Source organism: Luteibacter sp. dw_328 (assembly GCF_018449605.1).
Classification (GTDB): domain Bacteria; phylum Pseudomonadota; class Gammaproteobacteria; order Xanthomonadales; family Rhodanobacteraceae; genus Luteibacter.
This window is the reverse complement of the sequence record NZ_JAAVUW010000011.1, coordinates 1-57222: the sequence shown is the minus strand read 5'-3', so window position 1 is coordinate 57222 and position 57222 is coordinate 1. Positions and strand designations below refer to the sequence as shown.

Genomic DNA, 57222 nt, shown 5'->3' with positions numbered 1-57222 from the left:
TCTCCCGACGGATCTCCATCGAGAAGACCACGTGGCGGCCGTCGTCGAAGCCGAAGGACAGCATGGCGTGCGCGATCGCCTCGCTCGACCAGTAAGAGAGAATCGCGTCGGCCGACACCAGGTGGTCGAGATCGTAGTCACGCGTTTCCCAGCGCGCGTCGTAATCGTCGTCGGTGCGCCAGTCGAAGTCGCGTACGTTGTGCAGGGTGACGTGGGATCCATGGACCTCCCCTGAAAGAAGCCGAGCCACATCGTCCGACCAGACGCGGTCGTTGCGGGGCTGGATGGTGATCCACCAGCCGATGAGCAACGCCAGGGCCACCCCCAGGGCGATCGGCGCCCACCACACCCGCCAGCCGAACAGGGCGAGCAGCAGGCCGACGTATAGCACGCTCCAGAGCACGGCACCCGTCGCGCGGGCCGGGACCGGACCGGGCAGCTGGTAGAACAAGGCGATAGCCCCCCAGGCGCCGGAGAGGAACAGCAGCACGCCCGCCAGGGCTCCCGCGACGGTTCGGGCGAGCATCCTGCGTTTTCTCATGGGCAAATGGGTTCCGAATGGCTCATCGGACAAGCGTCGCCGCTGCCGCCGGGGAACGCAAACGTTTCCACTGCCGAAATGACCTATTCGGACTATGGCGCACTGCCACAAAGCGGGTTATTTTCGGGATGAAGCCGGCCATACGAGCGCGGCAATGCTGTTTTGAAAGGGGGCTGGCATGGTCCGTTTTCCGGCGACACCGCAGGCGATCGTCTTCGACCTCGACGGCGTGCTCTTCGATACCGAAGCGCTGTACCGCGATGCCCTGCTTGCCGCGGCCTCGGACGTCGGCATCCACATCCCCCTGTCGCTGTGCCAGCGGATGGTCGGCCTTCACGGTCATGCGGCGCGCATGCTGCTTCGCGAATACGTGGGCGACGAGGTTGACCTCGACGCCGTATGGACAGGCGCTTCCGAGCGTTACCACGCCATGTTCGACACCGACCTCCGGCTGAAACCCGGCGTGACCGCCCTGCTGGACACCCTGGATGAGTTCGGCCTGCCCCGCGCCATCGCCACCTCCTCGTCCCATGGCACGGCTATCCATCATCTCGAGAAGTTTGGCCTGCGTGACCGTTTCGACGCCCTCGTGGCGGCGGGAGACTGCGAGCGCTGCAAGCCCTACCCCGATCCCTACCTGCGCGCGGCGCGCATCCTCAACAAGCCGACCAACTGCTGCCTTGCCCTCGAGGATTCCCAGGCCGGCGTGCGCTCGGCCGTGGCTGCCGGACTGCCGACGATCATGGTGCCCGACCTGCAGCAGCCGTCGGCCGAACTGCGCCGCCTTTGCGCAGGCATCGTGACCGACCTGGACGTCGTGAACGACTGGCTTCGCCAAGCCTGCGGCGCCGCCAGCCGCGACGCCCCGGCGCACTGATCAGCCCGATGTGACCTCGCCGATCGCGTCGTGTACCAGCACGGAGGCGACCTGGTCTCCCTCGTGGTCGACCACGGGATAGGCCGAGCCCTGCATCGTCTGCCGCGAGCCATCCGGCCGGCGAACCACCCAGCGGGCGTGCTTGCTGGTCTCGCCTTTACGAACGGCGCGGGCCAGCGGGAGATCTTCGGAGGGGTATGGCCGACCTTCTTCGGTGAAGATGCTGTACATCCGGCTGTAGTCTTCCGGCCCCACGGCCAGTCGAACCCACCCATGCAACTCCGCCGCACGTTCATTGACGTGGACGATGTCGCCCTGGGCATCCGCGACGATCACGCCGAACGACGTGTCCTTGAGACTACGCCATGGATGACCCCCGAAGGTCCACGGCTCATCGAAACTGATACGCGACATCTCACCCCCGTAACGATGTCTGGCGGATCGCCGGTTTCCGACGATGTGCGGGCCATAGTGGAGAAAACCGCCGGTAGCCACAAGGGAACTACGTCGCGTCCACGCGCCCTGCATGGATAAAAGCGAAGACTGACCACTCTCACCGTGCCGGAGTCCCACCATGGGTCGCTTTGATGAACGTAACGTGCCGGGCGACGAGTTCGGTAGCATGTATGCCAACCGGGGTCGTTTCCCCGACCAGCGTGACTTCGGGGCGAGTCCCTATGAAGCGGGTCATGAGGCCAGCGCCGGGCGACACCCAGGCCACCGCGACTTTGGCGGGAACCATGCTTACGAAGGACGCCATCCTGGGCATCGCAATTTCGGCCGCGATGAGAGCGATTCCGAGCGCGGCGGCGAAGGACGCCGCTGGACGGCGTCGGGTTATCCCGGCGGATACCGGGGTGTCGGTCCCCGAGGCTACGCGCGCGCCGACGAACGCATCAGCGAGGACGTATGCGAAAGACTGACGCTGCACGACGCGATCGACGCATCGAACATCCAGGTGGGCGTGTCGGAGGGCGTGGTCACGTTGAGCGGGGACGTGCCCGAGCGTTACATGAAACACCTTGCCGAGGACGCGGTGGTGGATACCGTGGGGGTAAAGGAGGTCGAGAACACGCTGCGCGTAAGGGCGGGCACCCGGAACGAGGCTTGATTCAGCCGCGGCCAGCTGCCGACAAGGGGACGCTGGCCGCTGTCGCGTGCACCGCGACGCGTCCGCACGCCTCGCGGATGGCGTGTTCCAGTTGCTGCGCGCTATAGGGCTTGCACACGAGAGGAGCGAGGTATCGAACCGGGATGTCGAGTGGCATCGCGCCGGTCGCGAGCACGAAGGGAATGCCTCGACGGATCAGTTCGTCCAGCGCGGGATAAGCCATGATGCCTTGCAGGTCCAGATCCACGACGGCAACGTCGCAGCGCTCGACGTGAGCCACGCGAATGGCATCTTCGATACACCCGGCGCACGCCACCACCTCATAGCCCAGCCGACCGACGAGTAAGTCTGTGAGCGCTGAGGCCAACCCGGAATGGTCTTCGAAAATGATCGCGCGTGGCGCCGCCTGCTCAGTAATCATGAAAGCCTCGATATCGGCTTTGGGGAACCTGTGGATGAAACTACTACCGATTTTGCACGTTGAATATAGACCACTAGGCAGATTTTTCACGGTGGCCGAATAGACCTTTCACGAACGTATGGCCAGGCGACGCATTAGCTCGATTGAATCGCAATTCCGTCATATCCAGCCCCGGATATCATCGGATTCGACGATAAAAGGCTGCGCTCCCCTTCCGATCAGCGAGCGAGCCACTGCGCGGCGAGCGCCAGGGCGGCGGGCAAGGCCTGCACGACCAGGATGCGACGGCTCGCGGTGAACGCGCCCCACAGGCCGGCGATCACCACGCACCCCAGGCCGTAGAACACGAAGGCGGTGGCAAACGGTTCGCGCAGCGCCAGACCAAGCACCAGGGCCACCACCAGGAAGGCGTTGTACAGCCCCTGATTCGACGCCAGGGCGGCGCTGTCACGCGCAAATTCCTGCGTGATGCCGAACACCTTGGGCCCACGCGTGCGCCAGAGCAGCATTTCCAGCAGCACGATATACACGTGGATAAGGATCACCAGCACGGTGAGTACGGTAGCGACGACGGCCATGACGATCCTTGCTTGGGAGTGACCGCGATTCTACTTAGGCCGGATGGTGGATTGCAGGGGTCCGGCGCTGACGCTCTCATTAGCGGATGCATAACCTCATCGCGGCACAGGAGATCTCGCTGGAGGCCCTCGGGCTCCTCCAGGCCCTGCTGCACCACGACTACTTCGAAGCACAGTTCCGCGCCAACCATGTCGCCCGGCACGCCCTGGAGCATGAACACCTGCCCGTGGCCGACGCCGCGGAACGGATCGAAGGGCTACTCGAGAAGGGTTGCCCGAACAGCGTGGAATTACGTATCGCCCTGCGCTTCCTCGCCGCCTCGGTCGACAGCATGCAGTTGATCGAACTCAACCGGGCCGGACACATTCTCTGATCGGGTAGGATCGGGGCATCCCCTCAGGAGGTGCCCATGAACAGCGAAAACGACGGTATCGACCTGGCCGCCGAACCCAGCGGCAACGGCTGCGTGGAGTGCCTGGCCGCCGGCACCTGGTGGTTCCATCTGCGCCGCTGCGCCCAGTGCGGCCATATCGGCTGCTGCGACGATTCGTTGCACAAGCACGCCAGCAAGCATGCGCATGCCACCGGCCATCCCGTCATCCAGAGCTTCGAGCCCGGTGAAGACTGGTTCTACGATTACCGCACCGACGACATGTTCGACGGGCCGCCACTCAAGCCACCGCACAGCCATCCGCGCGACCAACCGACGCCGGGCCCCGAAGGCCTCGTGCCGCGCCGCTGGCAGGCCGTACTCGCGCGCGGCGAGGAAAACCCGTGAAGGCCATCGTCTTCGACGAGTTTGGTGCGGCCGATGTCCTTCAGCTCCGGGACGTCGCCGAGCCCGAGCTTCGGGACAGCGACCTTCTCGTCCGTAATCATGCCGCCGGCGTCAACCGCGCCGACATCATCCAGCGCACGGGTGGCTACGGGAAGGACAGCTTCGGCGACTCCGCCATCATGGGCCTGGAACTTGCCGGCGAAGTGATCGCGGTGGGCAAGGGCGTACAAGGTTTCGCCGTCGGCGACCGCGTGATGGGTATTGTCGGTGGCGGTGGCTACGCCGAACAGGCCCGCATCGACTACCGCATGGCTATGCCGATTCCCGAAGGCGTCGACTATGTGCGGGCTGCCGGTATTCCCGAGGCGTTCGTCACCGCCCACGAAGCCGCCTTCCACCTCGGCCGGCTCGACGCCGGCGAGAGCATCCTCATTCACGCGGCGGCCAGCGGCGTCGGTTCTGCCGCCGTGCAGCTCGCGCATGCGGCGGGTGCACGGGTTTTTGCCACGGCAAGCGCCACCAAGCTCGGCCGCGTGCGCGAGCTCGGGGCGGATATCGCCATCGACTACAACACCGACGACTTCGCGAAAGTGATCGGGAGCGAGACCGGCGGCAAGGGTGTCGACGTGATCGTGGATTTCATCGGTGCGCCCTACTTCGAACGCAACCTGGCTTCACTCGACTTCGGCGGACGGCTCATCGAAGTCGGCCTCCTCGGCGGGGCGAAGGGTGCCTCCCTGCCCCTGGACCGCCTGCTGTATCGCCACCTGCAGATCATCGGCACGGTAATGAAGTCGCGCCCGCAGAGCGTCAAGCAGGCCATGACGAGACGCTTCCGTGATCGCTGGCTGGAGGCTTTCGACGACGGCACGCTCGTGCCGGTCATCGACAGCACGTTCCCCCTCGCCGAGGCCGCGGCGGCGCATAAGCGCATGGAGTCCTCGTCCAGTGTCGGTAAGATCATCCTCACCATGTAGCAGCAAAGACGAGCTTGACGATGAGTGACACGATTACCTGGGACGATTTCGAGAAGGTGATGCTGGTGGCAGGCACCGTGGTCCGCGCCGAGATCTTTCCCGAAGCGAAGCGCCCTGCGTATCTGATCTGGGTGGACTTCGGACCTCACGGCGAGCGCAAGACCAGCGCGCAGGTCACGGGTGTATACCAACCCGACGACCTCGTCGGGCGGCAGATCGTCGGCGTCATCAACTTTCCCGAGAAGCAGATCGGGCCCGTGCGTTCGCAGTTCCTGCTGACAGGGTTTCATACGGACGACGGCGTCGTGATCACGACCGTCGAGCGGCCCGTGCCCAACGGCACGCGCATGGCCTGACGCGACTCCTGCTCCCTTGGGTTATCCTCGTCCGAGGGAGCAAGGGGGAACTCGGATGCTGGGCTATTACGCCGCGCTGGCGCTGCGGAGCTTTCGCGGTGGCAAGGCGCTGACGCTTTTGATCGTGACACTCATGGGGCTGGGCGTAGCTACCTGCATGGTGGCGTACGCTGTCTTCCGCGTCAGCGCGGGGGACCCTCTTCCGGGTCGTTCGGGAAGCCTTTTCGTTCCGCAGATCGACAACTTCGGTCCGACGCGGACTGTCGGCGGCGAGCCTCCCACCCAGCTGAGCTACACGGATGCCATGGCGCTATGGCGCGCACGCGACGGGCGCCGGCTCTCCCTCGTGTATCCGCTGACGATGGTGAACGAACCCGCCGACGGTGTGTCGCTACCCGCTTCACTCGAAGGAGACGCGGTCACCCGCGACTTCTTCGCCATGTTCGATGCGCCCTTTCGCTACGGCCATGCCTGGAGCGAGTCGGATGATGTCGGCCGGGCCAGCGCCGTGGTCATCGGCGACCGGCTCAATCGCCGCCTCTTCGGAGGCAAGGACAGCACGGGCCAAACGCTTCAACTCGACGGACACGTATTTCGCATCGTCGGCGTCATCGCCGACTGGAATCCACGTCCCCGTTTCTACGACGTCGCCACGATCGGTCAGCCGTTCGTCCGGCGCGGAGACATCTTCGTGCCATTCAGCCGTGCGGTGGACCTGGCCAAGCGCTCGCCCTATGGCTATTGCTCGTCCACAACGGCCGACACGCGCGTTCCCGACTTCAATGCGTGGTTGCACAGTGAATGCGACTGGATCGGCGCGTGGGTCGAATTGCGAGGCGCGACCGACATCGAACGGTATCGCCAGTACCTCACCGCGTATTCCGCCACGCAGCAACAGGTGGGGCGCTTTGGCTGGCCGCCGAACGTGCGGCTTTCCTCGCTGCCGCAATGGCTGGCATCCCTGAAAATCGTGCCCAAGGCCACCACACTCTCCCTGATCGTCGCCGTAAGCTTTCTTGGCATCGCCATCGTCAATGTGATGGGCCTGATGCTCGCTCGATTCATGCGACGCTCGGCGGAGATTGGCATTCGCCGAGCGCTGGGCGCCTCACGCCGGGCCATCTACGCGCAGTTCGGCGTCGAGGCCGCCGCGATCGGCGCAGCAGGCGCAATGCTCGGCGTCGTGCTCACCTGGCTCGGTGTCGCTGGCTCCCGCTTCGTGTTCGAACCGGATATCGCGGCGTGGGCTCGGATGGACCCGGGACTCCTCGTCACGACGACCGCTGTTGCCGTCGGCGCCACGCTCTGTGCCGCTCTCTACCCGACCTGGCGCGCAGCCCAGGTTCAACCTGCCTGGCAGATCAAGACCGATGGCTAAGCGCGCGTGGCGGCAGATCCGGCCTATTCTTCGTGCGCTCACGCGACATCGCACTGCGGCCCTGCTGATCGTGCTGCAAGTCGCCCTGACGCTAGCGGTCGTGAGCAATGCGATGTTCGTGGTCGGTACACGTCTGGTGCATCTGTCGCGCCCAACGGGTACAGACGAGAAGAACCTGTTCGTCGTGGTCAACCAGTGGGCGCCGGATCTTGACGCAGATGCCATCGGCGCACGCATGCGCGGCGACGTCGCCACCCTGCGCAGGGTGCCTGGCGTCGCCGATGCCTTTGCCAGCGAAGCGTACCCGCTGGAAGGTGGCTATGGCGTGCTTGCCGAAGTTAAACGCGAGGCCGGGCAGACCACGAAGCCGAGGCTTGGCATCATGTACTTCGGTGACGAGCACGCTATCGATACCTTGGGTGTGCATCTTGTCGAGGGTCGCAACTTTCGCCCTGAAGAGGTCATCGACCTTCCGCCCGGCAGCGACGCAGCGGCCAGTGTCGTGATCATCACGCGCAGCCTCGCTCACAAGCTCTTCGACGGCGAGGCCGCACTGGGCCGCACTGTATGGCTAAGCGACGGACCGGCTCGCATTGTCGGCATCCTCGAAACGCTGCAAGGACCTTACGCAGGAAGCACGACGCGATCCATCGACGAAGACACCATCCTGTATCCCGCACGCTCGATGAGTCCGACCATGGGCACGGTCTACCTCGTGCGCTCACAGCCCGGTGCTTTGACCTCCGTTCGCAAGGCCGCGGTGGATGCGTTATGGGCAGAGAGTCGCAAGCGCATCATCGATCCGGAAAGCGGTGTGGTGACGCTGGTGCAGGCGCGCGAACATGGCTACGCGACGGATCGCAGCGTGGCCCTCATGATGTGTCTGGTGAGCGTGCTCCTGCTGCTGGCGACAGGCGCGGGCATCATTGGGCTGTCTAGCTTCTGGGTGGGTCAGCGTCGTCGGCACATCGGCGTCAGGCGCGCGCTCGGTGCGACGGCAAGCGATGTCTCGACCTACTTCCAGCTAGAGAATTTCCTGCTGGTCGGTGCGGGTGTCGTGGGGGGCAGTGTTCTTGCCTATGCCGCGAACATCAGCCTGCTGCACCTGTATGAACTTGCGATCATGCCGTGGTACATCCTGCCGCTGGCAGCGTCAGCACTGTGGGTTCTCGGTCAGGCCGCCGTTTTCGCACCCGCACGACGGGCAGCGCGGATAGCTCCGGTCGCCGCGATTCGCAACCTCTAAGCGAACCGCAGCGACCGCGGGACAATGCAGGCTGCTTACTTCGCAGGGGTGTCGAACACCGGATCCTTGAGCCCGGCGATCGTGTGTGAACCACCGGCCTGCATCTCGAGCACCACGATATCGTTACGCCCCTTCTTCAACCACGAAGCCGGCACGTAAAGGGTCTGCTGCGGCCCGATGTGCCAGAAGCGGCCAAGGTGGTGACCATTGACCCAGACATTGCCCTTGTTCCAACCGCGCATGTCGAGGAACGTGCCATCCGGCTTCGTCATGGTGAAGCTGCCGTGCCAGAACGCCGGGCCCTGCCCCGTTCCACCGGGAGCGAAGTGCAGGCTCGACAGATCGTCCAGCGGCAGGGGATAGACCGACCAGTCGAGCAGGTCCTCGCCGGCGACCTGCACCGAATAGGTAATGCCCTTGTAGTCGTCTTCCATGCCGGGGCCGATATTGATGCGGCCCATGTTTTCGACCACGAGGTCCAGCGTGCTGCCGCTCTTCAGATCGACCGGCATGGCGTGCTGGTCCTGGCGGCGATCCAGCGTGCCGAGCGGTTTGCCGTCAGCGAGTACGGTGGCGTAGTCGCGCACGTCGCTCACGTCGAGCGAGCCCTTGGCGTCGGCGTCGAGTGCCTTGCGATAGAGAATCAGCCCATAGTTCTGGCCAAACGTCTCCATGCCATGAGGGGTGACCGTGGTCTGCGGCGCGGACAAGCCCGGCAGTGCGTCGAGCAGGCTTACCGACGTGTCCAGCGTGAAGCGCGGAATGGCCACCGTTGGCGACGAAGCGGGCTCCTTGGGCAGGGTCTCGCCTTTCGGCAGGTGTGCGGCGATCACCTTGCGCAATGCTTCGTATTTCGGCGTCAGGCGGCCGGCCTCGTCGATCGGCGAGTCGTAGTCGTAGCTGGTCGTGACCGGGAGATAGTGTGCGTCGTCGTTGTTCGCGCCGTTCATCCAGCCGAAGTTCGTCCCACCATCGACCATGTACAGGTTGAACGAGATGTCGTGATCCATCATCCACGACACGGCACTGCTCACATCCCCAACGTCGCGGGTCTTGTGTGCCTGGCCCCAACGATCGTACCACCCCGTCCAGTATTCGCCGGCCATGCGTGGCATGCCTTCCATCAGCGGCGCTGAGCGTCGGAATGCGCGTTCGGTCTGCTTTCCATCACCGGTAAAGTTGATCACCGAAACCATACCGGGCAGTGAACCGCGCGGCATCCAGGTCGGGCCGGGACCGTTGGAGGTGAACATCGGAACGTCGAAGCCGGCATCGACCATCTGCTGGTGGATCGCTTCGAGATAGTCGTGATCGTTGCCGACGTAGCCGTACTCGTTCTCCACCTGGACCATGAGGACCGGGCCGCCGCGACTGCTCAGCAGTGGTGCAAGTTCCTGGTTGAGCCGCTTGAACCATGCGGCGCTGGCCTTCAGGAAACGCGGATCGTACGAGCGGATACGCAGGCCGGGCGTTCTCAGCAACCATGCCGGAATGCCACCGAACTCCCACTCAGCGCAGACGAAGGGACCGGGGCGCACGATGACGTTGAGGCCTTCTTCCTGTGCGGCGCGGACAAAGGCCGCGATGTCGTGGTCACCGCTGAAATCGAATTTGCCCGGCTCCGGCTCGCTCTCGTTCCAGAAGGCGTACGTGGTGATCGTGTTGAGACCCATCGCACGGGCCTTGCGCAGGCGGTCGCGCCAGTCCGCCCGGGGAATGCGCGGATAGTGCATCTCGCCCGAGCGAATCACGTAAGGCTTGCCGTCGAGAAGGAACTGACCGTGATCGACGGCGAAGTGCGGTGTCGTAGCGGACGAAGCAGCCGCAAACGATGGCAGGGTCGCGCCCGCCAGCAGGCAGGTCGACAGGAGCAGACTCAGACGCTTCATCGGGACTTCCGCAGGATGGAAGCGTCAGAACTTACCGACGCGGCCCGCGCAGAGCAAGGACCCCGATCACACGACGCCACCCGCCCGGCAGGAGCCGATTCGTCGGCGAAGAGTGCCAGCCGGAAAACTCATACAATATCAAACGCCTCGGTCGGTGTGCCCTGGTGATAAACCATCAGCCACTCGTCGCCTTCCCTCACCCACGTACTCGACCGCAGCGTATGCCGCGAGTCCACACCCGACGGCGACCGATGCGCGGAACGATAAAGAAGCATCGCTACACCCTCGGCCACCCTGCGCACCTCGAAGCCATCGGCAACGATCGACCCGTTCCCGCCCTCCGTCGGAAGATCCCGCAGTACGTCGGCGAGGTCGATGCGATATCCGGACCGGCCGATTTCCACGAACGACGGATGCAACAACCCGCGCAGACGAAGCACGTCACGACGCACCGCCGGATCGTGGAGTTCCCGCTCCCGTGCCGTAAGCGCCATCAGCAGTGCATCGTCGAAGTAGACGGTCACGCCAGTGATCCGTCAGCGCTCAGGGCGTAAAAAAACTGGGCGAGATCTCTATCGCGAAGGGATCGTGCAGCCGTACTTCGCGGGTGTCCGCCGAGACGATTTCATAAGGCACGTAGATGAAACGCGCGTAACCCTTCGACTCGATATGGACGCGAACGCCATCTTTGGCCGGTGGCTCGAATTCGTCGGGAATCGTCACGTTGGCGACCAGCGCCGCGGCGAGTGCTTCGGAGGACCGGCCCGTCGCGAAGCGATCGAAGATCACACGATAGACATCGTGAGCTTCCGGCTCATCGCCGCCCTCGTGACCGGGGTCGGCGGCCAGCCTGCCCTCTTCCGACACCGTGGCACCGAACGGGTAGAAGTCGCCGTTCTCCACCAGCATCTCCTTCGCAAAATCCATCGAAAAGGTGAAGAGCTGGTTGAGCCGTTCCTGCGTGACATCCATACGAAATCCTCGAACACGCCGATCGGCGATGGGTGGAGGCATCGTAAGACAGCGCGGGCCGTGATGCTACGCCGAGGCAGGAAGATACGACGGGACAGGCAGGCTTTGCGCCAGCTGGTCACCGGGCACGGGGCTACCCAGCAGGAAGCCCTGGAGGACGTCGCAACCCAGGCGGGTCAGCAATGCCTGTTGCTCGGCGGTCTCCACGCCTTCGGCCACGATGTTCAGGCCAAGCGTCTTGCCCAGCGCGATGATCGCCGAGACGATGGCTTCGTCGTCGTTGCCCTTGGTCAGTTCGGTCACGAAACCGCGATCGATCTTCAGCTCGTCGGCGGGCAGCTGCTTGAGATACAGGAGACTGGAGTAACCGGTACCGAAATCGTCGATGGAAATGCCCACCCCGAGGGCGGCCACCTCGTTGAGGATAGCCAGGCTGGCTTCCGCATCCCGCATGGCCGTGGACTCGGTGATCTCCAGCACGAGGCTGGCCGGGTCGAGCGCATGGCGCTCGAGCGACGACCTGAGCACGTCGACCAGACCGGTGTGGGTAAGCTGCACGGTCGACAGGTTCACTGCGACCGTCCAGGCTGCATGGCCTTCGTCCTGCCACACGCGCATCTGCCGGCAGGCTTCGTCGATCACCCAGTTGCCAATGGGAATGATCAGGCCCGTACGTTCGGCCACACCGAGGAATTCGTCGGGCGGAACCAGCCCGACGCCCGGCTTCTGCCAGCGCAGCAACGCTTCGACGCCGGTGACCGGGCCATCGGGTGAAACCAGCTTGGGTTGGTAATAAAGCAGGAACTCGCGCTGGTCGAGCGCGCGGCGTAAGTCGTGCTGCAATTGCAGCTGCTGGTGCACGTTCGCGTTCATCGCATGCTCGAAGAAACAGTAGCCGTTACGGCCCTGCTCCTTCGCGTGGTACATCGCCGCGTCGGCGTTGATCATCAGGTCGTGGGTGGTCCGGCCATCCTCCGGAAACACCGCGATGCCGACACTCACCGAGACATGCACGCTGTGATCGTCGATCAGGTAGGCCGCGCCCAGCGCCTCGACCAGCCGTTGCGCCTGCACGGCAGCATCTTCTGGCCGGGAAACGTCCAGCGACATGACGAATTCATCGCCACCCAGGCGCGCGACCGTGTCTTCGTCACGCTTGATGGCCAGGATGCGCCGGGATACCTCCCTCAGGAGAAGATCACCGACGTGATGGCCATAGACATCGTTCACCGCCTTGAAGCCGTCAAGGTCCATGAAGAGCACGGCAAACTGGCGCCCCTCCCTCGTCGCCATGTGGATCGACTGGTCCAGACGGTCACCAAGCAGGACACGGTTAGGCAACCGCGTGAGATTGTCATGCAGGGCGAGCTGAACGAGCTCGCTGTTGGCGCGGTCCAGAGACGTGGTCAGCACATTCGCGCGGACGTCGAGCATCGACACGATCAGGGCAATCGCGAATACCGCGAGGCTGACGACGATCACGACAAGCGCCAGCCACTTCGCATCGATGCCGGTATGGGCGGCCCCGCAATAGCTGCCAGCAGGAAACGCCGAGGCAGCCATGCCGGTGTAGTGCATACCGACGATCGCGCAGCCCATCACCAGCGACGCGCCCAGGCGGGCAAGGACCACGCGCTCGGCATCCTTGCGCAGGCGGAAGGCGATCCAGAGCGCCGCACCCGAGGCCAGTACCGCAATAGCGACCGAAAGCGCGAAGAGCAGCGGGTCATAGACCACGCCGGGCATCATCCGCATCGCGGCCATGCCCGTGTAATGCATCGCGGCAATACCGGCACCCATGACCAGGGCGCCCCCGACCAGATGTCGCGTCGGCAGCTGTTCGTGGCACACCAGCCACAAGGCGAATGCCGAGGAACCGATCGCAAAGACCAACGAAAGCAGGGTCAGGTCGAGGTCATAGCCAATCGCAATGGGCAGACTGAAAGCCAGCATCCCGATGAAATGCATCGACCAGACGCCGATACCCATGGCGAAGGACCCACCCACCAGCCACAGCGCCGAGGCCGTGCCGCGCGTGCTCGACACCCGTCCGGCCATGTTCAACGCCGTATAGGAAGCGAGGATGGCGACCACAAGGGAGAAAACGACGAGGATGCCGCTGTAACTACTGACGAGCATGGGGTTACCTGAGGGGCCTGCGGTGCTGCCACGCATCGGGGGCGATGGATGGCCTCGTACAGGATATCGGTAAATCGACCGGTATCTTGAGCGAAAACGATCATTTTCATCATATTGAGAAGGTCTTGCGAAGCGGAAGTCACGCCTCTAACCTTCGCGCACGCGATGACCCCAAGGATTCCTGTGTCGATGGAAAAGGACCTCGATAGGCCGATCGCCTACCTGATCTGTGGCAAGGTGGGTTCGGGAAAGACGACCTACGCGACCCGGCTCGCCACGGAAAGGCAGGCGCCCATTTTCTCGATCGATGCCTGGATGGTGACGCTCTTCGGCGCCGATACGCCTTCATCCGGCGCGGGCGGCCCCATCGACTTCGCCTGGTACGCCGAGCGTGTCGATCGTTGTGAAGCCATGATCTGGGAACTATGCAAGCAGCAGATCGCACAGCACCGAAATGTGGTGCTGGATCTCGGCTTTCTCCGTGTGGCTCGACGGCAGAGGTTCGTCGAGTGGGCGGCCGCGGCAGGTGCCGAGGTGCAGGTTCATCTCCTGGAGGTCGATATCACCACCCGTCGCGAACGCGTGGCCGCAAGAAATCGGCTTCGCGCGGGAACGTTCTCGTTTGCTGTAACCGATGAAATGTTCGATTTCGCCGAAACGTTATTCGAACCGCTCGCTGCCACGGAGATACATCGGGTCGTGCTCGATCACGACGTTTCGCCTGCATAGCAGGGGCACGCAGTGATGTCAGAAGCGCTTGCTCAAGAAGTAGCGAGCGCTTCCCCTTGGGTGATCCGTGAGCTCGCCAAACACGGCGTAGCCGAGCTTTTCGTAGAACCCGCGCGACTGGAAGGCAAAGGTATCCAACCAAGCGCCCATACAGCCTCGCTGGATCGCAATGCCTTCCGCCTTTCCGATGAGAGCGGCCCCTGCTCCCTTGCCCCGTAAGGATTCGGGTACGACGAGCAGCTCCACGTACAACCAGTCGTAGACAGTCTTCCCCCAAAGGCCGCCGATCGTTTGACCGTCTTCGTGCTTCAAGAGCAACACGACCGGCTCTGCCGACGCCGTGGGACCGTGTTGCCGATTAAAAGCAACTAACGGCGCCGCGATGGCAGCGCGATCCTCGGCGGTTGGCTCCGCGGCGACCAGCACCCGGATTCCGCTCTCCTTCACCGCATTCATTCGATGCCCCTCTCCGTCTTTCTCAGGTATATCGGACAGCCTAAGACTTACAGTCTAGGGAACTGTGATCAACCTTTAATACAGGGCCCGAGCAAACATTCAGACCACTTCGAGGCTATGCAGCCGCCTTTACGCCGCCACCCCAAAGAGTAGGCTGGCGAGGCTGGGACTCGGAGAAGAGGACAGTTCCGGCACCGTGGGGACCATCTAAGCTATCCGGGCAGATCTTGGCGACGCACACAGCAGTCGGAGATTGGCTATGAAGAAATTGCTTATCAGTGGGGTGCTCCTGGCACTCCTCCTCCCGCTCCAGGTGATGGCACAAAGTGCCTTCGGTGGCACCTGGAAGGTCGACATCAACCAGGTGAAATCGTCGGACAAGCCGATCATCATCACCCTCAAGAATGGCGAGTACTCCTGTAACTGTACGCCGCCCATCACCATCAAGGCCGATGGCGCCGACCACGCTGTTACCGGTCATCCGCGTTACGACACCGACTCGGTGAAGATCGTCGACGATCACACCATCGTGGAAACCCCGAAAAAGAATGGCGCCGTCGTCGGAACGCACACGACCACGGTTTCGGCGGACGGCAAGACCGCTACCTTTGAAACGGTCATGATCCGCGAAGGTGGCACAACCACGGTCAAGGGCACGCAGACGCGCTCGGCGGCCGGCGCTCCGGGCTCCCACGCTGCGGCAGGCTCGTGGCTTACGACGAGCTACCAGAGCGCCTCCGAAGGCGTAACGACCTATACGTATAAGGTTGACGGTGACAGCATCAGCATGACCGACCCGAAAGGCGAGTCGTATACCGCCAAACTCGATGGCAAGCCGGTGCCATACAAGGGCGACCCGGGCACCGACATGATTGCCGTCAAGATGGTCGGCCACACCCTCGTGGAGACATCCATGATGGGAGGCAAGGCGACCTCGGTCGCGAAGTCCACCGTGTCGGCCGACGGCAAGACGATGACCACGATGATTCACAACGAGTTGAGCAAGCGCGATATCACCCTCGTGGCGCTCAAGCAGTAGGTGCCGAAGCCCGGCCCTGAGCCGGGCTATTTATCCGGTTGGATCTAGGTAATTCAACGGTTCCCGGGCACCGCCGGTGGGTGCAAGATCATGCACGCCTGTTCAATCCTTCGCCCGCCTTCGGGAGTACCGTGACTACGGGCAGGATGTCCGGCTCGCAACCGCGTTCCGGTCACGTCACAGGCAGGGGTGTCATATCGATGGTTCTCGAACACCGTACAATCGGTGACTTTGCGGTCGGCCGTTACGTGGCCGGGGTTGTGCTGTGCCTGGCGCTTCTCATCGGCACAGGCCCCGTGTACGCCCAGGCACGCAGCACGGTGACGGCGCCCGACAGCATCGCCACCCGGGTCATGGCCTGCACCACCTGCCACGGCCTGCGCGGCGAGGGCAGTAACGACGACTACTTCCCCAGGCTGGCGGGCAAACCCGCACGCTATCTGTACAACCAGCTGGTCGCCTTTCGGGACGGGCAGCGAAAGTACGCGCCCATGAACTACCTGCTCGAGTACCTCCCTGACGCTTATCTCCAGGAGATGGCCGAATACTTCGCCGAGCAGCAAACGCCCTTCCCGACGCTGCCCAAGCCCGATGTCTCACCGGCCGTGATGGCCCTGGGGCAGAAGCTGACCCTGGAAGGCGACGATCGCAGGCATATTCCATCGTGTGTCGCCTGTCATGGCGCCTCACTGACGGGTGTCTCGCCCGATATCCCGGGGTTGCTCGGACTGCGCACCAAGTACATCAGCGCCCAGCTCGGCGCCTCGCGCTACGGCGCACGCGTCTCCGCGAAGCCCAACTGCATGCAGAAGATCACCGTCCTGCTTTCCGATGCGGATATCGCCGCGGCCGCGGCGTACCTATCGTCCCTGCCCTCGCCACCGAACCCCGCGCCGGCCACCGAAGGTTCGCTCAAGCTGGCACTCACTTGCCAAAGTAGTGAAGCCCGATGAGAACGCATCGCTGGTTCGCGCTCGGATTGCTGGTTCTGGCACAGGCCGGATACGGACAGGACACGTCGATCGTCGCGCGCGGTGAATACCTGGCACGCGCCTCCGACTGCATCGCATGCCATAGCAACCCGGGAGATAAGCCCTTCGGTGGTGGCCGCCCCATGTCGACGCCCTTCGGCACGCTCTATTCGCCGAACATTTCGCCCGACCGCGCCACCGGCATCGGCGCGTGGACTGCCGACGAGTTCTACAACATGATGCGCACCGGCCGCTCGCGGTCGGGCATGTTGCTTTACCCCGCCATGCCGTTTGCCGCTTACACGAAGATGACCCGGCCGGACATCGACGCTATTTTCGCGTACCTGAAAACGGTGCCGCCGGTGCATCGGCCCAACACCGCGCAGGACCTCCGCTTTCCGTATAACAACCGCACCCTCCTCCTTGGGTGGCGCACGCTTTACTTCACCGAGGGCGAGTACAAACCCGATCCGTCGAAGTCGAGCGACTGGAATCGCGGCGCCTACCTCGTCGAGGGACCCGGTCATTGCGCGATGTGCCATACCGCCATCAATGCCCTGGGTGGCAGCTCCGCGTCTGCGGCGTATCAGGGCGGACTCATTCCCATGCAGTACTGGTACGCGCCCTCCCTGACCTCCAACCATGAGGCCGGACTGGGCGACTGGAGCATCGCGGACATCTCCGACCTGCTACAGGCGGGCGTTTCCGCGCGCGGCGCGGTCTACGGTCCCATGGCCGAAGTCGTCCATAACAGCCTGCAGTACCTCTCCGACGCCGATATCCGGGCGATGGCCGTGTACTTGAAAGCCCTGCCAGCTACCGGCGCATCGAGCGCGCCCACGCAGGCCGAGGTGCAGGACAAGCTTCGCCTCTTTCCGCTGGGCAAGAAAATCTACGCAGCCCAGTGCGCCACCTGTCACGGCATGCAGGGTGAAGGCAAGGGATCCGACTTCCCGCCGCTGGCCGGCAACCAGTCGATCCAGATGACCTCGTCGGTCAATCCGATCCGCATGGTTCTCAACGGCGGCTATCCGCCCGGGACGATACGCAACCCCCGGCCGTACGGCATGCCGCCCTTCGCACAAGGACTGTCGGACGAGGAAGTCGCTGCCGTGGTCACGTATATACGCACCGCCTGGAACAACCGTGGCACCGCCGTCACCGACGCGGACGTCAACGCGTTGCGTTCGGCGCCGCTGGATTAAGAGGACAGCCTGCATGAGCGATATCGACAAAGAACCTGGCAGCGAAGACAAACGTGTCGATGAGATCGTGCGTGCCGGTCCGCGGGGCGCCTTGATGGTCGCCGGCGTCGCTGTCGCCGTCGTCTTCCTGATGTGGTTCCTCTTCTACTTCTTCGCCTTCCTTCCGCGTGGCGTCATTTTTCACTAAGGACTCGTCATGGCCCGAGCGGTTCCCGCAGATCCACATGATGGCGAAGCCGTCGCCAAGCGCATCGAGAATCGTTGGGCGCTCACCATGGTGGGTCTGGTCGCGTTGCTGGTAGCGATGGTGATCTTTACCGGGCTCCACTGGGCGACGATGCCCCCTTCGCGCGTCGAGACAATCAATCCTTCCACCCTGCATGTCTCCGGTGAGTTCGTCGAGAGCAATCTCGGCAGCGCCGTGGAGACGGACGGATCGGTCACCGTGCGAATCGTCGGGCAACAGTATTCCTTCACGCCTCAGTGCATCGTCGTTCCCTCGCGCACACCGGTCACCTTCCGCGTGACGAGTGCCGACGTCATCCACGGCATGCTCATCACCGGCACGAACATCAACTCGATGGTCTCACCCGGCTACATCTCTACCTTCAAGACCCGCTTCGAGAAGCCCGGCGACCACCTGATGCCTTGCCACGAGTTCTGCGGCACGGGGCACGAGGGCATGTGGGCGAACGTCAAGGTGGTCGAACCGGACGCCTTCGCCAGACTGGTCGGCCCGACGAGGAGAGCCAGCTGTGATCTATAACAAGCGACTCATCCTCGCGCACTTCTGGCTGGCCTTCGCGCTCTTCGGCGTGGCGATCCTCCTGGGTGAATGGCAGATGTTCATCCGCAGCCCGTTGCATGGCTGGCTGCGCAACGCGGACCTCTATTACCGGTCGGTCACGGCGCACGGCACCGTCATGGGCTATGTGTTCCCAACCCTGGTCGCGATGGGGTTCGGCTACTTCATATCCGAAGCGGCGCTGGGGCAGCCGCTTGTCGGCCGGCGGTGGGCCTGGGCCGGCTATTACATGATCATCATCGGTTCGGTGGCCGCGGTCGTGCCTGTCGCCATGGGGCTGGATTCGGTCCTGTACACGTTCTATCCGCCGATGATCGGCAACGCGTTCTACTACATTGGCGTTGTCCTGGTGGTGGTCGGCTCCTGGGTCTGGGTCGCCTTGATGGGCATCAACCTGTATGTGTGGAAGCGTGCCCATCCCGGCGCACCGGTTCCCCTGGCCATGTTCGCCAATGTGGCGGGCGCCTATCTTTGGGGATGGACCGCCGTTGGCGCGGCGCTGGAACTGCTGTTTCAGATCCTGCCTGTCGCCCTCGGTTTCGCGACGACGATCAATGCCGGACTTTCGCGTGTCCTCTTTTCGTGGACGCTCCACGCCATCGTCTATTTCTGGCTGATGCCGGCGTACATCGCGTTTTACACCATCGTCCCCCGTGCCATTGGCGGGCGGCTGTACAGCGATTCGATGGCGCGCATCTCGTTCGCGCTGTTCCTCGTCTTCGCGATGCCCATCGGTATCCACCATCTGTTCGCGGATCCGGAAGTGGGTGCCGGGTTCAAGGTGGTCCATTCCATCTTTACCGCCATGGTCGCCGTGCCGACCCTGCTGACGGTGTTCACGATTTGCGCGTCGGTGGAGATCGCCGCTCGCCTTCGCGGCGGCAAGGGCCTGTTCGGTTGGGTCAAGGCACTGCCGTGGGCGAATCCACAGATGCTCGCGCTGGCCCTGTCCTTTGTGATGCTCGGCTTCGGTGGCGCCGGCGGGCTGATCAACATGAGTTACCAGCTGGATTCGACCATCCACAACACGCAGTGGGTGACCGGGCATTTCCATCTGATTTTCGGCGGCGCGATCGTCATCATGTATTTCGCTCTCGCCTACGATCTCTGGCCGCACCTCACAGGCCGCGCACTGCTGAATCTTCGGCTCGTGCACTGGCAGTTGTGGTTGTGGTTCATCGGCATGATCGTGCTGACCTTCCCCTGGCATTACGCCGGACTGCTGGGCATGCCGCGACGAATGGCCTTCTACGACTACACCGCGCCAGGCATGTTCGCCGAGGGTGTCTCCGTCGTGATGTCGACGATCGGCGGTGCGATCCTCGTGGTGTCGGCGGCGTTGTTCCTCACGGTGCTTATCCGGAATCATTCGGCGGCGCGGGTGGATCCGGAGCCGTTCACTTTCAGCCGCGCGGTGCATGAGCCGGTGTCGCTTCCCTGGGCACTGAACGGGCTGGGACTGTGGTTGGGCCTCATGATCGCGCTGACGATCACCAACTACGGCTACCCGATCGTGCAGCTGATGATGACGCCTGAGGGACGCGTTCCGCCCGTGTTCGTCGGAGGAAAGCCATGAGCGGCCCACTTCTGCGCAATCGCTGGTTCGTCGGCAGTGTCGGCGGAACGTTCCTGCTTCTCGTGTTTTCGGTGTTCGTCGGTTTCGTCTGGCTCCCCTCGGCCCAGGACGATTCCCTGTTCAAGGGATTGCTCAATTCGATCTGTAGCGCCGCCGGTGTGCCCCGGTCGTGGTTGGGTGAGGCCAGTGCCCCGGTAACGTCCCCGGTGAAGGTCTCGGAGGTCGTCATGACGCCGACCACCCTGGACGAGCCGTCGTCGGGCGGCGGCGTGGGTCGGGGCGCCACCTTGGCACTCCGTTGCACCATGTGCCATGGCTTGCGCGGCGTCAGCACGTCGCAGACACCCACCCTGGCCGGCCAGTACGCCTCGTCCCTCTACAAGGAACTTCGCGACTTCCAGAGCGGCGCACGGGCGAGCGCCGTGATGGCGCCGCTGGTCGCCGAACTGCACGACCAGGACCTGCGCGACCTCTCTGCCTATTACGCCTCCCTGCCCCGCCAGCAGTCACCCGCCACGCAGGACCTGCAGTCGGCACCGGACATCGTCGCCACCGGTGCGCCCATGCGCAACATTCCGCCTTGTGGATCCTGCCACGGCAGATTGACCGCCAAGTTGGGCGTGCCATGGCTGGATCCGCAGCCGCGCGATTACCTGAAGACGCAGCTGGAAGCGTTTGCGCACGGCACGCGGCGTAATGACACCAGCGCGCAGATGCGCAACATCGCGCGGAACATGACGACCGAAGAGATCGACGCCTCGGTTGATTATTATTCGGGAACGCGCTGAGCGAGCGACGGCTTCTCGACCTCCCTGAGTTTGAGCATAATCGTCGGGCCGCATGCCGCGGCGGTGCCCCAGGGTTTCCATGGATAAGGTGACTGGCGTTGCATTTGGGTTGAGGCTGGCTGCGGCCTTTACGATCGCCTCGACGTTGTCGGCTTGCTTAAGGCCGCCACGGCCGAGTACCCCCGAGCTCACCCGCATCGTCATCGATGACGACTGGGACGGGTACAGCAGCATTACGCCCGTCCGCTCCCACTGGGTGGTCGAGCCGGCAGGGACCGGATTCATCCTCTACGGTACGCACAGTCAGCAACATATCCCGCTGCCCGCCGACCAGGGTCGAGCGGCGGACCGCGACGTCACCAACGTCCCACCGCAGGTCGTACCCACATCGACCGTCGATGCGCTGCTGCGTGCCATGCGTGCACCACCTCAACCGAGCATCGATCTGGCGGTGTTTGGCCCTACCGTGAACCATGCCGCCGCTTCGATTGACGAGACCGTGCAGAGCCTGACGGCCCTGGGTCCGCCCGCGCCATTGCAGCAGCGCATCGTCAACTGGGGAAATGATCTGCGACAGCCTCAGCGGCTGGCGGATGCGATCAAGTCGGGCATGGCCACCTATCACACGGATGATTACCCCCTGACGCGGGTTGAAGCGAGCTTCGCTGACGGATCGAGGCTGGTGTCCTCTTCCGATTCGCAGAACGTTCTCATGCTGCCGTGGCGCGACACTACCGGTCGAAAGTCGTTCTCGGCGGATTTGCCAAGAGCTCTGGCAGCGCTGCTTCCGCCGGTGTCGACCAACCATATGCGATTGTCAGGACCGCCGTCGCAAGAGGACTTTGACGACGCGCTTCGCAAGGGGATAGCTAAGGACTACCACCGGTTCAAAATGCAGATCCTCATGCCCGCTGCGTACGCCTCGATACAAACACGCCTCGTCATCGACGACGTCGACCTGGACAACATGGCCGGTGCGGACGGAACGACCTTGAGTTCATTGTTCATCGCCGTGAAGATTCCCGGCGGCCCGCCAAACCTCAGCCTTATGACGCCACTGCAGGTCAAAGGAGGGGCTCTGGCGACGCCAGAAGATCTGGGCGTCATGACGGATGAGTTGGACACGGTCGTTGGGGCAACAGCGCTGCGCCAAGCGATGCAAACGGCTCCGAGTGATGCGTTTCGCATCCTGAGAGACAGTGGCATGCCGTCATTCGAAGCTTCGGAGAAGAAGCGATTCATCGCGCGCATGGGCGAAACTCACAAACTGCCCGAACTCGTTAGCCACCCGGAGCTCCTCGACGGCGCCGTGATGGTGACCGAGGATGACGGCCCGTTCATCAAAGGCCCGCGAAGCAGAGGCTCGATCTACTGGGTGGCCCTGCGCGACCAGCGCACGGTCGCGTTGACGCGCCTGGGCGTTTGCAAGAATTCCGACGACTGCATCGTCAAGGTCTATGATTCCGAAGGAAAGGCCCTCTAGACATCACACCCGAACAGATCGATGCACCGGTGAGCTAGTACGCCGGAGATCAATGAACCTGAGGGTCCTGGCCACCACCCATGTCCATGTCTGTATCCATGTCTTCATCGGGCGGAGCCTGCGCCACCATTGCTTTATAGGTCGTCGGAGTAAGCTCCGGCAGCTTTTGCAGGAAGGCGACCATGCTCCAGATCGTCATGTCGTCGTGACTGCCACCCCAGGCAGGCATCGCACTCATCTTGATTCCATGCTTGATGACCCAGAACGCCTGAGCGGGCTCGACCCTTGTCTGCGAGAGGTTGGGCGGCTGCGGGTACAAGCCCGGACGTAGTTCGGAGTCTTTCTGCCCGGGCTTCAGATGGCACTCGGTGCACATCGCCGCGTACTGCCCGGCACCTTTGAGGATCAGTTGTGGATCGGACAGATCGGGCACTCTGATGCCCGAGGCGTACGCCTGGATCGACCGTTGTCGCAGCGCTTCCAGTACCGCGTAGGTCGCCTTGCTGTGCGGGTCGTCAGCACCGATGTTGTACGCGCCCGAATAGACAAACGCGGCGGCGCCCAGGGCGCCCATCGCGGCTACGCCGGCGACGGTAGCGAGGATGGTGTGCAAGCGATTCACGGATCAGGTCCTTGGAACCAGGGGAAGGACGCCGAGGTTAAGCCGTCGATCTGCAGGCCCTCAACTCTGGAGTCCGGTACACGCGGCCTGTAGCAGGTTCAAGCATAATCACCGGGCCGCATGCTGCGGCTGTGCCCCGGAGTTTCCATGGATAAGGTTACTGGCGTCGCGCTTGGGTTGAGGTGGGTCGCGGCCTTTACGATCGCCGCGACAGGTTCGGTGCCCAGCAAGGCTGCGGAGCCGGTGACTTCCGCGGTGACTCGCCTTGTCATCGACGACGACTGGGCTGGCCTCAACCCCACATCGCCGCACCTCGCCCACTGGGTGATCGAGCCGCAGGGATCGGGATTCGTCCTCTCCGGGACGTACAGTCGACAACACATGGAGACACAACCCCATTACTCGCGGACGGACCAGCGCGACGTCACCAATGTGTCCGCCCAGCCAGTACCCGCAGCAGCCGTAGACGCGCTGGTCCGCGCCTTGCGAGCGCCACCGCAGCAGACGGTTGACCCCACCGTGTTCGGCGCGGCGATCGATCACGCTGGCGAGACGATCGACGAAACGGTGCAGAGGCTGATGGCCCTGAATCCGTCGCCGGCGCTGCAACAGCGCATCCTGGATTGGGCGACCAACCTGCGGCAGGGCGACCCCTTGGCCCATGCGATCACTGTGGGTGTGGCCACCGACTCGCACTCGGATGACTACCCGCACACCCGCGTCGAGGCGAGCTTCGCCGACGGATCGAGCCTGGTGTTCCGTTCCGGCTCGCAGAATATGTTCCTGCTCCCGTGGAGCGACGCCTCAGGACACACTACGTTCTCCGCGGAGTTACCTCAGGCACTCGCCGTTGTGCTTCCGCCGACGTCCACCAATCGAGGGCGACTCTCCGGGAAGCCTTCCCCGGACGAATTGCACGATTACCTCGAGACGGGAATGGGTGAGGATTACGCCCTGTTCCAGGTACAGATCGTGGCGCCGCAGGCCTATGCGGCACTGACGTCGCGCTTCACCATCCGCGATATCAATCCGGTCGATATGACATCACACGGGCTTTTTGTCACCGTCAGCCTTCCCGGTGGGCCGCCGAACCTGAGCCTCCGCACGAAGCTCGCCATAAAGGGGCCGGCATTGGCGAAGCCCTCGGACCTGGACGGGATGATGGGTGCCTTGAACACGGCTGCTACCGCGACGGGATTGCATCAAGCCATGCTGTCGGCTCCGAAGGATGACTTTCGCATGGAGCATGGCATCGGCATTCAGCCATTTCATGCGGAAGCAAAGAAGCAATTCGTCACCCAGATGGCCGAGGCCCATAAGCTGGCTGAGCTCGCAACGCATCCGCACCTTCTCGACGGTGCTGTGATCGTGATGCAGGGTGGTTGCCCAACGTACTGGGTGGCGCTGCGTGATCACCGTGCCGTCATGTGGAAGCGCTACGTCGGATACCGTGCGACCGGTCATCGACTCTGTGCTGGCGTGCCCGTTCCGGACGAGGATTGGCGAAGCGCGGGGAACACCGATGAATGCTTCGGCAAGGTCTATGACGCTGCCGGGAAGGCTTTATAGCGTTATGGGTCGAGCCGCATGATCATCCGGCCGCGCGAAACGGCTGTGCCACGGAGTGTCCATGGACAAGGTTAACGGGCTTGGGATCGGGCTGAGACTGGCCGCTGCTTTGGCAATCGCCACGACGATGTCGTCCTGCACGAAGCCCTCGCGGCAGGAGGGCTCCCTGCATCCACCAGCCGGCTCCGCCGCACTCACTCGTATCGTCATAGACGACGACTGGGACGGCTACAGCCCGCTTACGCCGATTCGCTCGCATTGGGTCATCGAGCCACGCGGATCGGGTTACGTTCTCTACGGGACGCGTAGCCAGAGCCGGATCCCACAGGGCTCCGACGACGGCAGCCGGCTGCCGGCGCGCGACATCACGAACGTCCCAGCCGAGAGCATTCCGACCCCGGCTGTGAATGCCCTGGTACATGCCTTGCGCGCGCCAGCCCAATCTAGCATCGACCTCGCCCTGTTTGGCTCAACCGTGAATCACGCCAGTACGATGATCGATGAGCAAGTAAAGGGCATGGTGGCCCTCGCTCCATCGCAGGCCTCGCGACAGCGCATTGTGGATTGGGGAAACCGCGTGCGGCAGGGGAAGCCGCTTGCCGATGCCGTCACGTCGGGTGTGGACAGTGCCACTCACTCGGATGATTACCCCCACGCACGCGTCGAGGCGAACTTCACGGACGGCTCGAACGTGGTGTTCTCCTCCGACTCGCAGAACACGCTGATGCTGCCATGGCACGATGACTCCGGTCGCAAGACGTTCGCGGGTGAGCTATCCCAGGCGCTTGCTGGCGTGCTTCCGTCAGCGTCGACCAACCGAATCCGTTTGTCACTCATGCCTGCGCAGGGAGACTTCGACGGCGCCCTTCGAGCAGGAATAAGGGACAGTTTCACGCGGTTCAAGGCGCAAATCATCGCGCCCGAAGCCTACGCCTCGCTGCAATCGCGCTTCGCCATCGAGAGCGTCGAAACGGACCCTTTCCCCAGCGATTTCGACTCGACCTCGGATACGTTGCTGGTCTTGTCAGGTCTCCCGGCTGGCCCGTCGAACCTGGTTGTCTCCGCGTCGCTGAAAGCCAAAGGATCGGCGCTTGCAAACACCGCTGATCTTGATGGGATAGCGACCGCATTGAATACGGCCGTTACGTCGACCGCGCTTCGCCGCGCCATACTGGCCAATCCTGGCGAGCAGTTCCTGATCCAGCATGGCGTCGGTGCGAGGACATTCGACGACGGAGCCAAGAAGCGATTCATCATGCAGATGAGTGAAGCAAACAAACTTCCGGAGCTTGGGGCACACCCGGAGCTGCTTGACGGTGCCGTGTTCGTGATGGAGAGCGACGACGTGTTGATCAAAGGACCGCGGACTAGAAGCCCGACCTACTGGATTGCCCTGCGTGATGGCCGCGCTGTTGCACTGACGCGATTGGGAGTTGGCGGGAACGACGATGCGCACCCCGTTCGCGTCTATGACACTGATGGACATGCCCTGTAGGAACCGCTGAGAAACTATGGAATACCGTTTCCCCAAATGGAACTCTTACGCTCTCTTGAGCCTTATCGTGCTTGTTTTCGCCGCGGGGCTGTACGCCGTTGCCGCTGCACCAACGCGCCCGAGCATGGGGTCAGCTATTGCTTGCAGCGTAATCGGAGCTTGTTTAATGACCCTTCTGGTATGGGGATACTTATACGCACGATCTTTCAGCATCAAGATCGACGCTGAGGGCCTGACCATTGCCACCGTATTTCGCGCTCGAACGATTCCCTATGCAACGATCAAGCAGGTCGTTACGGTCACGGCATTGCGTGGTGGAACGGACGCATGGCTGCTAGATGGCAGCGATGCTGTCATCGCCAAGGTGGATGGTGGGCTCGTTGGGTTTGACAGACTACTCGTCAGTCTGGGAGCCGTCTTACAACCCCATAAGGCACTTTTTTACCGGCGTGAAAGCTTCGGGCCCTGGGAAATGCAGGTCGCAGGCGACTCATATTGGGCGCCATACGAGGCGCCGAAATTTGCACGATCGAGTGAGCACCGTCTTAGGTACGCCATGTCGATCGGATGCGTCATCATTGCGATAGCGGCTGCACTTTCGTGGCTTGCAGACCACGGGATTCTGCCAACGCATTAGTCATCGAACCTGGCTTTTCCTTCAGGATGCCAGATTGCCTGACGCCCTCTACTTGCCTTGGCGCGTCCAACTTGGAAAATCCCAATCTGATTTCGGCGCGACCACCCATCCTGCGATCCGTTTAAGCAGGAGCAGTGTGGCTACCGCCGAGGCGATGACGGGCAGACTCGCAACGAGTATCCCGAAAACATGCTGTTCCAAGGGAAGAGCCCGGCGAAGCTCGTCTTTATAAAGAAACATGGGCCAAAGCACGGCAATGAAAACACTGATGTACACGACAAACATGATGAACCGAGATCGCCCGTCAAGAGTGATCCATGCTCCACAGCGAGGACACTTGTATTGCTTTCTGCTGTAGGCGGGCAGGCACTCAAACAATGTGGGGTGAATGGCTGACCCACAACTTGGACACATCATTTCATTGCGCATGGCTCCCTCACAGTCTCGACCATCGACCCGCGTCCTGGACCTTCAACTCCCTCACGTTCCCCGCTGCGACCATTTTCAGCGACATCAAAGTGCCTCGCTGGATATAGATTCCGGCGGCGCGCTGCCTTCCAACTTGACGTTGAAACGTCGGGCAAAATCGGAAAGCGCCGCCTCCTGGTCCTTAGTCAAAAGATCACGCCCGAAGAACCACGCCGCACGCGGCGTCACGTAGACAAAGCAAGTCCTCGCATCGAATTTGATGCGATGGATTGCCGACCAAGGGAGACGAGTGACGATGGCCCCGTTTGCGCAAGCAGCGCCCTCTTCGTCGAAGCTGAAGACAGGTGCGCCTGAGTCTCTCGTTGCGCGCAGCGTCCTCCATGATTGGAGCGCAAAAAGGAAGGGCAACATCGCAGCGACCCATCCCAATCCGCCCAACGCCGCGAGCCATAGCGGGGCAGGATTGTGAAAGGAGAACGTGATGAGCACGAACATGAAGGCGACGGTGACGTAGCCTGAGGGAGCCGAAAACCAGAGTTGGGCCGCGATGGCGAATGTGCGGAAGAACGTCCGCGGCGCTGTTACGGTGATTGCCACGGTCGTGATGATCCTTATCGTTCCCCGGGCGGAATATAAGGGCATTTCCGTCCGTCGACAAACGCCCACAAAAAAACCCGCTTTCGCGGGTTTCTCTGCGATCCGGTGAGGTCTCCGGATCTATGTTGGTGCCCAAGGGGGGACTCGAACCCCCACAGCCTAAGCCGCTACCACCTCAAGGTAGTGCGTCTACCAATTCCGCCACCTGGGCATAACTTTTACAGCGTGTTGCGGTGTCGCTGATTACTTCTTGGCCGGCTCGGCGGGTGCCCTGGTGGCATCCTGCTTTGCGGCCGGAACATCGGTGTTGTTCGCTGCCGGAGCGGTAACGACGGGTGCCTGCGGCACGTCCGACGCGACCGGCTTCACCGGAGCGTTGTTGGCGGGAGCGGCCGGCACGGTAGCACCAGACATCACGCCAAGATCCGCGGCCGGCTGGGGCGTGCCCGAGCGACCGAGGTAGATACCCATGCCCAGGCTAAGCACGAAGAACAGTGCCGCCAGGACTGCCGTGGCGCGCGTCATGAAGCTTGACGAACCACGTGCACCAAACACGGTAGCGGACGCGCCGCCACCGAAACCCGAACCTGCATCCGCACCGGCGCCGCGCTGCATAAGAATCAGCACGATCATCGCTGCCGCGACCAGGATGTAAAGAACGCTGAAGAGGATGAACATATCTTCTGTTTGCCGTGTCGCGTTATCGACGCGCCGCGGCGCAAATTTCCAGGAAGTCGGAGGCTACGAGAGCGGCTCCGCCGATCAATCCCCCGTCTACATCAGGCTGGGCGAAAAGGTCGGCCGCATTGGCCGGCTTGACGCTGCCACCGTAAAGCACCCGGGTCAGGAGCGAGATATTAACATCCTTTTTTGCCACTTGGCTACGGATGAACGCATGAATTTTTTGCACCTTGTCCGGGGTGGCCGTCAGACCCGTTCCAATGGCCCAGACCGGCTCGTAGGCGATCACGCCGGTACGGAAAGCCTCTACGCCATAGACATCGATCACGGCGGCCAGCTGGCGGCCAATCACCTCTTCCGCCCTGCCCGCCTCGTGCTCTTCCTGCGTCTCGCCGACGCAATAGATGGGCGTGAGGCCGGCATCGCAGGCCGTCCTGAACTTCTTCGATAGCAGCGCGTCGGTCTCGTGATAGTACTGCCGGCGCTCGGAATGGCCGACGAGGGTCCACTTGGCGCCGACGTCACGAACCATCGCACCGGAGATCTCACCGGTGTACGCGCCCTGCTCCGGGTGCTCGGAAATGGTCTGCGCGCCGAAGCCGAGGCCACGATCACCGTATTTATGGACCAGGTCGGCCAGATAGATGATCGGCGGGATGACCAGCACGTCGACGCCATCTTCCAGACCCTCGACGATCTCGCGGACCAGGCCATCGGCCATCTTGCGCGATCCGTGCATCTTCCAGTTACCGGCGACGAGCTTCTTGCGCATGGGTTGCTTCCGGGCAGGGCCAAGGGGCGGCAGGATAGCGGCGGCTCCCCCGGCGGCAAAAGCTGCAACGCCGCATAAAAGCCGCCGAACGCGACGTTCACCGAGGGTATCGCATAACCCTCGCAATTGACCTGCCTCGTCCCGCCTTCGATGATCCCCGCATGCGAACCCTGAGAATTTTCTTTACCGCCCTCCTTTTGACCGTCTCGGTCGCCGCCTTCGCGCAAGCGCAGGACGACGACCCGGGCAAGCAGATCGGTGACCTCCGCGGCCAACTCGACCAGATCGAGAAGGGCATGAAGGACGACAACATCACCGACTCGGTGATTGACGACCTGCGCGGCCAGGCGGGCGATGTCGCCGGCAAATCCCAGAAAGTCTCCAGCTCGCTCGCGCCCAACCGCGACGCGGCCAAGGCCCGCCTCGACCAGCTCGGCCCCGCCCCGGCGGCAGGCACCAAGGAAGCGCCGGAGCTGGCTGCCACGCGCAAGGATGCCCAGAAGGCCTTCGACGCCGTCGATGCGCAGATCAAGCAGGCCGACGGCATCACCCTGGAGGCGCAGCAGACCACCAGCCAGCTTGCCGACCTGCGCCGCATCCGTTTCCAGCAATTCCTTTCCCGGCGAACGGCGTCGCCGTTGTCGCGTCCCTTCTGGTCGGAGCCGGCCAAGGCGTTTCCGCGCGACTCGGCCAACCTGAGCGACTTTGCGGGCGGCGTAAAGACCGATCTGGTCAAGAGCTGGACCGACGGCAACCGCGTCGCCCTGATCATCTGCGCCCTGTTCGGCGTGCTGCTCATGACGGGCGTGCGCTTCTATCTCGAGCAACGCGCCCGCCACCTCACGGCGAACCGCATGCCACCGGGGCGCCTGCGCCGCTCGGCGCTCATCCTCGGCATCACGCTCACCTCGGCGCTCACGACCGGCCTCGGTACCCAGCTGCTGTATCTGGGCCTGAACTGGGACGAGACCTTCAGCGACGATACGGATGCGATGGCCAAGGCCCTCGTCCGCATCATCTTCTTCGGCGCCTTTATCGCCGGGCTTGGCCGTGCCCTGATCTCGGCGAAGCGGCCGTCGTGGCGCCTGCCGCCTCTCTCGGACGAGACGGCGCTCAGCCTGCGCCGGTTCCCGATGTTGTTTTCCCTGGCCGTGGTGTTGTTCTACTTCCTCAAGGAACTGAACCGCACGATCGGCACCAGCCTCGCCGCCACGGTGATGACCAGCAGCCTGCAGGCACTTGTGCTCACCACGCTCACGGCGATCGCACTGGTGCGCCTGAGCCGTTCGCATCATGCCGTCAACGAGGACGGCGATGCGCCGGCACCGCGTCCGATCTGGGCGAGCCTGTTCATTGCTGCAGCGTGGATCGCCATCGTCGCATCGTGGATCGGATTGCTCACCGGCTTCGTCGCCTTCGCCTCGTTCATGGCGGGCCAGGTGGTGTGGACGATCATCGTGCTCTCGGCCACCTACCTCGCGATGCGCCTGGTCGACGACCTGTTCGAGACACTGCTCTCGGAGAAGGGCCCGATGAGCGCGCGTGCGCAGGCGATCTTCGGCACGCATCCGCGCTTGCTCGACCAGGCCGGCGTGCTGCTTTCGGGCATCGTGCGCCTGGCGCTCTTCATGTTCGGCCTGGTGGCCGTGATCTCCGGCTTCGGTGCCGGGGCATCGGACATCCTGACGCTGGGCACGAAGCTACAGACGCTGAAGATCTACAACTTCGAGTTCAAGCCGGACCAGATCCTCACGGCGATCGGTCTGTTCTTCCTCGGCCTGCTCGCCGTGCGCGTGATCAAGAACTGGATGTCCGAGCAGTACCTGCCCCGGACGAATCTCGATCCCGGCATGCGCAGCTCGCTGACGACCCTGCTGGGTTATGTCGGCGTCGTGATCGTCGTCGCGATCGCCTTGCTGGCGATGGGTCTGTCGGTACAGAACGTGGCCTGGGTCGCCTCGGCCCTCTCGGTCGGTATCGGCTTCGGTCTGCAGGCGATCGTGTCGAACTTCATCTCCGGCCTGATCCTTTTGGCCGAGCGGCCAGTGAAGGTGGGCGACTGGGTGGTGCTCGACGATGCCGAAGGCGATATCCGCCGCATCAACGTACGTGCCACGGAGATCCAGGTATCCGACCGCTCGACGATCATCGTGCCGAACTCGTCGTTCATCACCAAGCCGGTGCGCAACATGACGATGGCGAACCCGCAGGGTCGCGTGCTGATCAAGTTGCCGATGCCACTGGATACCGATCCGATGGAGGCGCGCGAGCACATGCTTGCAGCGATGCATGCGCACAAGCAGGTGCTGGAGACGCCCGCCGCGTCGGTCACGCTGGATAACGTCGACCGTGCAGCGATGACGTTTGCGGTGACCTGTTATGTGGGTGGTCCGCGCGATGTCGGTAACGTGAAGAGCGACTTGCTGTTCGACATCATCGCGCGGTTGCGCAAGTCGGATATCCCGCTGCTGCGGCCGCAGGATCTGGTGTTGCGTGGCGGCGGGAGTGTGTCGGAGGGGATGGGGCCGACGGCGGATTCGGCGCCTAAGGCGTCGACGGACGATCCTTCCAGCTGATTCGCTAGCACCCTATCGCCGCTGAAGCGGCTCCCACAACGAGCCGGCACTTCTCCTGGCTTTGTGTGGGAGCCGATTCATCGGCGATGCTTTTACTTCAGCACGGCGATGCTTTTACTTCAGCACGGCGATACTTTTACTTCGCAGCCTCAACCGGCGCCAGACGCAGATCCTGGAAATCGAAGCTGAAATCCGTCAGCGGTGACACCGGCTCCATGCGCACCTCGCGCACCTTGCCGTCCGGCGTCAGATCGAAGTTCACGAACGCATCGCCGTTGAGCGAGCGGTCGGTCCAGTGGGCAATGAAGGTGTCGTGCTGCCACGGGTCCAGCGTGCCGGTGAGCTGGGCGGTCTTCGCAAAGCTCATCACCAGCTTGCCACCCTGCTTGCTCACCTTGACGTCGCCGTACCAGGGATCGCGATACGTGCCGACGTAGCCATCGAGCGGAAGCGATGGCTTCGACCCCTTCGCACGTGCGGCCTCATGCTTCTTCATGCTGTCGTCGGCATTGCCTTCGGACTTGCGCACACCGGCGGCGTAAGCGGCAATCCAGTCGGTCTTCGGCGCGTCCATGTACGCGTCGAGCGCGCGCATGGTCACTGCCTGGAAGGCTGCACCGGATTCCTGGTTGGTCAGCACCACGATACCCAGCTTGAGGTCGGGCACCATGGTGACGCGCGAGACCATGCCCGGCCAGCCGCCGGTATGCCAGACAAGCTTGTGACCGCGGTAGTCGGAGACGAACCAGCCTTCACCGTAGCCGGAGAAGTTGGGCTTCGCCGCCTTGAGCTCCGGCACGCTGGGCTCGGCGATGCGAATGGGCGTGAGCAGCGACCACATCTCCTTCTGACGCGCTTCGCTGAAGAGGTGCTGCTCTTTGCCGGCGCCGTCCTTGTAGACGCCGCCGTCGAGCTGCATCGTCATCCACTTGGAGAGGTCGTGCACGCTGGAGTAGATGCCACCGGCCGCCTGATTGTTGTTCCACGACATCGGCTCGACCGGCTTCAGATCCTTGAAATCGAACTTGGCGTGACCGGTGGCGATGTCGTCACCGGCACCGATGTGCTCGGGCGCATGCGTCTGCGATTCGGTCATGCCCAGCGGGGTGAAAATGCGCTGGGTGATGAAGTCGGCCCAGGGCTTGCCGGACACCTGCTCGATCACCAGTCCGGCGACGGCAAAAAGAATATTGTCGTAGGCGTACTCGGCACGGAAGCTGTTGGTCAGGGGTACGTAGCGAAGACGCTGCACCACTTCCTGGGTCGTATAGGTGGTGGCCGGCCAGTAGAGCAGGTCGCCGGCGCCCAGGCTGAGGCCGCTGCGATGCGCGAGCAAATCGCGGATGCGCATCTCGCGTGTCACGTAAGGGTCGGACATCTGGAACCAGGGCAGCCTGTCGACCACGCGGTCGTTCATGTCGAGCTTCTTTTCGTCGGCAAGGATCGCCAGCGACGCCGCGGTAAACGCCTTGGTGTTCGAAGCAATGGCGAACTGCGTATGCGCGTCCACCTTGGCCGGATCACCGAGCTTGCGCACGCCCGAACCCATCTCCAGGACGATCTTGCCGTCCTTGACGATGGCCACCGCAATACCCGGAACGTCGAACTGCTTGCGCGTGGCGTCGACATAGGCGTCGAAGTCGGCGAGGTCCATCGGTCGCGCGACGGTGCCCGCGGCGACCGGCGCGATGGGCGCCTCCTGTGCATGCGCGGCTAGCGCAAAGGCAAAGCTGGTGACGCCAAAAGCGAGGAGATAGCGAAGACGCGGCATGGAAGGTCCCGGCAGAAAGAACGTGCCGGGACTATTTCATGCCGCGACGATCCGCGAAAGGGCTCTCTCAGGCCTTGCTTTTCTGGCTGAAGAGCACGCTGCCGAGGATGATCGCACCGGCCAGGGCCATCGTCGGCGTGAGGGCCTCGCCCAGGAACATCCAGGCCCAGGCCACGCCGAACAGCGGGACGAGGTAGGTCGAGGTCGCCGCGCGTGGTGCGCCGATGCGCTGGATCAGGCGGAAGTAGGAGGCGTACGCCAGACCCGTCGAGAGCACGCCGAGGGCGACAACCGCGACCCACGACTTGGTGGGAATCGGTGCATCTGGCCAGGTCAGTGCAGCCAGCGGGGCCATGAGGATGGTCGCGCCGAGCAGGCATCCGGCAGCCACGGCCGTGGGCGGAAGGTCGGACAGGTAACGCTTGATCAGGTTGGCGGCGAGGCCGTAGCAGAACGAGGCGGCGGCACCAGCGAGCGCGGCGGGTGCGACGTTCTCACCCGCCGTACGGCCGCTGGCGAGGATCACGACACCGACGAACCCGGCGACCAGGGCGATGGCCTTGCGGGTACCGATCTTCTCCCCGAAGCCGATGAAGGCGACCAGAGCGGCGAAGAGCACCGTCATGCTATTGGCGATGGCGCCGATGCCGGCTGGCGCGCGCTCGGCACCCCAGGCGAACAGGGTGAACGGGATCGCCGCGCTCAGGGCGCCAAGAAGCAGCATTTTCCACAGGTGCGACAGGCGAACGGCCTTGCGGGCCTTCCACAACAGCGGCAGCAGGATCACCGAGCCGAAAAGCAGGCGCGTGGCGACCATGGGGAACGGGCCGAAGTCTTTCGCGGCCACGCGCATGAAAAGGAACGAACCGCCCCAGATGGCGCCCAGGGACACAAGCTCGACTGGTGTGCGCCAGTCGCGTTCGGTGACCGGACCCAGGGAATCAGCGGGAGGATTGATGGCGGTCGACATATGAACCTCGCTTGTGGCTAGTCCCTATTTTCGCTGGAATGGCGCGCCGGACAAGCGCATTCTTTGCAAGCCAGCCTCTCATTTGATTCAGCCCTCCCCATGCGATCCGCCCTCCTGCCCGCTCTCGCCGCCTTCGCTTCCGCCGCCCGACACCAGAATTTCGCTCATGCGGCCGAGGAGTTACATCTCACCGCCAGCGCGGTGAGTCACCACGTGCGCAAGCTCGAGACCGCGCTGGGCGTGAGTCTGTTCCAACGGCATGCCCGTGGCGTGGCCCTTACGCCGGAGGGCCGCCTCCTCGCCGATGCAGCCGGCTCGGCGCTTGCCGAAGTCGAGGCCGTGCTCGACAGCCTGCGCCAGCACCGGCGTGACAACGGGCTGCGCCTGAGCGTCTTGCCGTCACTGGCGGCGAACTGGCTGACGCCGAGGCTCCGACGCTTCATCGAGGCACACCCCACCGTGCGCCTGTCCATCGACACCGACCGCTCCCTCGTCCGCTTCGACGAAGGCGGCCCCGACCTGGGCATCCGCTACGGCCTGGGCCAGTGGCCCGGCCTGACCGCTCGCTTCCTGATGGACGATTCGCTACAGCCGCTGGCTTCGCCGGAACTGGCGGCTGGCATCACTTCGCCGGAGGATGTCTCCTCCCTGCCCCTGCTGACCGACATCGCACCGGAAGGCTGGCGCGAGTGGTTCAAGGCGGCTGGCGTGCGCTATCCGCGCGGGGGGACGATGCACACGCTCAGCGATTCGGCCGATGGCCTCAATGCGGCGGCATCGGGTCTCGGCGCCGTGCTCGCGCGCACGCGGCTGGCGTCGGCCCACCTTGCCGATGGGCGACTCGTGCGCTTACCGGGACCGGAGCTGCCGACGCGCTATGCGTATTACCTCGTGCACTCCGCCCACCGGCCGCCGACGGCGGCGGCGCTGGCTTTCATTGCATGGGCCGAGCGCGAGACGCTCGAGCCCCGGGCCTAGCGCAAAGCCATCAGGTGACGCCGACAAAGCCGCCGGTCTGGTGAGCCCACAGCCGCGCATACAGACCACCGCGGGCAATCAGTTCCGCATGCGTGCCGGTCTCGACGATGGCGCCGTGTTCCATGACCACCAGGCGATCCATGCGGGCGATGGTCGACAGGCGATGCGCGATGGCGATCACCGTCTTGCCCTGCATCAAGGTTTCAAGACTTTCCTGGATGGCCGCCTCGGCTTCGGAATCCAGCGCCGAGGTCGCCTCGTCGAGCACGAGGATCGGCGCATCCTTCAGCAGCACCCGTGCGATGGCGATGCGCTGGCGCTGTCCACCGGACAGCTTGACCCCGCGCTCGCCGGCGTGCGCGTCGTAACCGGTGCGGCCTTCGCCATCCGACAACAGCGGCACGAACTCATCCGCGCGCGCCTTGCGCACGGCTTCGAACATTTCCGCTTCCGTTGCATCGGGACGACCATAGAGCAGGTTGTCGCGAATCGAGCGGTGCAGCAGCGAGGTGTCCTGGGTGACCACGCCGATGTTCGAGCGCAGGGATTCCTGCTGGACTTTGGCGATGTCCTGGCCGTCGATGAGGATGTGGCCGTCTTCCAGATCGTAGAGGCGCAGCATCACGTTCATCAGCGTGGACTTGCCGGCGCCCGAAGGGCCCACCAGACCGATCTTCTCGCCCGCGCGAACGATGAGGTCCAGCCCACCGATGACGCCGCCAGCCTTGCCGTAATGGAAGTGGATATCGTCGAAGCGCACTTCGCCCCTGGTCACCACGAGCGGCTTCGCGTCGTCGCGGTCGACGACGGTCCGCTCCTGCGCCAGCGTAGTGATGCCGTCCTGCACGGTGCCGACGTTGTCGAAAATGCCGTTCACCACCCACATGATCCAGCCGGACATGTTGTTGATCCGGATGACGAGACCGACCGAAAGGGCGACCTGACCGGTCGACACCGTACCGCGCGACCACAGCCACAGCGCGAGCGCGCTGGTCCCAGCGATCAGCAGGCCATTGAGTGACGTGATCGAGATATCCATCGAGGTGATCATGCGGTTGGACGAGCGCACCTTGCCGGTCTGCTCGAGCATGGCCTCGCGCGCGTATGCCTCTTCGCGATGGGTATGGGCGAAGAGCTTCAGCGTCATGACGTTGCTGTAGCCATCGACAATGCGGCCCATCAGCTTCGAACGCGCCTCGGATGCTTTCCAGGAGCGCTCTTTCACCCGCGGCACGAAGAACACCAGCATGCCGGTGTAACACGCGATCCACAGCACCAACGGCAACGCCAGGAGCAGATCCGCCTTGGCGAATAGGTAGACCGACGTACCCGCGTAGACGGTGACGTACCACATCGCATCCACCACCTGCACCGCGGACTCGCGCAGCGAAGGCGCGGTCTGCATGATGCGGTTGGCGATCCGACCGGCGAAATCGTTCTGGAAGAACGCCAGGCTCTGCTTCAGCACGTAGCGATGATGCTGCCAGCGCACCATGTTGGTCATGCCGGGGTTGAGCGTCTGGTTCACCAGCAGGTCGTGCAGCCCGATGGACAGGGGCCGCAGGACGACGATGACGAAGCCCATCCAGAGCAGGGTCTTGCCGTGGGTCTGGAAGAACACGGCGGCCGGCGTTTTCTGCGCCATATCGACCACCCGTCCGAGGAAGTCGAACAGGGCCACTTCGATGAAAGCCACCGCCAGGCCGACGACCAGCGCAGCGGCGAAGACCTTCCATACCTGGCGCAGGTAGTAGATGTAGAAACGCACGACGCTCTTCGGCGGCGCGCGGTCCGGCGCTTCACGGAAGATGTCGATAAGGGATTCGAACCAGCGAAATATCATGCAGGCATTCTAGCCCGGTTGGACCTGCCGGGCATGCGCCCCGGCAAGCCTCGCTCAGGCCAGCGTCTCGCGCGCCCAATGCCTCCCCTTGGCGATAGCCTGTACGAAGGCATCCGCCATGGCGTCGCTGGCCTTACCCGGCGCAACCACGACGCCATGCGCCGCCCTCAGCTTCCCAGGACCGGAAACCGTACCGGGCAAGCCGGCCAGCAGTTCGACGCCAGCGCCGCTGGCGGCGATAGGCTTGCAGTGGCGCCAGCTGTCGCGAACGAAATCACCGACTTCCACGTGCCGCTTCAAGGCGTCCACGCTTTTTCGGCCACCCGGAATGTAGATCGCGTCGAACAGGACAGAATCGCCCGTGCGGAAGCTGAAGTCCGCCTCCACCGTGTCGCGATGCGACGGTATGGCGCCCAGTTGCGGTGCGACGATCCTTACCCAGGCGCCGCTGCTCTCCAATGCCTTGCGCATCATGGCCAGGTCGTTACGGTCGTAACCGTCGGCGATGAGCACCGCCACCTTGCGCGTGGCGATGCCGCTCTGGCGGCTGTTCGCCATGCTGAGCGCCGGCGATACGGGTACGTCCCGCGCTGGAAGCCACGGCAGCTTCTGCGAATCCCTGGTATCCGGGGCCGGCCCATCGAGGGACCTGTCGTTTTTTCGCGGCACCGGCATGCCCAGCCCCTTGCCGACACTCGCCGCAAGGTCCTCGTCGACCTGGGCAAGCATGAACAACATGCGCTGACGTACCGCTGGCGAACTCACCTTTCCCAGTTCGAATTCGAGCGCGTGACAAAGGTGGTTGTATTCGGGCTCGGACTGGCTATGCAGGAACATCCGCGCCTGCGTGAAGTGATCGCGGAAGGCATCGCTGCGCGAGCCATGGCCCCGGAAGCGCGATCGATCGCGTGACGGCGCACTGCCACGATTGATCGGCAGGTCGTGTCCATCGCCGACACCCAGACGCAATGCCTGCGCGCGTGCGTATGCCGCCACGCGCCCCTGCAATAGCGGATCCTCGGAAAGGTCGATGCCGGGTACGACGTGACCCGGATGAAAAGCCACCTGCTCGGTTTCCGCGAAGTAATTGCGCGGGTTGCGATCAAGCACCAGCTTGCCGATACGGCGAACGGGAACGACCTCCTCGGGAATCAGCTTGGTAGGGTCGAGCAGGTCGAAATCGAAGGCATGGCGATCTTTCTCGTCCACCACCTGCACGCCGAATTCCCATTCCGGATACTCGCCCGCTTCGATCGCGTCGAAGAGATCGCGACGGTGAAAATCCGGATCGTTACCGGAAATCTTGATCGCCTCGTCCCACGTCACGGCATGCAACCCGAGTGCCGGCTTCCAGTGGAACTTGACGAAGCATCCCTCACCGGCCGCGTTGACCATGCGAAACGTATGCACGCCAAAGCCTTCCATCATGCGGTAGCTTCGCGGGATGGCGCGGTCCGACATGGCCCACATGATCATGTGCATGGACTCGGGCATGTGGGAAATGAACTCCCAGTACGCATCCTGCGCTGTCGCCGCCTGCGGCATCTCGTTGTGCACATCGGGCTTCGCTGCCTGGACCAGGTCGGGAAATACCATGGCGTCCTGGATGAAGAACACCGGCATGTTATTGCCGACAAGATCGTAGTTGCCCTCTTCGGTATAGAACTTGACGGCGAAACCGCGCACATCGCGCGCAAGGTCGGTCGACCCGCGAAAACCCGATACGGTGGAGAATCGCACGAACACGGGTGTACGCCTGCCTTTCTCCCTGAGGAAATCGGCACGGGTCAACGACACCATCGATTCATAGGCTTCGAAATACCCATGGGCACCGGCACCACGAGCGTTGACGACACGCTCGGGAAGACGCGCATGATCGAGCCGGTCAAACCTCTCATGCAACGCAGAAGCGTCGAACGGCGTCTTGCTCATGACGGACCTCACGCTTTGGCAGCGGTCCGGTTATCGCAGCGACTCCGTGAATCGAGGGTCAATGCAAAGCAAGAATAACGCTAGGCGTTGGTGTAGCGGGCAATCACGCGATCGACGGCGACGAGGCCGAGGCCGAGCACGACGAAGACCAGCGCAACCACGATCGCGTTGATCAGTACCGTGGCGTAGCCCAGGCGATCCGCGTCCACGAACGGATACGGGTACTCATGCACCACCGCGCCTCGCAGCAGCGTCCATGCAAGAAACACCACCGGAAACAACAACCAGCGAAGCGCATCGCGCCATACCAATGTGCCGTGGGGCAACAGTGCCACCCACCAGAACAGATACAGGAAAGGCACGACATAGTGCACGATGCGATCCGCGATGAGCTGGGGCCCCTGCGGATGCCATTGACCCGCGAGAATCGTGGCGTAGATCAGGCAGGTGACGGCGATGCACAGCGCAGCGAGACCGCGTACGCGCGGCTTTCGCCATACGCGCAGCGGCGCCCAGCTGCCACCGGTGGCCGCGGCGGTTGCAACCAGCGCGACGAGCAGATTGGACAGGATGGTAAAGAAGCTGAAATAACGCACCGTGGCATGACCGATCGTCCCGGACCACAGGATCAACCAGTACTGCAACATCAGCCCGGACCACGCCACCGCCGCAACGACGATCGCATAGAGATTCGATATCGCGGCGGTGCGTGGCGACATGGGTATCAGCCGCCCTTTCCGGCAGCGGCCACCGGCCAGCTGTTGTTCGAGCGGTCACGATCGGGAATGACGTGATCCGGGTCGATCGTGGCAGCGACGATCTTCCGCCCGCCGGGCACCGTCAGGTCGAAGCTCTTGTGCTGCTGCCAGGTCTCCACCGGCACGCGGATGTCGCGCGTGGTCTTGTCGTCGAAGGTGACGCGCAAGGTGGCTGGCATCACCAGCTGGTCGCGGTTCTCGATGGTCACGACCGAGCCTTCGACCTTGGTGATCGCCATGTCCATCTGCCAGTTGTTCGCGTACCACCCACGCCAGAACCACGAAAGGTCCTCACCCGCTTCGCTTTCCATCAGGCGGAAGAAATCCGACGGCGAAGGATGGTGGTAGGCCCAGGTGGCGATGTACTTGCGGAAGGCGGGATCGAAACGCTCAGGTCCGATGATCTGCTCACGCAGCAACACCAGGCCAAGCGCCGCCTTGAAGTACGTCGCGGGATGGCGGTACTTCTCCTTGACCATGTCCGCGCCGATCAGCAGGTTCGGTGCATCGGGATCGGCCAGTAACGGCAGGATCTCATCGACCGGGTTGCCACCCTTCGGCGAATACTCGCTGTCGCGCTTGGGCGCGAACTCGCCATGATGGAAGGCGTCCGCCTCGTACACATCGATGAAGGTATTGAAGCCTTCGTCCATCCACGCGTTACGGCGCTCGTCGGTGCCGACGATCATCGGAAACCAGGTGTGGCCGATCTCGTGCGCGGTGACCATGTGCAGGGGCTTCGCCGGCGCCTTCATCGGATCGAACACGATGCCTGGATACTCCATGCCGCTGGCCGCGGAGCCCGCTTCATTCACCGCCACCGGATACGGGTACGGGTACCACTTGGTCGAGAAGTGTTCGACGGAGGCCTTCAGGTACTCCGTCGAACGGCCCCAGGAGTCGTTACCCACGCTTTCCACGGGGTAGACGGACATCGCCAGCGCCTTCTTGCCCTCGGGCAGGTTGATCCGCGCAGCGTCCCACACATAGGCCGTCGAGGCGCCGAACGCGACATCGCGGGTGTTCTTCATGCGGAACTTCCACGTCAGCGTGCCCGTCTTGCCCGGGCGGCTGGCGGGATCGGTCACTTCAGCCGGCGTGCGGATCATGACCGTGGCATCGCTGTCACGTGCCTTGGCCAGGCGATCGCGCTGGGCGGCGGTGAGCACGTCCTCCGGATTCACCAGCTCGCCGGAGCCCGCCACGATCATGTTGGCCGGAACGGTGATGGCGTAGTCGAAATCGCCGTATTCGAGATAGAACTCGCTGTTGAGGAAGGGTGCGGTGTCCCATCCACGCAGATCGTCGTAGACGCACATGCGCGGATACCACTGCGCCATCTCGTAGATATTGCCGTTCTTGGAAGGAGCGAAACCGGTGCGCCCGCCGAAGTCGCCCGGCAGATCGTAAGAATATTCGATGGTCAGGGTGACCTTGCCACCGCGGGCCGCGACAGGCTCGGGGAGGCGCACCTGCATGCGTGTATCGGCGACGACATAGCTGGCCTTGACGGTCTTCCCGCCCTGCTCGAGCGTTACCGTGGCGACGCGGTAGCCATCGGTATGCTGCTTAGGCGTGCGGCCCGAGGTGAAGTTGCCGCGCGCGTCCGTGGTGTAGCGGTTCTGGTCCATCTGCAGCCAGAGCACGTCGAGCGCGTCCGGGCTGTTGTTGGTGTAGTGGATGGTCGCCTTGCCCACCATCGTGTTCTTCACCGGATCCAGCGTGGCCGCGAGCTCATAGTCGGCGCGGTTCTGCCAGAAAAGCGGGCCGGGCATGCCACTGCCCGAGCGATAGGCGGTGGCCTGCTGGGGATAGGTGAAGGGTGCGAAGGTCTCGCGCGGGTCGAAGGTCGCGGCCGAAGCGCCCAGCGAACCCACGAGGGCGAGGCTGGCGATCGACAGGCGGGCAACGTTTTTCATCGGTAGCACCATGGGGACGACCCCTCAGCGTAACCGGCAAACGAAGCCCGCCTCTACCGTGCCGAAAGTCAGGTGCGCAAGGTCAGGTCAGCGCACATCGATCTTGCGATTCTCGCCCATGTCGGGCGTCTTGCCGGTCATCCGCGCCTTGAGGTAATCGAAAGCGACGACCATCTTCGACGAGGGGCCATCCCAGTATTCCGCGGTGTCGACATCCACGCGGATCAAGGCGAGGTCCGGGTCGTCCTTGCCGTCCGGAAACCAGGTCTTGATCCATTCGTTCCAGTGTTCGTCGATCGCCGCGCGGTCCTCGACGATCCAGGCGCGCCCCGAGAGCGAAACGTAACTGTTGTCGGATGCGCTCGCATAGGACACGTTGACCTCGCGATGAGCCTCCACCTCGACGACCTTCGGCGAGCTCTTTCGCGTGAAGAACCAGAGGCTGCCGTCGAAAGCCCTCTGCGATGCCCCCATCGGCCGGCTGTAGAGCCGACCGTCCCGTTCGCTGGTCAGCATGGCGATGTGGGCGTCCTTGATCAGCGACCAGATCTTTTCATTGTCGTCTTGACGATTATTGGCCATGTCGCGCTCCCGTTGGGCTTTAAAGGCCCACGGTCCCATCCGCTGGCTGAAGAGGCCGTCAATCAAGTTGCCATTCGGGAAGACGCCGGACTCACATGCGGTTTACCATGGGGACCTGAATCCCCTTCGGGACGCCAATACGAGCGTCTCATCCCTAGGTATACCTTGCATCGCGCCACGGTATCCGCATATTCCCCACGTTGAACTCATCGAGGACCCCACGCATGAAAATCGGTTTGATCGGACTGGGCCGCATGGGCGGCAACATCGCCCGCCGCCTTATGAGGGACGGTCACCAGACCGTGGTGTACGACAACAACGCCGACGCGCGTGCCACGCTGGCCAAGGACGGTGGTGAAGCCGTCGAGTCCCTGGAAGCCATGGTCAAGGCGCTTCCTTCGCCGAAAATCATCTGGGTGATGCTCCCTTCCGGTGAGATCACCGAAAACACCATCACGACCCTGAGCGGCCTGCTGGGCAAGGACGACATCGTCATCGACGGTGGCAACACCTTCTACAAGGACGATGCCCGCCGCGCCGAAGAGCTTGCCGCCAAGGGCCAGCATTACGTCGACGTCGGCACCTCGGGCGGCGTCTGGGGCCTGGATCGCGGCTACTGCATGATGATCGGTGGCGACAAGGCCACGGTCGACTACCTCGATCCGATCTTCAAGACCCTCGCCCCGGGCGCTGGCGATATCCCGCGCACGGAAAGCCGCGATGGCCGCGATCCGCGCGTCGAGAACGGCTACATGCACGCCGGTCCGGCGGGCGCTGGCCACTTCGTCAAGATGATCCACAACGGCATCGAGTACGGCATGATGCAGGCCTTCGCGGAAGGCTTCGACATCCTGAAGAACCGTGACGGCAAGCAGATTCCGGAGCGCGAGCGTTACAGCCTGGACATGGCCGATATCGCCGAAGTCTGGCGTCGCGGCAGCGTCGTTTCCTCCTGGCTGCTCGACCTGACCGCCAGCGCCCTGGCCAAGGGCCCGGAGCTGGACAACTACTCCGGTTACGTCGACGACTCCGGTGAAGGCCGTTGGACGGTCAACGCCGCGATCGAAGAAGCCGTCCCGGCCGAGGTGCTCACCTCTGCCCTGTTCGCCCGCTTCCGCTCGCGTCAGGACCACACCTACGCCGAGCGCCTCCTCTCGGCCATGCGCATGGGCTTCGGTGGACACATCGAAGGCCGCGGCAAGCCGCCGAAGGAAAGCGAGCACTCCTGACCTGAAAAAAGCCCCGCACATGCGGGGCTTTTTTTGGTTCTTCGCGGAACTTCGGGGACGCCTGAGGGGTGGTTCACTCGCTTTGCGAGTGCGTGTTTTTAGCGGCTCACGCCGCCGCTTGCGTGAGGCCTGGGGCGCAGAGCCTTCGGTGCCCACCCTCGAGGCGAGTTCCGCACAAGTGGAGCGGCCGAAGGCCAAATAAGTACATGGGGCCGCGCAGCGGCCTTTCCGGTACGAAACGCGGAGGACGTGTCTGAGCAGCGAGGGTGGGCACCGAAGGCTCTGCGCCGCGACGTTCCCACCCCGCCGCGGCTTGAACCGCCCCCTTCGGCGTCCCGGCATTCCGCGATGAACCTTTTTTCAGGCCTTGCCGTCCAGTTGCCGCAATCTCTCGCGCCACCCTTCCGGCGTCTGCGGCTTGATGAACAACGCCACGATCGGCAGATTCGCCGCCTTCGTGCGCGCCTCGATTTCCCGCACGCACTCCTCGATCTCCACGGTGGTCAGCGCGTCGTCGAACGCCGCGGATAGCGCGACCAGCACATGGTCGGGCCCGACCTGCACCGTCAGCACACCGTTCACCGCCTCAATCCCCGGCACCTCGCCGGCGATGTTGCACACCTCCGCCAGCAACCTGGGCTGGGCGGGCTCGCCGATCAGCAAGGCCTTGCTCTCACGCGCCAGCAGGCTGGCCGCGGCCGCAAGCACGACGGCGATGCCGACCGACGCCCAACCGTCGATGCGTGGATCGTTCAGCGCGTGGGAGAGGTAGACGCCGATCGCCGCGATACCCAGACCCAGCAGGGCCGCCGTGTCTTCGAACAGCACGGAGAACGTGGTCGGGTCCTTGGTCCGGCGGAACGCTTCGAAGTAGCCGTACTTGCCCTTCTTCCGCTGCACGCTCTTCAGCGAGAGGTACCACGAGCTGCCCTCGAACAACGCACTGACGCCCAGCACGATGTAGTTGGCCACCGGATCCTTAAGCGGCTCCGGCGTGAGGATGCGGTTGACGCCCTCGTACAACGAAAAGCCCGCACCCAGCGCGAGCACCAGCAACGCGACGATGAAGCTCCAGAAGTAGAGCTCACGACCGAAGCCCAGGGGATGCTGGCGATCGGGACGTCGCTGCGAGCGCTTCAGACCGTAGAGAAGAAGCACTTCGTTGACGCTGTCGACCAGCGAGTGCACGCCTTCGGAAAGCATGGCGGAGCTGCCGGTGAGCGCCGCGGCGACGAATTTCGCCGCGGCGATGGCAACGTTCGCGGCAAGGGCGACGAAAACGACGAGTCGGGAGCTATGGGCCATGGCCTAGTAAACCATGTGGGAGCCGCTTCAGCGGCGATAGGGTCGACGAATCCTGGCCCGCTGCCGCGGGATCGCCGATGAATCGGCTCACACAGTGCTCCAGCCGGACGACAGGGCCTGCACAAAAAAAGGCCGCGCTTTGCAGCGCGGCCTTCTTATTTGCAGAAACCTGCCGCGAGCTTACTTCGCGAACAGGTGCTCCACGCCAGCGCGCTCTTCGCGCAGTTCCTTCTCGGTCGCATCGATGCGAGCCTGTGAGAACGCATTGATCTCGAGGCCCTGGACGATGGCGTACTTGCCGTTCTTCACGGTCACCGGGTAGCCGAAGATCACGCCCTTCTCGACGCCATAGGAACCGTCCGACGGGATACCCATGGAGACCCAGTCACCCTCGGCCGTGCCGAGCGTCCAGTCACGCATGTGGTCGATGGCGGCCGACGCGGCCGACGCAGCCGACGAAGCGCCACGGGCCTTGATGATCGCCGCGCCACGCTGCTGCACGGTCGGGATGAAGTCGCTCTCGTACCAGGCCTGGTCGACCTGCTCGAGTGCAGCCTTGCCCTTCACCGTGGTCTGGTGCAGGTCCGGGTACTGCGTGGAGCTGTGATTGCCCCAGATCGTGAGTTTCTTGATATCGGTCGAATGCGTGCCGGTCTTCTCGGCCAGCTGCGACAGCGCGCGGTTGTGGTCGAGGCGGACCATGGCCGTGAAGCACTTCGGATCGAGATCCGGTGCGTTCTGCTGCGCGATCAGCGCATTGGTGTTGGCCGGGTTGCCGACGACGAGCACGCGCACGTCGCGCTTGGCGTGGTCGTTCAGGGCCTTGCCCTGCGGGCCGAAGATGGCGCCGTTGGCTTCGAGCAGGTCCTTGCGCTCCATGCCCGGGCCGCGCGGACGCGCACCCACGAGCAGCGCGTAGTCGACGTCCTTGAAGGCGACGTTGACGTCGTCGGTGGCGACGATGCCTGCGAGCGTCGGGAACGCGCAGTCGTTCAGCTCCATCACCACGCCCTGCAGGGTCGGCAGTGCCGGGGTGATTTCGAGCAGGTGCAGGATGACCGGCTGGTCAGGACCCAGCATGTCGCCGGCGGCGATACGGAACAGGAGGGCATAACCGATCTGGCCGGCTGCGCCGGTCACGGCAACGCGAACGGGTGCTTTCATCTTTCGACTCCTCAGGAATATCGCTTGGGACGTATGATCAGGTGAGCTCGGCGAAGAACTCGACGATGCGGGCCATGCCCTTGTCGAGTGCTTCGTCCGGGCAGGAATAGGAAATGCGCAGCGCGCGCGGCTCGCCGAAGGCCGAACCCGGCACGCAGGCCACGCCCTTGGTCTCGAGCAACGCGGCGCAGAAGTCCACGTCGGAGGTGATTTCCACGCCGTTGTGCTTCTTGCCGAAGGCCACCGAGATATCCGGGAACGCGTAGAACGCGCCCTGCGGACGCGGGCAGACCACGCCAGGGATCGAGATCAGCGCGTTGTAAACGCGATCGCGCTTGACCGCGAATTCGGCGCACTTCGCCGCCGGCACATCCTGCGGACCCGACAACGCAGCGACGGCCGCGGCGGTGATCACTTCCGGCAGGCTCGTGATGTGGTTCGAGTTGAGCGTGGTCACGGCCTTAGCCACGGATTCGGGTGCGGCGATGAAGCCCACACGCCAGCCCGGCATGCCGTAGGTCTTCGACAGCGAGTCGACAAAGATCACGCGGTCCTTCAGTTCCGGGCGCACGTGCACGAAGTTGTGGTAACCCACGCCGTCGAACACCATGGTGTTGTAGATGTCGTCGGTGATGATCCAGGTGTCCGGATACTTCGCGATGACGTCGGCCAGCGCGACGATTTCATCGCGTGTGTAGACCATGCCGGTGGGATTGGACGGGTTGTTGAACAGGAAGACGCGCGGCTTGCGGGCCAGCGCTTCGTCCAGCTGCGCCGGCGTGAGCTTGTAGTGCTGCTCCGGCGGGCACGGCAGGATGTTGATCTTCGCGCCGACGATCTCGGCGATGTCGAGGTAGCTGGTCCAGTACGGCGCCGGGAAGGCGATTTCGTCGCCCTCGTCCAGCAGGGCTTCGGCCAGGTTGTAGAGGATCTGCTTGGCGCCGACCCCGGTGGAGACGTTCTCGCGCTTGTAGCCCGTCAGGCCGAGGGCCTCGATGTGGCCGAGGAAGGCATCGACCAGCGCATCGGAGCCGCGGTTGCTGCCGTACTGGCCGGAATCCTTGGCCAGGGCCTCGCGGGCCGCGGCGTAGACGTGCTCGCCGGGGAGAAAGTTGGGGACACCGATCGAGAAGCTGACAATGTCGCGCCCCTCGGCTTTCAGGCGCTTGGCCTTTTCGGCAATGACCATGATCGCACTGGGTTTGGCGCGACCCATTCGCGTGGCAAGCTGCGGCATCGTTTCCTCGGAGGGGGACGGGGCAAAGGCCGCTATTTTAACACGGGCGAGTAGGAGGGGCATCGCCGCTGAAGCGGCTCCCACACAACACCTGCGCAGGACCTGTGGGAGCCGCTTCAGCGGACCTGTGGGAGCCGCTTCAGCGGCGATCCCGCGGCAGCGGGCCAGAAACAGAAACGCCGCCCGAAGGCGGCGTTTCAAACATCGAAGAACCAGACGCTTAACGCGCGTCCAGCACCGCATTCCACTTGGAAACGTTATCGGCCTGCTTCTCGAGCAGCGCGTCCACGTCACCCTCGACTACCACCTTCTCGATGGTGTCGTCGCCGGCAATCTGGTTGACCACGGCCTGGTCTTCCGGGCCCACGACTTCGCCGAAGACGCTGTGCTTGCCATCCAGCCACGGCGTCGCACCGTGGGTGATGAAGAACTGCGAGCCATTGGTGCCCGGGCCGGCGTTGGCCATCGAGAGGATGCCCGGCTTGTCGTGCTTGAGGCTGGCATCGAACTCGTCGCCGAACTTGTAGCCCGGACCGCCGCGGCCCGAACCCTCGGGGCAGCCGCCCTGGATCATGAAGTCGGGGATCACGCGGTGGAAGGTCTTGCCGTCGTAGTAGCCGCGCTTGGCCAGGTTCACGAAGTTGGCCACCGTCATCGGGGTCTTGTCGTCGTGCAGGCGCAGGTGGATATCGCCCTTGTTGGTCTTCATGGTGACGTTGATGGTCATCGCAATTCCTGTAACTCGTTGAAAATCGGTCCAGTCGCTTCGTGCGACCGGCTCCGGGGGGCTGCAAGGCCACCAAAGATGGCGCCCTATTCCCCAGAGTTCAAGCGAGAAAACGTGATGGCGGCTCAGTTGTGCGGCAGAGCCAGCGTTTCGGCAGTCAGCGGGCCGGCGCCACGGGGGCCGGTATCGCGCACGGCGGCGTCCTCGGGCAGCGCCCTGCCCTCACTGACGTGGGACCAGGCGCGGTCCAGCGCGGCGTAGCCGAAGGGCAGCAGCGGGGCGTGCCGGTCGCCGAAATCCGGGAAGGCCAGGAAGGCGTCGAAGTGCTGGGCGTAGGGGACCTTCCAGAACACCGGCGTGCGGCCGGCGTCGCGCAGCCATTTCACGTATGGCTCCGAGCTGAAGGCCACCGGGATCAGGCCGTCCTGTGCGCCGTGGACGATCAGGATCGGAAGGTCGTCCCGCGGCAGGTCCGCCGCGGTAGCATCCACGGCGGCACGCAGTTGCTCGGATTCGCCGCCGTGGCCGGTCTGGAGATCGCGCAGGCACAGCACGCCGGGCAAGGTGGGGTCGAGCGAGAGATCCGTACCCCCGGCGAGGATGACGCCCGCGCCGGGCGGTACACCCGAGCCATCCGCCCACCAGGCCGCGCGGACCATCGCATCGGAGGGACCTGCCAGGCCGCTCGCCGGAAGCGCGCGATACGAGAACCCGCACGGCATATGGGCGGCATCGCGTTTCAGGTACGCCGAGGCATAGGCGACAGTCACGGCGCGCCATAGGTCCAGCGCGGTCGAGGATGCAGCCGTGGCCAGGACGTCGTTCCGCCAGCCACCGGCCCTCAGGAGGTCCAGGGCCTCGGCCGCCTGCGCCCCCGGCATGACCGCGGAGAGCCTCCCGTGGGCGCGCAGCGACGCACAACGCAGCGCCCAGGCGGTCGGGGACGCCGCCCCGACGCGCGCAAAGGGCACGCCGTCGAATTCGCGTGCCGCCAGCGCAGCCGGCAACAGAAGCGCGGCCTCCGTCGCGTAGTCGTAGAACGAGCGGCCGGTGCCGCGCACATAGATGTTGGGTTCGAGCGCGACTACGGCGTGGAGGATGCCGTCCCTGTCGTCGCCAGCCGCGCGCAGCACGGCACCGCCGCCGTTCGACAGACCGGTGGCGATGATCGTCGTGTTCTGTGCCGTGAACGGGGCGTCGTCGGGGAAGGCGCGATCGAGCATGGCCAGGCCGAAGCGCGCCGCTTGCAGTACGTGGCGCCCCCAATCGGCCTCGGGATGGTCGCCGGAGTGCGCGTGCTTGGCGGCGATGCCGGCGTCGGCCGGCAGGCCTTTCGGTTCGAACTCAAGCGGCACGGTCCCTGCCCTGGCACGCGTGCCGTCGAGCGCTACACCGGTCTCATCGGAGGAATCGAAGTACCCCGCTCCGGTGCCCTTGTCCGTATAGGCCACGGCACATCCACGCGGGAGGCCCCAGCCACCGGCCAGGGCGATGGACCCATATATCCCGCGGGAACCCGACGATGCGGTAACCACCAGACAGCGCTTCTTGCGGTCGAAGTCATCCGGCACCTGGGCCAGCACCCGGTGCGGCGCGCGTGCGCCAGGCAGGCTGGCGAACGTGGTGAACTCGCGGCCGGGGACGTTCGGGACGCTGCCGTATAGCGTGCCGAAACCACCCAGCGGACCGAGATCGGCGATGCCCTTCCAGCTCGACTGGATCGCACGTTGACGCAGCTCGGCCGGTGTCGGTGACGCAGGGTGCGCAAAGCGTGTCGCGGTACCCGCCAGACCGCGCAAGCCCAGACCGGCGCTGAGAAGATCGTCGCCGTCGCAATGCGTGGTGACGCGGACGTCGCCGAAGGTGTCGTTTACTTGCATGGCCCGACCTTGCGTGAATGCCCGTCCGATGGCAAGCCGGTGCTGGACGACCGCACGAAGTCTACCGATCGACGCCGCGACGCTCGCGCTCCTGCATCAACTGCTGCAACATCGAACGTACCGCCGCCATTTCGACCGGCGAGTGTTGCATCGCCCACATGCCGAAGACAGTAAGCGAGGGTTTGCACAGACGATCGCGCGCGCACATCCACATGGTGTCCATGCCACCGGCGTCGCATGCGCCGGAGTACCGACAGGCAATGCTACGGACGGCCATGCCTTGTAGCTGACCGAGGTTGGGAATGGTCGCTGTGTAACGCACGAGATTTGCGCCAAACTCCCATCGTTGCGGGGCGTTCTCTATCGTGTAGGCGGCGGATTCGAGGCGCGTTGGTGAGTCACTGGTCAGTGCCACTTCCACGGCCTCGTCCAGCGTGAGCGGCTTCGCCACGGGAGAATTCCACGGGGTGGTCCCGCCAAGCGCCTTGTAACGGACGTAGTCGCTGCCACGGTTCACACCGCCGCAGAAGCGATCCTGCCAGGTGCCGAAGACGCGGAAAGAATTCGTTATATAAGGCTCCGACTTCCAGTTCGGGTCGTATTCCCTGCACAAGATCGCTGCCTGCACAAGCATATGAAGCGCATCCGGATCTTCCGCGGCGCGGTCATCGAAGCGCGCATGCAAGGTCTCGAATGTGTCGTCCGGACGCTCAAGCGGCAGCGGCGATGAACTCGCGCGAACCGTACTCGCCCCTATCGCTACTACGGCCACGCCGACGCAAATCAACGCCAGGCGCCGCACCTTCCCTGTTCCCCTGCTACCCATGTTTCCCCCTTAATGAGATGTGTGCGCTTCTGCAGGACCCGCTTCAGCGGCGACCCTCACCATGCGACCGAGCAAAATACCCACGTTCTTCCACCATCCGCCCATGAAGCGCATCGATGATCGCAACCTCATCCGGCGCATAGCGCTTCATGACGATATCGCGTGTCGACAACCCGTTCGCGCAATCGCCTTCTTCGCGACACAGTTCGAATGTGAGCACACCATTGCGCCCGCATCCGCCGACGACATCGCATTCCAGCAGACGCAGCGCCATGCGCTGGTACCGATAGAATCGCTCCGGATGCGTGGCGTGCTCGACGACGTCGCTCCCGAAGCGCCACGGCGCACGACGACCTCTGTCCTGGGCCAGGACCATCTGCACCATGCGCAGGTCGGGCGGCGGCGCATCGCTGAGCATCCGCGCGTAAAGGTCGGGCGGGTAGCCCGGCGCGTCTGCCGTGGTATGCGCCCACGAGGGATGCCGTCGGCGAACGTCGACCCATTCGCCCGTTTCGTAGGCCTTGGCCCAACCTTGCTGAGACCGGCCCTGGCAATAGGCGAACTGCCAGCGTCGGAAGGCCTTCTCGCTGGTGGATACCGTTCGGCGGCGCATCCAATCGCCGGAGACGGGCCCCGTGCAGGCCAGCGACGCATGGCGGATCGCATGGAGCGCTGCGGGGTCCTCGTCGACACGCGACGCCAGCCGCGCGAACACATCGGCAAAGGAATCGCTCGGACGCAGGTAGGTTGCGTGCACGACCTGCATCGACGGCACGCAGGACACGGGATGCCGTGCGGCGAGTGCACCGATCACGGTGACGATCGTCAAGATGAAGATGCCGACGGCCAGAGGCCATGGCGTGACGGGACGCCCGTCCGCGATCATCGGGCAGCGTCCCTTGGGGCCGTACTCGCACCCGCTGCGAGACGACGCGAGCGCTCGTCGAGAATGCGTTGCTGGATGCGGGCGATGATCGCGATCTCGTCGGGGGCGAATTCATTGGCCCACAGGTCGTCTAGGCTCGCACCCGCCTGGCAGCCCAACGCCGGGGTTCTCACGCAGAGCCACAGGGTCATGAGGTCGTTCGGACCGCATCCGCCAAGTTCCGAACACTGGATGCCCTGCAGCGCTACCTGCTGGTAGCGAGGCAATCTCGCCACGTGCGTCGTGCCCTCGACATCCTGCAGACCCAGGGCCCACTTATCGAGACCGGGCACGTCGACCATATCCGCCGCAAGGGCGCTGTCTTCAGGCGAATCCGAATCCAAAACCGCCTCGAAAATGAGATGGTTCCCATCTTCGTCGCTCTTGTCGTTCCAGTCTTCGTGACGTTTCTGAAATGACTCGAGAGTCATCGCAGCGTAGGCCAGTGACTCGTCGTGGGTCGTGATTCCATGACAGAACGACTCCTTCCACGCCGAAAAGGTACGACCGGATTCACTCCTGGCCGTCTTACGCCAATCTGGCTTGACCGGAGTGCTGCACACTCCCGCAGCGTGATACATAACGAACAACGCCCGCTCGTCGTACGTCACGCGGTCTGCCAGACGACGTTCGATGGCGGAGAAGTCGTCGCTGGGAAGAAGATAACCGTCCGGATTGAGGTGTCCGGAAAACCCATGACCGCGAGCCGCCGGAGGGGCGGTTTGCCGTCGCGCCGACGCTATTGGCCTGGTCGCTTCGCCGCTACCGTGGTGCGAATCGACGGCCGGGGTCGAGGCACTGCGAGCCGGGTCTGCTATGGCCTGCCCTGCCAGCCGGAATAGCACGGCCAGGCTCAGCAAGCACGGCGCCAGGAACCACGGCAACGTGTTTCGTTTTCCGTTTGATGTGTTGACGGTCCCCACTCCTGTCCTTGGATATGCCGTCGCCAACGGCAGATGTGCGGAGCGTAGCTGATGGTTTTGACGGGTGCAGCATGTTTGGGGGCCCGTCGTTTTGTCGGAAGGCTATCGCCGCTGAAGCGGCTCCCACAGTGGGGGGGCGTAGGGCCGTGGTGGGTCACGCAACGAGCTGTCGGCCGCTGCTATCCTCCAAGTCCCGGCAGGAGCCGGAAGAACCCAAGGGGATACAGAGCAATGATTGCCCGTCGTACCGTCCTGCTGTCTGCCGCGATCACCGCCGCACTCGGCCTCGCCGCCTGCCACAAGAAAGACGAGGCGCCCGCCGCCGATCCCAAGGCCGTCGCCGCGGCCCAGACTGCCATCGCCGCCCCCGCCTGGTTGCGCCAGCACCTTCCTGCGCAGACGGTTGCCTATCTGCGCCTCCCGTCCCCATGGAACGTGATCGGAGGCGTGCCGAACGGCCGCCCGCTCGATGCCGCCCTCTCAGTGAAGGCAAACCTCGACGCCGTGGCGAAACTGCGCGAGACGATCGCGAAGGACAAGATCCTGGCCGACGCGAAGATCGGTCCGGCGCTGACCCTACTGCTGGGCGACCTGCGTTCGCCACTCGAGATCGCCCTCATCGATCCGCTGGGCATTCCGTCGCCGACCTCGCGGATCGTCGTCACCGGCAGCTTCTCGTTCGATTCGGTCGACGCGTTCAACGCGCGCCTCGCCTCTCTCAATGCGCCGCTGCTGGCTGCGCCACTCGATGCGAAGGGCAACGGCAAGCTTGCCTCCGGCGGGAGCGTTCGCTACGTCGTGGCCGAGCATCGCCTTTGGGTCACCCAGTCGCTGCAGCAGCCCAGCGACGAGCACACGATCGACGAGTTGACCGATACCTTCGCCAAGTCCTCACTGACCACTGCGCCGGCCACGCTCGGCGCCCTCGAAGCCCGCATCGACACGTCGGGCGAAGGCCTTTACGGCTGGGCGACCATCCGCGGCATCGGCGCCGTTGCGGCGAACCAGGCAGGCGAATCGCCACTGGGCAAGCTGCCCACAGACTTTGCTTCCAAGGCCGATGCAGTCGCTTTCGGCAGCGGCACGGTGGACGGCCGGGGCCAGTTCCGCATGGTGGTGCACGCCCCTCAGGCGCGCGTCCTTCAATATGCCGCACCGCGCTCGTTCGCGCCTACGGTGAAGAGCGTGGGCGAGCCGCGCTGGGCAATGACCTTCGCGCTGCCCAACGCCGACGGTTACAAGGCCTTCGAGGACAACCTCAATCTCGACTTCGGTGCCGATCGCGCGAAGACCATCCGCGACGGCCTGGCAAAAATGCGGACGAAGTACGGGTTCGACATCGCCGATTACACGAAGTGGATGGGACCGGAGTCCATCGTCTTCGCCGACGACGCCGGACAGTTCTTCGCCATCCGTGCTCGCGACCTCAAGGGCTGGCACGCGCGCATCGATGAGATGACCAAGGCAGGCCGCTGGCGCAGCGGCGAGATGGATGTCGACGACGCGAAGGTGCACTGGCTGTTCATGCCGGGCGCCCCATATGAGCCGGAGGCCGACCATCCCGAGCAGCAGGCCCTGGTGCCCTTCATGAACCTGATGCAGCGCTTCGGCAGCCGCCTTTACTGGGTGGAGGAAGGCGACTGGGTCATCATGGCCAAGGTGCCCCAGGCCCTGGCCGACCGCGCCGCCGCCAAGCCGGATACCTCGCTGGACGAGTGGTTCCGCGGCCGCGCCTATCCAGGCTCGCACGTGCTGATGGGCTACACGGCGAACAGCCGCGACGCCCAGCGCGATGCTTACTACACGTATATCGAGATCCTGCAGATGATGGGCGGGATGGCCGGGGCCGACCTGGATATCGCGAGCCTGCCGGCCGCACATACCCTCGGCCTGCCCGAGAAGGGCGTCGTCGGCGCGGCGCTCGAAGCGGACACCGACACCCTGTCCATCTCGTTCACCTACGAGCAGACCCCAGCGGAGCTGGTTGGCCAGGTCGGCTCAGCCGGCGCCCTGGCCACGACGGCGATCCTCGCCGCCATCGCCGTCCCCCAGTACCAGCAGTACATGCTGCGCAGCCAGGTGTCGGGCGCCCTGACGGCGGCTTATCCGGTCAAGCTGGCCGTGGCCGAGCGCCGCCTGTCCACGAGCAAGTTCCCGGCGAACAACGCAGCCGCCGGCCTGGGCAAGCCAGAAACGCTCGGCAACGACTACGCCGGTTCCGTCGAAGTCGGCCAGGGCGGCGAGATCGTGGTCACCCTGGACGCCACCCCGCCCCACAAGACGGACCAGAAGCTGGATTCCGGCCAGCTGATCCTGACGCCGAAGGTGGATGGCAAAGTCATCACCTGGACCTGCTCCGGCGACGGCATCGATCCAAAATACCTGCCCCAGAGCTGCCGCGACGAGCCGGTCGCACCCTGAAAAGGGGTACCGGGCGGGGGCCGATGAAGGCGGGCCCCGCCCGGTCATGCGAAAGTCGTTCTTTTCCTTTATAATCGGCGGCTTCCCAAACCAAAGAGGCGATCCGGCTTTATGCCGGCGCATACCGCATGTCGATCGAATTCCTGCGCAATATCGCCATCGTCGCTCACGTCGACCATGGCAAGACCACCCTCGTCGACCAGCTTCTGAAGCAGTCCGGCACGCTCAACGAGCGCACCGTACTGGCCGAGCGCGTCATGGATTCGAACGACCAGGAAAAGGAGCGTGGCATCACGATCCTGGCCAAGAACACGGCCATTACCTGGGAAGACAAGAAGACGGGTGCGAAGAACCGCATCAACATCGTCGACACCCCGGGACATGCTGACTTCGGTGGCGAAGTCGAGCGCGTGCTGTCCATGGTCGACACCGTGCTGATCCTGGTCGACGCGATGGACGGCCCGATGCCGCAGACGCGCTTCGTCACCCAGAAGGCGTTCGCGATGGGCTTCAAGCCGATCGTTGTCGTCAACAAGGTCGACCGCCCCGCCGCGCGTACGGAGTGGGTTGTCGAGCAGGTTTGGGACCTCTTCGCCAAGCTCGGCGCCACCGACGAGCAGATGGACTTCCCGATCGTCTACGCCTCGGCGCTGAACGGCTACGCCTCGCTCGACGAGAACGCCCGCGAAGGCGACATGACCCCGCTTTACGAAGCGATCATGCAGCACGCGCCGAAGCCGGACGTCGATCCGGACGGCCCCTTCCAGATGCGCATCAGCCAGCTGGACTACAACAACTTCGTCGGCGTCATCGGCATCGGCCGCGTGCAGCGCGGTACGCTGAAGAAGGGCATGCAGGTCGCCGTGATCGACCGCGAGGGCAAGAAGCGCCAGGGCAAGATCGCCCAGGTGCTCGGCTTCCTCGGCCTCGAGCGCATCGAGCAGGACAGCGCCGAAGCCGGTGACATCGTCGCCATCTCGGGCATCGCCGACCTGACCATTTCGGACACGCTGACCGCGCCGGATACGCCGGAAGCCCTGCCGGCGCTGAGCGTCGACGAGCCGATGATCAGCATGACCTTCCAGGTCAACAACTCGCCGTTCGTCGGCAGCAAGGATCTTTCGGGCGGCAAGTTCCTCACCAGCCGCCAGCTGCGCGAGCGTCTGGACCGCGAGAAGGTGCACAACGTCGCCCTTCGCGTCGAAGACGGCTCCGATGCGGACAAGTTCCTGGTGTCGGGCCGCGGCGAACTGCATCTCTCGGTGCTGATCGAGAACATGCGTCGCGAAGGCTACGAGCTGGCCGTGTCGCGCCCGGAAGTCATCCTGAAGGAAATCGACGGCCAGAAGATGGAGCCGATCGAGGAACTGGTGATCGACATCGAAGAGATCCATCAGGGTGGCGTCATGGAGCGCCTCGGCATCCGCAAGGGTGACCTGAAGAACATGGTGTCGGACGGCAATGGTCGCGTGCGTCTCGAGTACGAGATCCCGGCCCGCGGCCTGATCGGTTTCCAGAACCAGTTCAAGACCCTGACCCAGGGTTCCGGCCTGCTGTTCCACGTGTTCAAGCATTACGGTCCGTACACCCCGGCCCCGATCGCCAAGCGCCAGAACGGCGTCATGATCGCGAACGCCGGCGGCAACACCCCGGCCTACTCGCTCGGACCCCTCCAGGAACGCGGCAAGCTGTTCGCCGCCGAAGGCGATGCCGTGTATGAAGGCCAGCTCATCGGCATTCATGCGAAGGACAACGACCTCACCGTCAACGCCATCAAGCCGAAGCCGCTGACCAACATGCGTGCCTCCGGTAAGGACGATGCGATCCAGCTCACCCCGGCGCTCAAGTTCACGCTGGAGCAGGCCCTGGACTTCATCGACGATGACGAGCTGGTCGAAGTTACGCCGAAGGAAATCCGCATGCGCAAGAAGCACCTCACCGAAGGCGATCGCAAGAAGTCGTCGCGCGGTTGATTCGTTGCGATAGCGTTCGACGCTAGCGAAAAAGGCCCGGCTAACGCCGGGCCTTTTTTTGTGCCCGCCCCAGGCCCGCGCTATCTATCCCTGTAGGAGCCGATTCATCGGCGATCCCGCGGCAACGGGCCGGTTGCGGCAAGCACCCATCTCAGCCTATCGGCG

The 57222-nt window shown here is 63.8% G+C and carries 53 protein-coding genes and 1 tRNA gene (1 of these 54 only partly in view); 25 read left to right on the top strand and 29 right to left on the bottom strand.

Annotation, left to right across the window (positions count from 1 at the left end; genetic code table 11):
- Positions 1-526, bottom strand: the 5' portion of a protein-coding gene (locus HB634_RS22060) for a DUF4105 domain-containing protein (protein ID WP_213950129.1). 515 nt of this gene lie to the left of the window's left edge; only the first 526 of its 1041 coding nucleotides appear in the window; its start codon is at positions 524-526; its stop codon lies off the left edge, out of view.
- A 193-nt stretch (positions 527-719) separates the two neighbouring features.
- On the opposite strand from HB634_RS22060, the gene HB634_RS22055 reads away from it, so the two are divergent.
- On the top strand, positions 720-1418 hold the full coding sequence (locus HB634_RS22055) for an HAD family phosphatase (protein ID WP_063570670.1): 699 nt from the start codon (positions 720-722) through the stop codon (positions 1416-1418).
- Here HB634_RS22055 and HB634_RS22050 read toward each other — a convergent pair whose 3' ends face one another.
- Entirely contained in the window at positions 1419-1832 is a 414-nt protein-coding gene (locus tag HB634_RS22050) for a PAS domain-containing protein (protein ID WP_063570671.1), read from the bottom strand.
- A gap of 160 nt (positions 1833-1992) precedes the next feature.
- Here HB634_RS22050 and HB634_RS22045 point away from each other — a divergent pair, with 160 nt between their 5' ends.
- Positions 1993-2529 (top strand): BON domain-containing protein, encoded by a 537-nt coding sequence (locus HB634_RS22045; protein WP_063570672.1) that lies wholly within the window; start codon positions 1993-1995, stop codon positions 2527-2529.
- Position 2530: 1 nt separating this feature from the next.
- Here the strand turns inward: HB634_RS22045 and HB634_RS22040 are convergent, their stop codons facing one another.
- Together HB634_RS22040 and HB634_RS22035 are read right to left on the bottom strand one after the other, a co-directional pair.
- Positions 2531-2950, bottom strand: coding sequence for a response regulator transcription factor (locus HB634_RS22040; protein ID WP_063570673.1), 420 nt, complete (start codon positions 2948-2950; stop codon positions 2531-2533).
- Positions 2951-3168: 218 nt separating this feature from the next.
- Positions 3169-3528 carry a DUF1304 domain-containing protein gene (locus tag HB634_RS22035; protein WP_063570674.1) on the bottom strand — a complete coding sequence of 120 codons (360 nt, stop codon included), beginning with the start codon at positions 3526-3528 and terminating at the stop codon, positions 3169-3171.
- Between the two features lie 86 nt (positions 3529-3614).
- Here HB634_RS22035 and HB634_RS22030 point away from each other — a divergent pair, with 86 nt between their 5' ends.
- The 6 genes from HB634_RS22030 to HB634_RS22005 are packed head-to-tail and all read left to right on the top strand — an operon-like array spanning position 3615 to position 8264.
- Complete coding sequence (locus tag HB634_RS22030) at positions 3615-3902, top strand: hypothetical protein (protein ID WP_063570675.1); 288 nt, start codon at positions 3615-3617, stop codon at positions 3900-3902.
- Positions 3903-3938: 36 nt separating this feature from the next.
- The gene (locus HB634_RS22025; protein ID WP_213950128.1) at positions 3939-4307 is read left to right on the top strand and encodes a UBP-type zinc finger domain-containing protein; all 369 of its coding nucleotides are present in this window, start codon (positions 3939-3941) and stop codon (positions 4305-4307) included.
- Positions 4304-5284, top strand: a complete 981-nt coding sequence (locus tag HB634_RS22020; protein ID WP_213950127.1) for an NAD(P)H-quinone oxidoreductase — start codon at positions 4304-4306, stop codon at positions 5282-5284. Before HB634_RS22025 ends, HB634_RS22020 begins: the two co-directional genes overlap by 4 nt.
- 20 nt (positions 5285-5304) lie before the next feature.
- Positions 5305-5640 (top strand): tRNA-binding protein, encoded by a 336-nt coding sequence (locus tag HB634_RS22015; RefSeq protein ID WP_213950126.1) that lies wholly within the window; start codon positions 5305-5307, stop codon positions 5638-5640.
- A 55-nt stretch (positions 5641-5695) separates the two neighbouring features.
- Positions 5696-7018, top strand: coding sequence for an ABC transporter permease (locus tag HB634_RS22010; protein ID WP_213950125.1), 1323 nt, complete (start codon positions 5696-5698; stop codon positions 7016-7018).
- On the top strand, positions 7011-8264 hold the full coding sequence (locus HB634_RS22005; protein ID WP_213950124.1) for an ABC transporter permease: 1254 nt from the start codon (positions 7011-7013) through the stop codon (positions 8262-8264). The genes HB634_RS22010 and HB634_RS22005 overlap by 8 nt, the downstream gene beginning before the upstream one ends.
- Positions 8265-8299: 35 nt before the next feature.
- On the opposite strand, the gene HB634_RS22000 is transcribed toward HB634_RS22005, so the two are convergent.
- The 4 genes from HB634_RS22000 to HB634_RS21985 all read right to left on the bottom strand — a co-directional run bounded on the left by HB634_RS22000 (position 8300) and on the right by HB634_RS21985 (position 13264).
- The gene (locus HB634_RS22000; RefSeq protein WP_213950123.1) at positions 8300-10153 is read right to left on the bottom strand and encodes a beta-galactosidase; all 1854 of its coding nucleotides are present in this window, start codon (positions 10151-10153) and stop codon (positions 8300-8302) included.
- A 128-nt stretch (positions 10154-10281) separates the two neighbouring features.
- Positions 10282-10677, bottom strand: coding sequence for a nuclear transport factor 2 family protein (locus tag HB634_RS21995; RefSeq protein ID WP_213950122.1), 396 nt, complete (start codon positions 10675-10677; stop codon positions 10282-10284).
- A 19-nt stretch (positions 10678-10696) separates the two neighbouring features.
- Positions 10697-11125: a hypothetical protein gene (locus HB634_RS21990; protein WP_213950121.1), complete on the bottom strand. Its 429-nt coding sequence runs from the start codon at positions 11123-11125 to the stop codon at positions 10697-10699.
- A 66-nt stretch (positions 11126-11191) separates the two neighbouring features.
- On the bottom strand, positions 11192-13264 hold the full coding sequence (locus HB634_RS21985) for a bifunctional diguanylate cyclase/phosphodiesterase (protein WP_213950120.1): 2073 nt from the start codon (positions 13262-13264) through the stop codon (positions 11192-11194).
- Between the two features lie 189 nt (positions 13265-13453).
- On the opposite strand from HB634_RS21985, the gene HB634_RS21980 reads away from it, so the two are divergent.
- Entirely contained in the window at positions 13454-13993 is a 540-nt protein-coding gene (locus HB634_RS21980; RefSeq protein WP_213950119.1) for an ATP-binding protein, read from the top strand.
- Positions 13994-14011: 18 nt separating this feature from the next.
- Here the strand turns inward: HB634_RS21980 and HB634_RS21975 are convergent, their stop codons facing one another.
- On the bottom strand, positions 14012-14449 hold the full coding sequence (locus tag HB634_RS21975) for a GNAT family N-acetyltransferase (RefSeq protein WP_213950118.1): 438 nt from the start codon (positions 14447-14449) through the stop codon (positions 14012-14014).
- Positions 14450-14708: 259 nt separating this feature from the next.
- Here HB634_RS21975 and HB634_RS21970 point away from each other — a divergent pair, with 259 nt between their 5' ends.
- The 8 genes from HB634_RS21970 (at position 14709) to HB634_RS21935 (ending at position 22316) form a co-directional block, all read left to right on the top strand.
- Positions 14709-15488: a hypothetical protein gene (locus tag HB634_RS21970; RefSeq protein WP_213950117.1), complete on the top strand. Its 780-nt coding sequence runs from the start codon at positions 14709-14711 to the stop codon at positions 15486-15488.
- A gap of 200 nt (positions 15489-15688) precedes the next feature.
- Complete coding sequence (locus HB634_RS21965; protein ID WP_213950116.1) at positions 15689-16441, top strand: c-type cytochrome; 753 nt, start codon at positions 15689-15691, stop codon at positions 16439-16441.
- Positions 16438-17664 (top strand): c-type cytochrome, encoded by a 1227-nt coding sequence (locus HB634_RS21960; protein WP_213950115.1) that lies wholly within the window; start codon positions 16438-16440, stop codon positions 17662-17664. Before HB634_RS21965 ends, HB634_RS21960 begins: the two co-directional genes overlap by 4 nt.
- A gap of 13 nt (positions 17665-17677) precedes the next feature.
- Positions 17678-17851 carry a hypothetical protein gene (locus HB634_RS21955; RefSeq protein ID WP_213950114.1) on the top strand — a complete coding sequence of 58 codons (174 nt, stop codon included), beginning with the start codon at positions 17678-17680 and terminating at the stop codon, positions 17849-17851.
- Between the two features lie 9 nt (positions 17852-17860).
- A complete protein-coding gene (locus tag HB634_RS21950) occupies positions 17861-18430 on the top strand; it encodes a hypothetical protein (RefSeq protein WP_213950113.1) in 570 nt (189 codons plus the stop codon).
- The gene (locus tag HB634_RS21945) at positions 18420-20045 is read left to right on the top strand and encodes a cbb3-type cytochrome c oxidase subunit I (protein WP_213950112.1); all 1626 of its coding nucleotides are present in this window, start codon (positions 18420-18422) and stop codon (positions 20043-20045) included. Before HB634_RS21950 ends, HB634_RS21945 begins: the two co-directional genes overlap by 11 nt.
- Complete coding sequence (locus tag HB634_RS21940) at positions 20042-20833, top strand: c-type cytochrome (protein ID WP_213950111.1); 792 nt, start codon at positions 20042-20044, stop codon at positions 20831-20833. Before HB634_RS21945 ends, HB634_RS21940 begins: the two co-directional genes overlap by 4 nt.
- A 79-nt stretch (positions 20834-20912) precedes the next feature.
- On the top strand, positions 20913-22316 hold the full coding sequence (locus HB634_RS21935; RefSeq protein ID WP_213950110.1) for a hypothetical protein: 1404 nt from the start codon (positions 20913-20915) through the stop codon (positions 22314-22316).
- Positions 22317-22365: 49 nt separating this feature from the next.
- On the opposite strand, the gene HB634_RS21930 is transcribed toward HB634_RS21935, so the two are convergent.
- Positions 22366-22938, bottom strand: coding sequence for a cytochrome c (locus tag HB634_RS21930; RefSeq protein ID WP_345777526.1), 573 nt, complete (start codon positions 22936-22938; stop codon positions 22366-22368).
- 147 nt (positions 22939-23085) lie between these two features.
- On the opposite strand from HB634_RS21930, the gene HB634_RS21925 reads away from it, so the two are divergent.
- From HB634_RS21925 to HB634_RS21915, 3 genes are all read left to right on the top strand, one after another.
- Positions 23086-24507: a hypothetical protein gene (locus HB634_RS21925; protein WP_213950109.1), complete on the top strand. Its 1422-nt coding sequence runs from the start codon at positions 23086-23088 to the stop codon at positions 24505-24507.
- A 61-nt stretch (positions 24508-24568) separates the two neighbouring features.
- Positions 24569-26002, top strand: coding sequence for a hypothetical protein (locus tag HB634_RS21920; protein ID WP_213950108.1), 1434 nt, complete (start codon positions 24569-24571; stop codon positions 26000-26002).
- A 166-nt stretch (positions 26003-26168) separates the two neighbouring features.
- The gene (locus HB634_RS21915) at positions 26169-26639 is read left to right on the top strand and encodes a hypothetical protein (RefSeq protein ID WP_213950107.1); all 471 of its coding nucleotides are present in this window, start codon (positions 26169-26171) and stop codon (positions 26637-26639) included.
- A gap of 513 nt (positions 26640-27152) precedes the next feature.
- Here HB634_RS21915 and HB634_RS23085 read toward each other — a convergent pair.
- From HB634_RS23085 to tpiA, 4 genes are all read right to left on the bottom strand, one after another.
- Positions 27153-27665 (bottom strand): YcxB family protein, encoded by a 513-nt coding sequence (locus HB634_RS23085; protein WP_213950106.1) that lies wholly within the window; start codon positions 27663-27665, stop codon positions 27153-27155.
- 126 nt (positions 27666-27791) lie between these two features.
- Positions 27792-27876 (bottom strand) — tRNA-Leu (locus HB634_RS21905).
- A 32-nt stretch (positions 27877-27908) separates the two neighbouring features.
- Positions 27909-28343, bottom strand: a complete 435-nt coding sequence (gene secG / locus HB634_RS21900) for a preprotein translocase subunit SecG (protein ID WP_213950105.1) — start codon at positions 28341-28343, stop codon at positions 27909-27911.
- A 22-nt stretch (positions 28344-28365) separates the two neighbouring features.
- On the bottom strand, positions 28366-29118 hold the full coding sequence (gene tpiA, locus HB634_RS21895) for a triose-phosphate isomerase (protein WP_063570659.1): 753 nt from the start codon (positions 29116-29118) through the stop codon (positions 28366-28368).
- A 161-nt stretch (positions 29119-29279) separates the two neighbouring features.
- Here tpiA and HB634_RS21890 point away from each other — a divergent pair, with 161 nt between their 5' ends.
- Positions 29280-31694 carry a DUF3772 domain-containing protein gene (locus HB634_RS21890; protein WP_213950104.1) on the top strand — a complete coding sequence of 805 codons (2415 nt, stop codon included), beginning with the start codon at positions 29280-29282 and terminating at the stop codon, positions 31692-31694.
- 136 nt (positions 31695-31830) lie between these two features.
- On the opposite strand, the gene HB634_RS21885 is transcribed toward HB634_RS21890, so the two are convergent.
- Together HB634_RS21885 and HB634_RS21880 are read right to left on the bottom strand one after the other, a co-directional pair.
- On the bottom strand, positions 31831-33348 hold the full coding sequence (locus HB634_RS21885) for a serine hydrolase (protein ID WP_255548778.1): 1518 nt from the start codon (positions 33346-33348) through the stop codon (positions 31831-31833).
- Between the two features lie 184 nt (positions 33349-33532).
- Positions 33533-34435 carry a DMT family transporter gene (locus tag HB634_RS21880; RefSeq protein WP_213950102.1) on the bottom strand — a complete coding sequence of 301 codons (903 nt, stop codon included), beginning with the start codon at positions 34433-34435 and terminating at the stop codon, positions 33533-33535.
- Positions 34436-34534: 99 nt separating this feature from the next.
- Here HB634_RS21880 and HB634_RS21875 point away from each other — a divergent pair, with 99 nt between their 5' ends.
- Positions 34535-35413 carry a LysR substrate-binding domain-containing protein gene (locus HB634_RS21875; RefSeq protein WP_213950101.1) on the top strand — a complete coding sequence of 293 codons (879 nt, stop codon included), beginning with the start codon at positions 34535-34537 and terminating at the stop codon, positions 35411-35413.
- Positions 35414-35423: 10 nt separating this feature from the next.
- On the opposite strand, the gene HB634_RS21870 is transcribed toward HB634_RS21875, so the two are convergent.
- The 5 genes from HB634_RS21870 to HB634_RS21850 all read right to left on the bottom strand — a co-directional run bounded on the left by HB634_RS21870 (position 35424) and on the right by HB634_RS21850 (position 42447).
- On the bottom strand, positions 35424-37256 hold the full coding sequence (locus HB634_RS21870; RefSeq protein ID WP_218625587.1) for an ABC transporter ATP-binding protein: 1833 nt from the start codon (positions 37254-37256) through the stop codon (positions 35424-35426).
- Between the two features lie 54 nt (positions 37257-37310).
- Positions 37311-39188: a catalase gene (locus HB634_RS21865; protein ID WP_213950100.1), complete on the bottom strand. Its 1878-nt coding sequence runs from the start codon at positions 39186-39188 to the stop codon at positions 37311-37313.
- Positions 39189-39268: 80 nt separating this feature from the next.
- The gene (locus tag HB634_RS21860) at positions 39269-39907 is read right to left on the bottom strand and encodes a Pr6Pr family membrane protein (RefSeq protein WP_213950099.1); all 639 of its coding nucleotides are present in this window, start codon (positions 39905-39907) and stop codon (positions 39269-39271) included.
- Positions 39908-39912: 5 nt separating this feature from the next.
- Positions 39913-41865 (bottom strand): M1 family metallopeptidase, encoded by a 1953-nt coding sequence (locus HB634_RS21855; RefSeq protein ID WP_255548745.1) that lies wholly within the window; start codon positions 41863-41865, stop codon positions 39913-39915.
- Positions 41866-41952: 87 nt separating this feature from the next.
- A complete protein-coding gene (locus HB634_RS21850) occupies positions 41953-42447 on the bottom strand; it encodes a pyridoxamine 5'-phosphate oxidase family protein (RefSeq protein WP_213950097.1) in 495 nt (164 codons plus the stop codon).
- 224 nt (positions 42448-42671) lie between these two features.
- Here HB634_RS21850 and gnd point away from each other — a divergent pair, with 224 nt between their 5' ends.
- Positions 42672-43676: a phosphogluconate dehydrogenase (NAD(+)-dependent, decarboxylating) gene (gnd, locus tag HB634_RS21845; protein WP_213950096.1), complete on the top strand. Its 1005-nt coding sequence runs from the start codon at positions 42672-42674 to the stop codon at positions 43674-43676.
- A 360-nt stretch (positions 43677-44036) separates the two neighbouring features.
- Here the strand turns inward: gnd and HB634_RS21840 are convergent, their stop codons facing one another.
- The 8 genes from HB634_RS21840 to HB634_RS21805 form a co-directional block, all read right to left on the bottom strand.
- Positions 44037-44981, bottom strand: coding sequence for a cation diffusion facilitator family transporter (locus HB634_RS21840; protein ID WP_063572718.1), 945 nt, complete (start codon positions 44979-44981; stop codon positions 44037-44039).
- Positions 44982-45161: 180 nt separating this feature from the next.
- Positions 45162-46145, bottom strand: coding sequence for a malate dehydrogenase (locus HB634_RS21835; RefSeq protein ID WP_046966726.1), 984 nt, complete (start codon positions 46143-46145; stop codon positions 45162-45164).
- 37 nt (positions 46146-46182) lie between these two features.
- Complete coding sequence (locus tag HB634_RS21830) at positions 46183-47382, bottom strand: pyridoxal phosphate-dependent aminotransferase (RefSeq protein WP_063572719.1); 1200 nt, start codon at positions 47380-47382, stop codon at positions 46183-46185.
- A gap of 220 nt (positions 47383-47602) precedes the next feature.
- Positions 47603-48109 carry a peptidylprolyl isomerase gene (locus HB634_RS21825; RefSeq protein ID WP_063572720.1) on the bottom strand — a complete coding sequence of 169 codons (507 nt, stop codon included), beginning with the start codon at positions 48107-48109 and terminating at the stop codon, positions 47603-47605.
- A 125-nt stretch (positions 48110-48234) separates the two neighbouring features.
- Positions 48235-49989, bottom strand: coding sequence for a 3-hydroxybutyrate oligomer hydrolase family protein (locus HB634_RS21820; protein WP_213950095.1), 1755 nt, complete (start codon positions 49987-49989; stop codon positions 48235-48237).
- 61 nt (positions 49990-50050) lie between these two features.
- Entirely contained in the window at positions 50051-50815 is a 765-nt protein-coding gene (locus HB634_RS21815) for a hypothetical protein (protein WP_157504033.1), read from the bottom strand.
- Positions 50816-50858: 43 nt separating this feature from the next.
- The gene (locus tag HB634_RS21810) at positions 50859-51644 is read right to left on the bottom strand and encodes a hypothetical protein (protein WP_213950094.1); all 786 of its coding nucleotides are present in this window, start codon (positions 51642-51644) and stop codon (positions 50859-50861) included.
- A 53-nt stretch (positions 51645-51697) separates the two neighbouring features.
- Positions 51698-52624 (bottom strand): hypothetical protein, encoded by a 927-nt coding sequence (locus HB634_RS21805; protein WP_213950093.1) that lies wholly within the window; start codon positions 52622-52624, stop codon positions 51698-51700.
- 270 nt (positions 52625-52894) lie between these two features.
- Here HB634_RS21805 and HB634_RS21800 point away from each other — a divergent pair, with 270 nt between their 5' ends.
- Both HB634_RS21800 and typA read left to right on the top strand, forming a co-directional pair.
- Entirely contained in the window at positions 52895-55084 is a 2190-nt protein-coding gene (locus HB634_RS21800; protein ID WP_213950092.1) for a pilin, read from the top strand.
- Between the two features lie 128 nt (positions 55085-55212).
- Positions 55213-57057: a translational GTPase TypA gene (typA, locus tag HB634_RS21795; RefSeq protein ID WP_213950091.1), complete on the top strand. Its 1845-nt coding sequence runs from the start codon at positions 55213-55215 to the stop codon at positions 57055-57057.
- Positions 57058-57222: the final 165 nt, after the last annotated feature.

What these genes read in the sequence shown, in the direction of transcription:
- HB634_RS21950 (WP_213950113.1), top strand. Translation starts at nt 17,861, where the DNA reads ATGGCCCGAGCGGTTCCCGCAGATCCACATGATGGCGAAGCCGTCGCC.
- HB634_RS21880 (WP_213950102.1), bottom strand. Translation starts at nt 34,435, where the DNA reads ATGTCGACCGCCATCAATCCTCCCGCTGATTCCCTGGGTCCGGTCACC.
- HB634_RS21985 (WP_213950120.1), bottom strand. Translation starts at nt 13,264, where the DNA reads ATGCTCGTCAGTAGTTACAGCGGCATCCTCGTCGTTTTCTCCCTTGTG.
- tpiA (WP_063570659.1), bottom strand. Translation starts at nt 29,118, where the DNA reads ATGCGCAAGAAGCTCGTCGCCGGTAACTGGAAGATGCACGGATCGCGC.
- HB634_RS21850 (WP_213950097.1), bottom strand. Translation starts at nt 42,447, where the DNA reads ATGGCCAATAATCGTCAAGACGACAATGAAAAGATCTGGTCGCTGATC.
- HB634_RS21820 (WP_213950095.1), bottom strand. Translation starts at nt 49,989, where the DNA reads ATGCAAGTAAACGACACCTTCGGCGACGTCCGCGTCACCACGCATTGC.
- HB634_RS21925 (WP_213950109.1), top strand. Translation starts at nt 23,086, where the DNA reads ATGGATAAGGTTACTGGCGTCGCGCTTGGGTTGAGGTGGGTCGCGGCC.
- HB634_RS21935 (WP_213950110.1), top strand. Translation starts at nt 20,913, where the DNA reads ATGGATAAGGTGACTGGCGTTGCATTTGGGTTGAGGCTGGCTGCGGCC.
- HB634_RS21960 (WP_213950115.1), top strand. Translation starts at nt 16,438, where the DNA reads ATGAGAACGCATCGCTGGTTCGCGCTCGGATTGCTGGTTCTGGCACAG.
- HB634_RS21990 (WP_213950121.1), bottom strand. Translation starts at nt 11,125, where the DNA reads ATGGATGTCACGCAGGAACGGCTCAACCAGCTCTTCACCTTTTCGATG.
- HB634_RS22030 (WP_063570675.1), top strand. Translation starts at nt 3,615, where the DNA reads ATGCATAACCTCATCGCGGCACAGGAGATCTCGCTGGAGGCCCTCGGG.
- HB634_RS22000 (WP_213950123.1), bottom strand. Translation starts at nt 10,153, where the DNA reads ATGAAGCGTCTGAGTCTGCTCCTGTCGACCTGCCTGCTGGCGGGCGCG.
- HB634_RS21825 (WP_063572720.1), bottom strand. Translation starts at nt 48,109, where the DNA reads ATGACCATCAACGTCACCATGAAGACCAACAAGGGCGATATCCACCTG.
- HB634_RS22015 (WP_213950126.1), top strand. Translation starts at nt 5,305, where the DNA reads ATGAGTGACACGATTACCTGGGACGATTTCGAGAAGGTGATGCTGGTG.
- HB634_RS22010 (WP_213950125.1), top strand. Translation starts at nt 5,696, where the DNA reads ATGCTGGGCTATTACGCCGCGCTGGCGCTGCGGAGCTTTCGCGGTGGC.
- HB634_RS21975 (WP_213950118.1), bottom strand. Translation starts at nt 14,449, where the DNA reads ATGAATGCGGTGAAGGAGAGCGGAATCCGGGTGCTGGTCGCCGCGGAG.
- HB634_RS22055 (WP_063570670.1), top strand. Translation starts at nt 720, where the DNA reads ATGGTCCGTTTTCCGGCGACACCGCAGGCGATCGTCTTCGACCTCGAC.
- HB634_RS21970 (WP_213950117.1), top strand. Translation starts at nt 14,709, where the DNA reads ATGAAGAAATTGCTTATCAGTGGGGTGCTCCTGGCACTCCTCCTCCCG.
- HB634_RS22045 (WP_063570672.1), top strand. Translation starts at nt 1,993, where the DNA reads ATGGGTCGCTTTGATGAACGTAACGTGCCGGGCGACGAGTTCGGTAGC.
- HB634_RS21940 (WP_213950111.1), top strand. Translation starts at nt 20,042, where the DNA reads ATGAGCGGCCCACTTCTGCGCAATCGCTGGTTCGTCGGCAGTGTCGGC.
- HB634_RS21855 (WP_255548745.1), bottom strand. Translation starts at nt 41,865, where the DNA reads ATGAAAAACGTTGCCCGCCTGTCGATCGCCAGCCTCGCCCTCGTGGGT.
- HB634_RS21965 (WP_213950116.1), top strand. Translation starts at nt 15,689, where the DNA reads ATGGTTCTCGAACACCGTACAATCGGTGACTTTGCGGTCGGCCGTTAC.
- HB634_RS21980 (WP_213950119.1), top strand. Translation starts at nt 13,454, where the DNA reads ATGGAAAAGGACCTCGATAGGCCGATCGCCTACCTGATCTGTGGCAAG.
- HB634_RS22005 (WP_213950124.1), top strand. Translation starts at nt 7,011, where the DNA reads ATGGCTAAGCGCGCGTGGCGGCAGATCCGGCCTATTCTTCGTGCGCTC.
- secG (WP_213950105.1), bottom strand. Translation starts at nt 28,343, where the DNA reads ATGTTCATCCTCTTCAGCGTTCTTTACATCCTGGTCGCGGCAGCGATG.
- HB634_RS21920 (WP_213950108.1), top strand. Translation starts at nt 24,569, where the DNA reads ATGGACAAGGTTAACGGGCTTGGGATCGGGCTGAGACTGGCCGCTGCT.
- HB634_RS21875 (WP_213950101.1), top strand. Translation starts at nt 34,535, where the DNA reads ATGCGATCCGCCCTCCTGCCCGCTCTCGCCGCCTTCGCTTCCGCCGCC.
- HB634_RS21955 (WP_213950114.1), top strand. Translation starts at nt 17,678, where the DNA reads ATGAGCGATATCGACAAAGAACCTGGCAGCGAAGACAAACGTGTCGAT.
- HB634_RS21890 (WP_213950104.1), top strand. Translation starts at nt 29,280, where the DNA reads ATGCGAACCCTGAGAATTTTCTTTACCGCCCTCCTTTTGACCGTCTCG.
- HB634_RS21835 (WP_046966726.1), bottom strand. Translation starts at nt 46,145, where the DNA reads ATGAAAGCACCCGTTCGCGTTGCCGTGACCGGCGCAGCCGGCCAGATC.
- HB634_RS21915 (WP_213950107.1), top strand. Translation starts at nt 26,169, where the DNA reads ATGACCCTTCTGGTATGGGGATACTTATACGCACGATCTTTCAGCATC.
- HB634_RS21815 (WP_157504033.1), bottom strand. Translation starts at nt 50,815, where the DNA reads ATGGGTAGCAGGGGAACAGGGAAGGTGCGGCGCCTGGCGTTGATTTGC.
- HB634_RS21865 (WP_213950100.1), bottom strand. Translation starts at nt 39,188, where the DNA reads ATGAGCAAGACGCCGTTCGACGCTTCTGCGTTGCATGAGAGGTTTGAC.
- HB634_RS21800 (WP_213950092.1), top strand. Translation starts at nt 52,895, where the DNA reads ATGATTGCCCGTCGTACCGTCCTGCTGTCTGCCGCGATCACCGCCGCA.
- HB634_RS22025 (WP_213950128.1), top strand. Translation starts at nt 3,939, where the DNA reads ATGAACAGCGAAAACGACGGTATCGACCTGGCCGCCGAACCCAGCGGC.
- typA (WP_213950091.1), top strand. Translation starts at nt 55,213, where the DNA reads ATGTCGATCGAATTCCTGCGCAATATCGCCATCGTCGCTCACGTCGAC.
- HB634_RS21830 (WP_063572719.1), bottom strand. Translation starts at nt 47,382, where the DNA reads ATGCCGCAGCTTGCCACGCGAATGGGTCGCGCCAAACCCAGTGCGATC.
- HB634_RS21885 (WP_255548778.1), bottom strand. Translation starts at nt 33,348, where the DNA reads ATGGACCTCGCCGACTTCGACGCCTATGTCGACGCCACGCGCAAGCAG.
- HB634_RS22035 (WP_063570674.1), bottom strand. Translation starts at nt 3,528, where the DNA reads ATGGCCGTCGTCGCTACCGTACTCACCGTGCTGGTGATCCTTATCCAC.
- gnd (WP_213950096.1), top strand. Translation starts at nt 42,672, where the DNA reads ATGAAAATCGGTTTGATCGGACTGGGCCGCATGGGCGGCAACATCGCC.
- HB634_RS21840 (WP_063572718.1), bottom strand. Translation starts at nt 44,981, where the DNA reads ATGGCCCATAGCTCCCGACTCGTCGTTTTCGTCGCCCTTGCCGCGAAC.
- HB634_RS22050 (WP_063570671.1), bottom strand. Translation starts at nt 1,832, where the DNA reads ATGTCGCGTATCAGTTTCGATGAGCCGTGGACCTTCGGGGGTCATCCA.
- HB634_RS21870 (WP_218625587.1), bottom strand. Translation starts at nt 37,256, where the DNA reads ATGATATTTCGCTGGTTCGAATCCCTTATCGACATCTTCCGTGAAGCG.
- HB634_RS22040 (WP_063570673.1), bottom strand. Translation starts at nt 2,950, where the DNA reads ATGATTACTGAGCAGGCGGCGCCACGCGCGATCATTTTCGAAGACCAT.
- HB634_RS21860 (WP_213950099.1), bottom strand. Translation starts at nt 39,907, where the DNA reads ATGTCGCCACGCACCGCCGCGATATCGAATCTCTATGCGATCGTCGTT.